This is a genomic window from Saccharopolyspora cebuensis, assembly GCF_039542665.1.
GTDB lineage: Bacteria > Actinomycetota > Actinomycetes > Mycobacteriales > Pseudonocardiaceae > Saccharopolyspora > Saccharopolyspora cebuensis.
Genome location: NZ_BAABII010000005.1, coordinates 55,274 through 112,156, shown reverse-complemented (window position 1 = coordinate 112,156; position 56,883 = coordinate 55,274). Strand labels below are relative to the sequence as shown.

Genomic DNA, 56,883 nt, shown 5'->3' with positions numbered 1-56,883 from the left:
TACTCCGGCGGGCCGAAGTCCAGCGCGAAGCCGGCGACCAGGGGGGCGAAGAAGGACAGCGCGACGATGGAGACCGTGCCCCCGGCGAACGACCCGATGGCCGCGATGCCCAGCGCGGTGCCCGCCTTGCCCTGGCGGGCGAGCGCGTGGCCGTCGAAGACGGTCACCACCGAGGAGGCCTCGCCGGGCAGCCGCAGCAGCACGGAGGTGATGGTGCCGCCGTACTGCGCGCCGTAGAAGATGCCGGCCAGCATGATGATCGCCGTCACCGGCTCCACGCCGAAGGTCAGCGGCAGCAGGATCGCGATCGTCGCCGCCGGTCCCAGTCCGGGCAGCACGCCGACGAGCATCCCGATGACGACGCCGAGCAGGCAGTACAGCAGGTTGGTGGGTTCCAGGACGACGCCGAACCCGTCGAGGACGGGGGCCAGATCCATCGTGGCTCCAAGGGGGCCGTTGCGGGTCAGAAGAGGTGCGGGACGGGCACGCCCAGCGCGCCGACGAAGATCGCGTAGAACGCGACCACGATGCCCAGCGCGGCCACGACGGACAGCCGCCACGTTTCGCCGCCCAGGAACCGGAGCCAGACCAGGGCGAGCAGCACCGAGGGGATCTCGAAGCCGATGGTGCCGACCAGCGCGACGAATCCGGCCATGCTCAGCAGGCCGACGAGCACCTTCGCGCTCTCACCGGTGAACGCCTCGGCGTCGGTGGTGCGCCGGGCCAGCACCGCCAGCGCGATGCCGAGCCCGGTGATGGCGAGGCTGATCAGCAGCGGCCAGGTCCCAGGACCGGGCGCGGCGGGGGTGCCCGCGCCCAGGGACCAGGACCCGACGAGCCCGGCGACGCCGACCGCGATCACCAGCAGTGCCGCGACGAGGTTGGCCACCGGTCCCGCCCGCGGCGGTTCCCCGGCCTCGGCCGCCTCCTCCGGCTCGGCGACCGTCACCGCGCGCCCCCGAGGTCGATGCCGTACTCCTGCACCATCCCGCGGTAGCTGTCCAGCGAGCCGGTCCACTCCTCGACGACCCGAGCACCGTCCACCTCGTGCGGCGTCAGCAGGTTCTCCTCGTTGAACTTCCGGTAGGACTCGGTGGCGAAGGTGGCCCGGAACGCCTCGCGCAGCCGGTCCAGCACCTCCGGCGGGGTGCCCTTCGGGGCCACCACCGCGCGCGCCTGCGAGACCAGCACGTCGTAGCCCTTCTCCACGGCGGTCGGGGTGTCCGGGAGGTACTGGTTGCGCTGCTCGGAGAAGGTGACCAGCGGGATCAGCGCGCCGCCCTCGATCTGCCCGATCGCCTCGCCGAGCTGCACCGCGGCGACGTCGACCTGCTGCCCGAGGACGGCGGTCATGGCCGGGGCCCCGCCGTCGAAGGGCACCGCGGTCCCGGGGATCCCGGCCTGCTTGAACAGCAGCTCCTGGGAGAGCTGGCTGCCGGTGCCGACGCCGGTGGTGCCGAACTTGAGCTCGCGCCCGGCGGCGGCGAGGTCCTCCAGCGCGCCCAGCCCGGAATCGGCGTGCGCGACGAGCACGTAGTCGTCCCGGGAGATCCCGGTGATGACCTCGAAATCGGTGACGTCGACGGCCTGGTCCGGGGGCACCGCCAGCGGCGTGATCGCCACCAGCGAGGCGTTGAGGACCATCAGCTCGTGCCCGTCGGGCGCCTTGCCGGACAGCTCCTCGGCGGCCAGCGCGCCGTTGGCGCCGGGCGTGTTCACCACCGGCATCGCGACGCCGAGCTCCTCGGCGGCGCCGTCGGCCAGCGCGCGCCCGATCAGGTCGGTGCTGCCGCCCGGGTCCTGGCCGATGGACAGGGTGATCGGTCCGCTGGGGAATTCCCCGCCGCCGCTGGACAAGTTGCCCCCGCACGCGCTGAGCGAGAGGGCGAGCGCCGCGGCGACCGCGGGCACCGCCCACCGGCGGCCACGCCCCCGGCGGGAGGGTCTCTGGTGCAGTGGCTCCGTCGACGTCACCTGGGTCATGCCTTCTCCTTCGCTGGCGGTGATCGGCGTTGTGATCGGCATCACTGCGGCCGAACGCTCGGGAAGCCTAAGAGCGGAATTCCATGCATGTCCAAGGCCGATCGGGCATGAGCTGATACCTTGCGCGCATCATGTTCTCCTTCGAGCAGCTCCGCGGGTTCGTCGCCGTCGCCGAGGAACTGCACTTCGGCCGGGCGGCGGACCGGCTGGCCATGACGCAGCCGCCGCTGAGCAGGCAGATCCAGAAGCTGGAACGCGCCGTCGGGGTGCGGCTGTTCGAGCGGGACAACCGGCGGGTGGCCCTCACCCCCGCGGGAGCGGCGTTCGTGGCCGAGGCGCGCCGGTTGCTGGCGCTGGCGGACCGGGCGCCGGACGTGGCCCGCCGGATCTCCGCCGGATCGCGCGGCACGCTGCGCATCGGGTTCACCGCCGCCTCGGCCTACGGCACCCTCGGTCAACTGCTGAACCGGTTGGAGGAGGCCCTGCCGCAGATCGACGTGGAACTCTCGGAGATGGTCACCGGCGAGCAGGTGGCGGCGCTGCGCGGCGGGGAACTGGACCTCGGGCTGGCCCGGCCGCCGTTCGACGGCGAGTTCGGCTCCCGGGTGCTGCGCCGGGAGCGGATGCTGGTCGCGGTGCCGGAGGACCACCCGCTCGCCCGGCGCGGCGCCCCGGTGGCCGCGGCCGACCTCGTCGACCTGCCGCTGATCATGCATTCGCCGAGCAAGGCGCGCTACTTCTACGACCTGGTCGTCGGGTTGGTGCCGATCGCGCACCGCAACGTGATGCACGTGGTGAGCCAGATCCTGACGATGGTGTGGCTGGTGGCGGCCGGGCGCGGCATCGCGTTCGTGCCGGAATCGGCGACCGGGCTGGGCATTCCCGGTGTGGTGCACCTCGAACTCGCGGGAGCGCCCGACGATCCCGTCGAACTGCACCTGCTGTGGACCCGCGACTCGCGCAACCCCGCGCTGTGGCGGGCGCTCGACGCCGTCGACCAACTGATGCCGGACGGGTATCACTCGATGCAGAACAACTCTTGGACAGCATCGTGAACAGCTCCCTACCGTAGCGGCGACAGAGCCCGGCCCCGCGCCAGGGCATCCCCGATCGCCGACCGAAGGGCGTTCCCGTGACCCAGTTCGCTCCGCCCGATCTGGCCACCCGGCTCGGAACCGGACTGCTCTCCTTCCCCGTCACCCACTTCGACGCCGAGCTCGCCTTCGACGAGGCGCGCTACCGCGACCACCTCGCGTGGCAGAGCGGATCCGGCGTCGCCGGGCTGTTCGCCGCCGGGGGCACCGGCGAGGGCTTCTCCCTGACGGCGGACGAGGTCGACCGCGTGGTGCGCACCGCCGTCGACGAGGTCGCGGGCCGGGTCCCGGTGCTGGCCCCGGCGACCGGCGGCACCGCGCTGGCGGTGGCCCAGGCCCGGGCGGCGCAGGACGCGGGCGCCGACGGCGTGCTGCTGCTGCCGCCGTACCTGACCGAAGCCGGGCAGGCCGGGCTCGCCGAGCACGTGAGCGCGGTGTGCGCGGCCACCGATCTCGGCGTGCTCGTCTACAGCCGGGCCAACGCGGTGTTCACCGACGTCACCGTCGCCGCCCTCGCCGACCGCAACCCGAACCTGATCGGGCTCAAGGACGGCGTCGGCGACGTCGAGCGGATGGCCCGGATCTACGCGCGGCTCGGTGACCGGCTGGTCTACGTGGGCGGCCTGCCGACCGCCGAGACCTTCGCGCTGCCGCTGCTCCAGCTCGGGGTGAGCACCTACTCCTCGGCGCTGTACAACTTCCTGCCGGAGTTCGCCCTCGGCTTCTTCGAGGCGGTCCGCGCGCAGGACCGCGCCGAGGTCTACCGCAGGCTCAACGAATTCGTGATCCCCTACCTGGACATCCGGGACCGGGCGCGCGGCTACGCGGTGTCCATCGTCAAGGCGGGGCTGGACGCGGTGGGCCGCGACGGGGGACCGGTCCGCCCACCGCTGACCGGGCTCACCGACGAGGAGCGGGCCGAGCTGGCCGAGCTGATCGCCGCGGTGTCCTGAATGCCGAACCGAACAACCGAGGGGTTTCCCGTGGACACGTCACGCACGCCCACCGTCGTCGACGTCGAGGTGGTGCCCGTCGCCGGGCGGGACAGCATGCTGCTCAACCTCAGCGGTGCGCACGGCCCGTTCTTCACCCGCAACGTGGTGGTGCTGACCGACAGCGAGGGCCGCACGGGGCTGGGCGAGGTGCCCGGTGGCGAGCCGATCCGGCGCACCCTCCTCGACGCCGCCGAACTGGTGCGCGGTCGCCCGGTCGCCCGGCTGCACCGGACCCTGCGCGAGGTCGCCGAGACCTACGCGGCCCGGGACGCCGGCGGGCGCGGCGAGCAGACCTTCGACCTGCGCACCACCGTGCACGCCGTCACCGGTTTCGAATCCGCGCTGCTGGACCTGCTGGGCAAGCACCTGGAGGTGCCGGTGGCCGACCTGCTCGGCGAGGGACGCCAGCGCGACCGGGTGCCGGTGCTGGGCTACCTGTTCTTCATCGGGGACCGCCGCCGCACCCCGCTGCCGTACCCCACCGCCCCCGAGGGCGCCGACGACTGGGAGCGGGCGCGGTGCGAACCCGCGCTCACGCCCGAGTCGGTCGTCGCGCTGGCCGAGGCGGCGCGGGCCCGCTACGGGTTCCGCGACTTCAAGCTCAAGGGCGGGGTGCTGGCGGGGGAGCAGGAGATCGACGCGGTCCGCGCGCTGGCCGAGCGGTTCCCGGACGCCCGGATCACCTTGGACCCCAACGGTGCCTGGTCGCTGGCGGACGCGGTCCGGTGGTGCGCCGGGATGTCCGGGGTGCTCGCCTACGCCGAAGACCCCTGCGGCGCGGAGGACGGGTTCTCCGGCCGGGAGGTGATGGCGGAGTTCCGGCGGGCCACCGGGCTGCCGACCGCGACGAACATGATCGCGACGGACTGGCGGCAGCTCGCCCACGCCGTGCGCTCGCACGCGGTGGACATCCCGCTGGCCGACCCGCACTTCTGGACCCTGCGCGGTTCGGTGCGGGTGGCCCAGCTCTGCCACGACTTCGGGCTCACCTGGGGATCGCACTCCAACAACCACTTCGACATCTCGCTGGCGATGTTCGCCCACGTCGGCGCCGCCGCTCCGGGCGCGATCACCGCGCTGGACACGCACTGGATCTGGCAGGACGGCCAGGCACTGACCCGCGATCCGCTGCGCATCGCCGACGGTGCGATCGCGGTGCCCGACGCGCCGGGGCTCGGGGTGGAACTGGACCGCGACGCCCTGGACGCGGCGCACGCGCTGCACCTCGAACACGGCTTGGGCGCCCGCGACGACGCGGCGGCGATGCGCCACCTCGTCCCGGGCTGGACCTTCGACCCCCGGCGCCCGGCGCTGGTCCGATGAACTCCCAGGAGGCCCGATGAACACCGCATCCGACCGGATCGGCTCCGTGGTGCTGTCCCGCGTCGACCTGCCGCTGGACACCCCGATCAGCGACGCGAAAGTGCTGACCGGGCGGCAGAAACCGCTCACCTCGGTGTCGATGCTGTTCGCCGAGATCCGCACCGAGGAGGGCTGGGAGGGCGTCGGCTACACCTACTCCAAGCGCGCGGGCGGGCCCGGCCAGTACGCCCACGCCCGGGAGGTCGCCCCGGAGCTCATCGGCGAGGACCCCAACGACATCCAGCGGATCTGGACGAAGCTGGTCTGGGCGGGCGCCTCGGTCGGCCGCAGCGGGCTGGCCACCCAGGCCATCGCGGCGATCGACATCGCGCTGTGGGACCTCAAGGCCAAGCGCGCCCGGCTGCCGCTGGCCAAGCTGCTCGGCGCCCACCGCGACGCGGTGGCCTGCTACAACACCTCCGGCGGTTTCCTGTCCACGCCGCTGGAGCAGGTGGTGGACAACACCCGCGCCGCCCGGGAGGCGGGCATCGGCGGGATCAAGATCAAGGTCGGGCACCCGGACCGCCGCGCGGATCTGGCGCGGGTCGCGGCCGTCCGCGAGGAGCTGGGCGACTTCCCGCTGATGGTGGACGCCAACCAGCAGTGGGACCGGGGCACCGCGACCCGGATGGGACGGGTGCTGGAGGAGTTCGACCTGGTCTGGATCGAGGAGCCGCTCGACGCCTACGACGCCGTCGGGCACGCCGCGCTGGCCCGCGAGCTGGCCACGCCGATCGCCACCGGGGAGATGCTCACCAGCGCTTTCGAGCACCGGGAACTGCTGCGCCACGAGTCGGTGGACTTCCTGCAGCCCGACGCGGCGCGGGTCGGCGGGATCACCCCGTTCCTCGCCATCATGGCGGCGGGCCGGGACGCGGGCGTGCGGCTGGCCCCGCACTTCGCGATGGAGATCCACCTGCACCTGGCCGCGGCCTACGAGCTGGACCCGTGGGTCGAGCACTTCGACTGGCTGCAACCGCTGTTCGACGAACGCCCGGAGATCGCCGACGGGCGGATGCTGGTCCCGGGCCGACCGGGTCTGGGCATCACGATCAGCGAGCAGGCCCGGGCCTGGACCGTCCAGCAGGCCCGCACCGACGCCGACGGCACCACCGCGCTGGCGGAGTGACCGCGCCCGTCATGCCGCGGGCGCGCTCCGTCCGGCGGTGGCGATCCCGGTCAGCAGGTCCGCGAGTTCGATGAGCGCCGCGGGGCGCGCCGTGTAGTGGTAGTTGCGGCCCTGCTTGCGGACCGCGACGAGTCCCGCGGTCTTGAGGATCTTGACGTGGTAGGAGACCGTCGACGCCGAGACGTCGGCGTCGGCGACGATCTCCGTGCAGGAGATCTCGTCGGCGGTGGCGATGCGCAGGAACAGATCCATGCGCACCGGGTCGCTGAGCGCCTTGAACACGTCGGTCCGGTTCGCGAGGCCATCGCGGACGTCGTCGAACGCGCTCATGATCACCGCCTCGATCTCGGGTCGCGAGTCCGGTCCAGCTTACCTGCGGCTGGCGCGTCCGAACTGCGCCTGGGCGCCGCTCGGACGCGGTCGTCCGGCCGGGTTCGGCGAGCGGTCCTCGGTTGACGGCGACCGGCAGATGTTTCTACGATCATCGAAATGTCCGCCAGGAGGTTGTTGGCCCGCTCGTCCCAGGTGCAGCCGAGCCGGGTCGTGGCGAGGTGGCGACCCGGCCTCCCGGCGGGTGCGGCATGAGCGCCGGAGCCCAGCGCGCCGCGATCGCGGTCGTGCAGGTCCTCGGGCTCGCCGTCTGGTTCTCCATGTCGGCCGTCGTCCCGAGCCTGCAGCAGGCGTGGGGGATCTCGGCGGCGGAAGCGGTGTGGCTCACCGGCTCGGTGCAGATCGGTTTCGTCGTCGGGGCGCTCGGGTCGACCGCGCTGAACCTGGCCGACCGGGCCCGCCCGCACCGGGTCCTCGCCGCGAGTGCGGCCTCGGCCGCTGCCTGCACGGTCGCGCTGGCCGCCTTCGTGGACGGGATGGCCGGGGCGATCCCGCTGCGCTTCCTGACCGGGGTGTGCCTGGCCGGGGTGTACCCGGTCGGGATGAAGCTGACGGCGTCCTGGTCGAGCAGCACCGGCCGCGGCCTCGCCCTGGGCGTCCTGATCGGGGCGCTGACGATGGGGTCGACGCTGCCGCACCTGATCGCGGGACTGGGATCGCTGCCGTGGCGCGGCGTGCTGTCGGCCGCATCGGGGATCGGACTGCTCGGCGCCGTGGTCGCGCTGGTGCTGGTGCGGCCGGGGCCGCACCTGGCCGCGGCGGCGCCCCAGCACAACCCGCGGTACGCGATCACGATGTTCGCCGAGCGCCGGCCCGCGCTCGTCAACGTCGGCTACTTCGGGCACATGTGGGAGCTCTACGCGCTGTGGACCTGGATCCCGACGTTCCTGCTGGCCAGCTCCGCAGGAGCGGCGTTGCCGGGTTCGGTCGCGCTCGTCGTGTTCGCGGCCATGGGGATCGCGGGCGTGGCGGGGTGCCTGCTGGGTGGCTGGGCCGCGGACCGGTTCGGTCGCTCTCCGACCGCCATCGCGGCGTTGGCCGTGAGCGGGCTGTGCTGCGCGGTGTCGCCGTTCGCCTTCGCCGCGGGACCGGCGTTGCTCGTCGTGTTCTGCGCCGTGTGGGGCGCGGCGGTGATCGCGGATTCCGGCGTGTTCTCGACCTCGTTGAGCGAGACGGCCGATCCCCGCTACGTCGGCACCGCGCTCACGGCGCAGACCGCGATCGGTTTCGCGCTCACCGTCGTGAGCATCCAGCTCGTCCCGGTGGTGGCCGACGTGGTCGGCTGGCGCTACGCGTTCCTGGTGCTGGCCCCCGGCCCGCTCATCGGCGCGCTCGCGATGCGCGCCTTCGGTGCCCGCCCGGCAGCCGGTGCGGTGCCCGCGAAGGAGAGCACCTGATTCCCGCCCGACCGCGCATCGGGGCGTCGCCGCGACGGCGCACAATGATTGACTTGCTCAACGGTTGATGCTCTCCTGTGAAAACGGCGGTAGTCGGCTGCGAGGAGGCACCGATCGTGCGCAACGAGGGCGTGGGTTCCTGGCCGTACCGGCGGTTCCGGCGGGACCCGGAGCGCACGGCGCTCACCTTCCGCGCGCAGAGCTGGAGCTACGGCGCGCTGGACGAGCGGGTCACCCGGCTCGCGCACGCGCTGCGCGGCCTCGGGGTGGGGCGCGGTGACCGGGTCGCGCTGGTGAGCCCGAACCACCCGGCCTACCTGGAGGCGCTGTTCGCCTGCGGTCTGCTCGGTGCGGTGTTCGTGCCGCTCAACGCCCGGTCGGCCGCACCGGAGATCGCCTTCGCGCTGCGCGATTCGGGCGCGGCGGTGCTCGTCCACTCGGCCGCGGTGGCCGCGACGGCGGTCGAGGCGGCGGAGTCGGCGGGGACGCCGCGCCGGATCGTGGTCGACGGCCCGCCGGACGCGGCGGCGCTGGACTACGAGGCGCTGATCGAGGGCGCGGCCACCGACCGGCTCGACGAACCGGTCGGGCACGACGACCCCTGCGTCATCATGTACACCTCCGGGACCACCGGCCGGCCCAAGGGCGTGGTGCTCACCCACGGCGGCGTCACCTTCGCGGTGCTGAACCCGGTGCTGGACCTGGACCTGGCCACCGACGAGGTCGCGCTGGTGTGCGCGCCGCTGTTCCACACGGCCGCGCTGGACTTCGTCGCGCTGCCGGTGCTGCTCAAGGGCGGCACCGTGCACGTCGAGGAGCGCTTCGACCCCGGCCGGGTGCTCGCCCTGGTCGAGCGGCGCCGCGTCACCTACACCTTCGGCGTGCCGACGATGTGCGACGCGCTGAGCGCGCATCCGGACTGGCCGGGCACCGACCTGTCCTCGCTGCGCCGCGTCGTGGTCGCCGCCGCGCCGGTGCCGCCGCGCACCCTGCGCGCCTTCGCCGACCGCGGGATCCGCATGTGCCAGGGGTACGGGCTCACCGAGACCGGGCCGGGAGCGCTGATCCTGACCCCGGACGCCGTCGAGCGCAAGCTCGGGACGGCGGGCGTGCCGCACTTCTTCACCGACGTCCGGGTGGTGGACCAGCGCGGCGAGCCGGTTCCGCCGGGCGAGCGCGGGGAGATCCAGATCAGCGGTCCGAACGTGATGCGGGAGTACTGGAACCGCCCGGAGGCGACCCGGGAGGCCTTCGCCGACGGCTGGTTCCGCTCCGGTGACATCGGGGTGTCCGATGCGGACGGTTACGTGTCCGTGGTGGACCGGCTGAAGGACATGTTCATCTCCGGTGGGGAGAACGTCTACCCGGCCGAGGTGGAGGCCGCGCTGCTGGACCTGCCGGGGATCGAGGAGTGCGCCGTGTTCGGCGTCCCGGACCCGCGGTGGGGCGAGGTCGGTCGTGCCGCGGTGACCGTCGCCGACGGCGTGCGGATCGACCAGCGGCAGATCGTCGCGTTCCTGGAGCGCCGCCTGGCCCGGTACAAGATCCCGAAGTCGTTCGTGGTGCTGCCCGAGATCCCGCGCACCGCGAGCGGCAAGGTGCGCAAGGGCGAGCTCCGCGAGCGCTACGCGGGTTGACGCGCTCGGCCGCGCTCAGCCCTCCTCGGCGGGGAACGCGATGTGCTGGAGCGCCTCGCGCAGTTCCCGGGTGCGCTCGGCCGGGAACCCCGCGAAGTGCCGGTCGCTGCGCTCGGCCACCCGGTCCCGCGCCTCGCCGTGCAGCCGGACGCCGTCCTCGGTGGCCGTGACCAGCTTGTTCCGCCGGTCCTGCGGATCGGCCGCGCGCACCACCAGGCCGCGGTCCTGGAGCTCGTCGACGAGTGCCACGATCTGGCTCGGGTCGAGGCCGACCAGGGCGGCGAGCCGCCGCTGCGCGATGCCGCGGTGCTCGACGACCAGCGCGAGCACGGAGTAGGAGCGGACCCGCAGGCCGAGCGGGGCGAGGGCCTTGCTGGCCGACCGCGCCACCACGCCGCTCGCGCGGGAGAGCAGGAAGCCGAGGTCGTCGGTCAGCGGGGGGTGCGGGCTCATGGGGGCCTCCTGCCGGGAACGCCCGGAATCGTAGCAGTACCTCAACGATTGAACTTCTCCACGATAGATGTTCTCATGCGACCATGGTCGGAATCGCGGAGGACCAGCGCGGAGCTCGGCGGCACGGTCGCGAGCGGGGGGCGACCGCGCGATGACCCGCTACGAATGCGCCATCGACGTCGACCGGATCACCGCGCTCGACGTGCACACCCACGTGGAGATCGACAGCAGCGGCCACCGCTCGCTGGACGACGAGCTGATGTCGGCCTCGGAGAAGTACTTCAAGCCCGGTGCCGAACGCACCCCACCGCTGGAGGCCATCGCGGCGCACTACCGCGAGCGCGCCATGGCGGCCGTGGTGTTCACGGTGGACTGCGCCGCGGCCACCGGTCACCCGGCCAACTCCGTGGAGGAGATCGCCGAGGGCGCCGCGCGGCACAACGACGTGCTCATCCCGTTCGGCTCGGTGGATCCGTGGCAGGGCGTGGCGGCGGTGCGGCGGGCCCGGCGGCTGGTCGACGAGCACGGCGTCCGCGGCTTCAAGTTCCACCCCAGCCTCCAGGCGTTCGAACCGAACGACCGCCGGTTCTACCCGCTGTACCAGGCGATCTCCGAGCTCGGGGTGCCCGCGCTGTTCCACACCGGGCAGACCGGGATCGGCGCCGGGCTGCCCGGTGGGCACGGCATCAAGCTGCGCTACTCCGATCCGATGCTGCTCGACGACGTGGCCGCCGACTTCCCGGACCTGACGATCATCCTGGCGCACCCCTCGGTGCCGTGGCAGGACGCCGCGATCTCCATCGCCACCCACAAGGCCAACGTGCACATCGACCTGTCCGGCTGGTCGCCGAAGTACTTCCCGCCGCAGCTCGTGCGCGCGGCGAACTCGGTGCTGCGGCACAAGGTCCTGTTCGGCTCGGACTTCCCGGTGATCCGGCCGGACCGCTGGATGCGCGACTTCGCGGCGCTCGACATCTCCGCCGAGGTGCGTCCGCTGATCTGCAAGGACAACGCCCTGCGGCTGCTCGGGCTCCGCGGCTGAGCACCGCGCGGAGAAGGCTCCGCCCGGCCGCGTACCACCGACGGCCGGCGAAGCCTCCGCCCCGCTCGGGGGCACTTCCCATCCTCCCAGGACCCGCCGCGCTCGTCATCCGGCGCGGCGACGTCTTGCCCCGACGTGCCCGGTCGGCGAGGATCACCCCATCGGTCCAACGCGAGGAAGGATGTCCCGAGGTGTCCGATCCGACTTCCGAGTTCGTCGGCGTCAACCACCGGGTGGCGAACCCGGCCCGGATCTACGACTACGGGCTGGGCGGTGACCACAACTTCGCGGCCGATCGCGAGCGCTTCGAGATGCTGGAGCAGGTCGATCCCGACGCCCGCCTGGTGGTGAGCGCCAACCGCGGTTTCCTGCGCCGGGCGGTGCGGTACTGCATGCAGCAGGGCATCACCCAGTTCCTCGACCTGGGGTCCGGGGTGCCGACCGTGGGCAACGTGCACGAGGCGGCGCACCAGATCGACCCCTCGGTCCGGGTGGTCTACGTCGACAACGAGCCGGTCGCCGCCGCGCACACCCGGCGGTTGCTGCGCGGCCTGGACAACACGGCCATCGTCGAGGAGGACCTGCGCAACCCGGAGGCCATCATGAGCGCGCCGGAGACGCGGGAGCTGCTCGACTTCTCCAAGCCGGTGGGGCTGATGATGGTGGCCGTGCTGCACTGGGTCGCCGACGCCGACGTCGCGGGGCTGCTGGCCCGCTACCGGTCCTTCCTCGCCCCCGGCAGCATGCTCGCCATCAGCCACCTCACCGACGAGCACCTCCCGGAGCAGATGGGCCAGGTCGGCGAGGTCTTCGACGAGACCACCGAGCCGGTCACCTACCGCCCGCAGTCCCAGGCCGACCTGCTGTTCGAGGGCTGCGACCTGGTCAGCCCCGGCGTCGTCTACACCACGGAGTGGCGGTCCGAGCCGCACGAGGCCGTGCACCCGCCGGAGCGCGCCAAGATCTGGGCGGCCGTCGGTCGCCTGCGCTGATCACGCCGCCTTCTGGGCCTTCGACGCATCCGGCTCCGGTTGGGGCAGCAGCGCGGTGTGCAGCCCGCCCGCGATCAGGCCGCCGACCACCGGGGCCAGGATGAACAACCACACCTGCCCCAGCGCGCCGCCACCGGCGAAGATCGCCGGGCCCAGCGCGCGGGCCGGGTTGACCGACGTGCTGGTCAGCGGGATCCCCACGAGGTGCACCACGGCCAGCGCGAAGCCGATCGGGATGCCCGCGAAGCCGGGAGCGTTGCGGTGCCCGAGCCTGCTGGTCACCGAGAGCACGACGAACACGAACAGGAAGGTGAGCACCACCTCGGCGGCGAAGGCGCCGCCCGCGCTGATCCCGACGTCGGATTCGTCGCCCCAGCCGTTCGCGCCCAGTCCGGTGACCCCGGGCTGGTAGACCGCCGTCGTGCGCATCACGCCGTAGAGCACCGCCGCGCCCGCGATGCCGCCGACGAACTGCGCCAGCCAGTAGCCCGCCGCCTCCGACAGCGGCATCCGGCCGGAGCACACGAACCCGACCGTCACGGCGGGGTTGATGTGGCAGCCCGACACCGGTCCCAGCGAGTACACCAGCACCAGCATCACCAGGCCGAAGGTGAGCGCGGTCGCCACCACCCCGGCCGCGAGGCTGGTCCCGGCCAGCGCGATGCCGTCGCCGAAGGACAGCGTGGCGACACCGACGGCGAAGAACACCAGCAGCGCCGTGCCCAGCGCCTCGACCGCGAGCTTCCTAGCCAGCATGACGTCCCCCCAGGTCGTCGTGAGCTCGGTCCCCGCCAGGGTGGGCCAGTCCGCGCCGACCCGCCGGGCGGGCCGACACCGATCGGGTGGGCGAAGCGGTGCCGCGCTGATCCCCCTCAGGTCAGTCCGGGTCCGGGATCGGGCACGTCGGTTCGCGGCCTCGTGCCGGGCGGCGACGACTCCGGTCCCGAGCTGAAGCTCACCCCCGCCGCGGGTTGGGCCCCGCCGGGTGGTGGTTCCGGAGGGCCGCGCGGTCGCGGAAGCCGAACCTGGCCTCCGAGGGGGCCAGCACCAGGTCACCGCGTCGCAGCGGCGGCGGCAGCACGGCCCCGGCCAGCCGGGCCCGCACGAGCGCGCGCAGCCGGGGACCGCACCGCCGGTAGAAGCGCAGCTGGGTGTGCCTGCCGAACAGCAGCCACCCGAACCGCAGGACCGGGCCGAGGGCGGGGGTGCGCTGCGAGCAGCCGGTGATGACGAACTCGACCGATCCCGAACCGACGTCCTTGACCACCTCGTAGCTCATCCGGCCGCGTTCGAGGTGGCCCTCCAAGGTCTCGTACGCCCAACCCCAGCCGTGCCGTCCCGAGGACCCGGTGCGTTCGAGGACGTCGGTCACCCGCACGCCCATGGTGAAGCGGAGCCCGTGGAACCGGCCTTCGAGCAGCATGTCGCGGCCGAGCAGGTCCGCGCGGCGGTCGTAGCAGGCGCGCACCAGCCCCGGATCGGAGAACTCGTAGTCGCGCACCAGGCCGCACGCGACCTCCCACGCCCCGCCGCGCACCGGCGGACCGGGGCGTTCGCGGGCCAGGAAGCACCGGTGCTCGTCGAGGTGCCAGCGCCGCGGCTCGACCTCCTCGGGGTGGAAGTTCACCCGGCGCCCGCGCAGTTCCCGCAGCGTCGCGCCCGGGTCGCCGCCCAGCAGCGGAAAGCCGATCATTCGTGCTCGCGGAGCGAATCGCCGATCAGCCACAGCGTCGGCGGCCACAACCCGGTGAACAGCGCGCGCCGCTCGGCGTTGCCCCGCTCGTGCTGGTCCACGGTCTTCGCCCGGATCCACAGGCAGAGGCACAGCGCGACCGAACCGAGCGACATCGCGTGCAGGTGGCTGCTGCGCAACCCGGCACCGTGCAGGAGCCGAACGACCATCGAAGCCTCCGGTGTTGCCCGTCGTCGCCGATCGTGCCCAGTATGGGGAACCCACGTCGCCTCCGCGACAAGGAGGGCTCCGATGGCGACCACCGAGCGGACGCCGTTCATCGCGTTGCGCTGGGCCGCCGGGATGGCGCTGATCTCGTGGCGCTACCTCTGGCAGACGACCCCGCTGCACCGCACCGAGGAGTTCGGCGACGACTCCGACCTCCCGCCCGCGCTGCCCGCCGACCTCGTCGACGAGCACAGCCAGCTCGCCCCGCACGGCGTGGGACCGCTGTTCCACCGCCGGTTCGGCGTGCACGTCGAGGGCGGCTCGCTCACGGCGCAGGAGCTGATCGACGTGTTCAGCCGCCGGTTCGACCGGGCGGTCCCGCGCGAGGTGGCGGCGGTGAGCAGGCGGACGGGCACCCGAGGTGCGCTGCAACCCGGTGACGAGCTGGTGGTCCGGATGCCCGGGCCCTGGGACGCCCCGGTCCGCGTCGTCGAGCGCACTCCCGAGTCCTTCCGGCTGGCCACCCTGCGCAGCCACCTGGAGGCGGGGCTGATCGAGTTCCGCGCCAGCCCCGAGGACGACGGCCTGCGGTTCGAGATCGAGGCGTGGGCCCGGCCGAGCACCGCGCTGGTGCACCTGCTGTACTCCCGGCTGCGGCTGGCCAAGGAGATGCAGCTCAACATGTGGGTCCGGAGCTGCCTGGCGGCCGCCGCGCTGGCCGGCGGCCGGGCCCGCGACGGCGTCACCATCCACACCCGGCGCTGCGTCTGGCCGCAGTAGGGGAGGGACGGCCGAACGGCCGAGGTCTCGATGGCCGAACGGCCGAGCGCGCCAGCCCCGTTCGGGCCGATCGACCGATGCCGCCGGCACCTCGGGTCGGCCAAGGTGGTGCTGTCGTCCCCACCGGATCGGAGGCAGCGCCGTGCACGAGTTCGAAGGTCGTTGGTGCGCCGGGAAGTCCGAGCGCCGCATGCGCTCGCGGAGTCGGGTCGTTCCCGCGGCGGGTACCTCGGGACCGGCTCCCGGACCGCTCCGGCCCTCCGCGCGCGGTCCGCCGAGGGGCGCTGGGCGGACCGCGATCGGCGTGGTGCTGCGGGAACCGAGCCGCCGCGCCCGGCGGCGCATGGTGTCGCGGCGCTCCGGGTAGGTCGACGGTGGTCCGGAACGGTCTCGTCGGGGAGGAAGTCGTGGAGCACGTCGCGCTCGGGAATTCTGGTCTGCTGGTGTCGCGCTTCGCGATCGGCACGCTCACCGTGGGCAACGATCCCACCTTCGCACCGATGGCCGGGGTGGACGCCGACGGGCTGCGGCGGCTGTTCGACATCGCCCTCGACGCCGGGGTGAACGTCGTGGACACCGCGAACATGTACTCCTTCGGCCAAGCCGAGGAGATCACCGCGCAGGCGCTGGCGGGACGGCGTGACGACGTCGTGCTCACCTCGAAGGTGCGGATGGCGGTCGAGGCGGGGCCCAACGGCGGTGGCGCGTCGCGGTCCCACATCCTGCGGGAGGTGGAGAACAGCCTGCGCCGGTTGCGCACCGACCACCTGGACCTGCTCTACACCCACCAGTGGGACGGCGTGACGCCCATCGAGGAGACGCTGGCCGCGCTGGACACCCTGGTGCGGGACGGCAAGGTCCGCTACGTCGGCACCTCGAACTACAGCGCGTGGCAGCTCGTCAAGACCACCTACACCGCGCGGCTGCGCGGTGTGGTGGAGCCGGTGGTGCAGCAGATGTACTACTCGCCGGAGGCGCGCGAGCTGGAGTACGAGATCCTCCCGGCCGCCCGCGACCTGGGCATCGGGACCTTCGTGTGGGGTGCGCTCGGTGAAGGCCTGCTCTCCGGCAAGGTGCGGCGCGGGCAGGAGACCCCGAGCACCACGCGGCAGGGCAGCGGGTGGCCGGAGCCGCACGTCACCGACTGGGAGCGCGCCTACTCGGTGATCGAGGTGCTCGCCGGGATCGCCGACGGGCACCGCGCGTCCGTGCCGCAGGTGGTGCTGGCGTGGCTGCTGCGGCGCCCCGGGGTGACCGGCATCGTGCTGGGCGCCCGCACACCGGAGCAGCTCCAGGACAACCTCGCGGCCGACCGGCTCGAGCTCTCCGAGGAGGAGCACCGGCGGATCACCGAGGTCGGGCAGCTCCCCGCCTACTACCCGTACTGGCACCGCTCGCTCAACGCCCCGGACCGGCCGGACCCGGCCGAGCAGCCCTACCTGGAGGAGTTCGCCCGGCGAGCCGGGCAGCAGACCTGAACGCCCGCTCGACGACCCGCCACCGACGCCGCGCCCGCCCCGACGCCGCGCCCGCCACGACGCCGCTGCGCGGCGGTCCGCGGGCGAGCGTTCAGATCCCGGCGTCGGCGAGCCCTTCGCCCAGCGCGGCGATCGCCCGCGGACCGTGCCCGGCCGCCAGCAGCGGAGCGAGCACGTCGCGGCGGAGGTCGGGCAGGTGTCCCAGCAGCACGTCGGCGGGCCCCTCGATCTCCACCACGCCCAGTGCGGCGGGCAGCAGCAGGGTCTGCGCCGGTCCGAGCGGTTCCGCCGCCGACCCGCTGCGCACCACCACCGGGCCCCCGAGGTTGGACAGGACCTGCGCGGTGCGGAACGAGTGCCGCATCGGGGCGGTGCCGCCGACCCGCCACCGCTCCAACGCGAAGTGCGGACCGGCGCACAGCACGATCCGCCGCACCCCGTCGTCCACGGGGATGTCCAGCCCCGGTACCGGGTCGGGCCGGGCGTCGTAGCGGACCTGGTCGAGCAGCGCCTCGACGTTGGCGTGCCACTGCTCGTCGGGCAGCGTCGAGCCGTCCTCCATGGCCCAGCGCATCGCGTGCTGCTGGACGTCCGAGGTCTGCTCGATCTCGTAGACCAGGGTGGCCGGTCCGAAGCTGTGCACGGTGCCGCCCGGCACGTAGAAGGTCTCGCCCGGGCGCACCGGAACGCGCCGCAGCGCCCGGTCGAAGTCCTGGTCCAGCAGCGCCCGGTGCAGCTCCGCGCGGTCCACCCCCGGACGCACGCCGCACAGGGCGGTGGCGCCGGGCGCGGCGTGCAGCACGTGCCAGGCCTCCGTCTTGCCGTTCGGTTCGCCCTCCAGCCGCCGCGCCGCGGCGTCGTCGGCGTGCACGTGCACGGGCAGCGGACCGGCGGCGTCGATGAACTTGGTGAGCAGCGGGAAGCGGTGGCCGGACCAGCCGTCGCCCACCAGCTCCTCCGGCCACCGGGTGACCAGCTGCCGCAGCGGTGTGCCCGCCAGCGGACCGCTGAGCACCTCGGCGGCGCGCCCGTCGACGTCGCTGACTTCCCAGGTCTCGCCGATGGCCCAGTCCGGCAGCCCCGCCTTGCCCAGGGTGCGCGCGATGGCCCGGCCGCCGAAGACCAGCGGTCGGGCCGGGCAGCTCAGGCGCAGCGGGTACCAGTCCATCAGAGGATCGGCGTGCCGCCGGTCACCGGGATGCGGGCGCCGGAGACGTAGCTGCCCTCGTCCGAGGCGAGCAGGACGTAGGCCGGGGCGACCTCCGCGGGCTGCCCCGGTCGGCCCAGCGGGACGCCGCCGCCGAAGTTCTCGACGTCGTCCTCGGTCATCGTCGACGGGATCAGCGGGGTCCAGATCGGTCCGGGCGCGACGCTGTTGGCGCGGATGCCGCGCGGGCCGAGCATCTGGGCGAGACTCGCCGCCATGTTGGCGATCCCTGCCTTGGTCGCGTTGTAGGCCAGCAGCTTCGGCGGTGGGGCGTCGGAGTTGACCGACGTCGACCCGATGATCGACGCGCCCGCGCGCAGGTGCGGCACCGCCGCCTTGGTCAGGTGGAAGAACGCGCTGAGGTTGACCGCGAGGGTGTGGTCCCACTCCTCGTCCGGGACGTCCTCGATCGAGTCGTGGGTCATCTGGAACGCCGCGTTGCTCACCAGCACGTCGAGCTGCCCGAACTCCTCGACCGCCCGCGCGACGATGTCGCGGCAGTGCGCGGGATCGGCCACGTCGCCGGACATCACCACCGCGGTGCGCCCGGCATCGACGATCCAGCGCCGCGTCTGCTCGGCGTCCGGGTGCTCGTTCTGGTACGCGACGAGCACGTCGGCGCCCTCCCGCGCGAAGGCGATCGCCACCGCGCGGCCGATGCCGCTGTCGGCGCCGGTGATCACGGCGGCCTTCCCGGCCAGCCGCCCGGAACCCCGGTAGCTGTGCTCGCCGTGGTCGGGCCGGGGTTCCATCGCCTCGGTGCTGCCGGGCGGGGTCTGCTGCTGCGCCATCGGACCTCCTCGTGCCGGGCCCTTCGATGCTCGCCCACTCCCGCGCGAACCGCACTCGCTGCCGCGGGGAGGTGGCGGCGGGGTGATCGTCGGCACAGCGGCTACCCGCCGGTAGGCCACGACCGGGTACAACCGGTGTGCTGAGAAGCTGTGGTGGCACTCGTCCCGCGTGGCGGTGCGGGTGGCGGGGCCTGAGGCGGTCGCCGCGCTGCGCCGATCCGCCGCGTGCACGGCGTCGCGGCTGCCCTCAGGCCGCTGGAGAACCCGCGGCGGTGCCGGTTGCGCCTGGTCGCGAGCGGCGCCGCCGCACCGAACAACCGGAGGTGACCATGACCGCCGAACAGGACCCGAGGTGGTTCCGCGAGGCGCTGGCCGAGGCACCGCGGCACGCGGACGTCGAGGTCGAGGGGTGCCCGATCCATCTGCGCTGCTGGGGCGATCCGGAGCGGCAAGGGCTGGTGCTGGTGCACGGCGGCGCGGCGCACTCCGGCTGGTGGGACCACATCGCCCCGTTCCTGGCGCGCACCCACCGGGTCGTCGCGCTGGACCTGAGCGGGCACGGTGACAGCGGTCGGCGGCCGGTCTACGACATGCTGACGTGGGCCCGCGAGGTCGTGGCCGCCGCCGAGGCCGGGGGAGCGGTGCGCGCACCGCTGGTCGTGGGGCACAGCATGGGCGGCTGGGTCGCCGCGACCGCCGGGGCCCACCACGGCGATCGGTTCGACGGCGTCGCGATCATCGACTCCCCGCTCAACGACCAGCCGCCCGAGGAGCGCAAGCTGCGCAGGGAGCTCCGCGAGCCCAAGGTGTACCCCTCGCTCGAGGCGATCGTGGACCGGTTCGCGCCGCTGCCCGCCCAGGAGGTCGTGCTGCCGCACGTGCGCAGGCACGTCGCGGCGGAGTCGGTCCGCCCGGTCGAGGGCGGGTGGACCTGGAAGTTCGACCCGAACATGGTCGGCGACCGGTTGCCGCTGCGCGACCTGCTGCCCGCGCTGCGCTGCCGGGCGGCCTTCCTGCGCTCCGAGTTCGGCCTGGTCCCGCCGCCGATGATCGCCGAGATCGAAGCGCTGCTCGGCGATGCGCCCGTCGTCGAGCTGCCCGAGGCCGGGCACCACCCGATGCTGGACCAGCCGCTGTCGCTGGTCGCGGCGCTGCGGGCGCTGCTCGCGCACTGGTCGCCGGTCACCACCTGAGCGCCCCGGGACGCCGGTCTCCGGGGGCCGGGCTGCTGCGCAACGGTGCGCCAGCTCCGGCGGTGGTCAGTCGTCGAGGCGGTCCAGGGCGGCGGCGCCCCGCCTGCGCGGGGACCACGCGCGCCCGTCCGGGTCGGTGAGCAGCCGCCCCGCGGGAACCGCCCACAGCCGCGTCCGGCGGGTGACGCGGGGGCGCCGGTGGGTGCGCAGGTGCCCGGGTGGGCGCGGGCCGCGCCGCCCGGCGGCGTGCCAGCGGTCCAGGGCCGCGGCGGCCTCGCGCAGCAGCGCGATCCCGCGCTCCGGCGGGTCCGGTTCGGGGTCCGGGCGCCCGCCGAGGTGCTCCCGCCAGAGCCGCACCCGCAGGTCGCGGGCGAAGCTCCCGCCGGGCTCGTCCACGACGGCGGCGGTGAGCTCGGAGTCGTAGGTCCACGACCGGCGGTTGAGGTTGGCCGACCCGACGGCGGCCCAGACGTCGTCGACCACGCACAGCTTGGAGTGCACGTAGATCGGCGGCCCCGCGTCGCTCTCCAGCTCGAACAGGTGGACCCGGTCGCCGCCGGCCCGGTGCAGCAGGTCCACCGCATCGGCGTGGGCGACGTCGCTGGTGGCCACGTGCAGCGCGCCGTCCTTGTCCGGCCGCCGGGGGAGCACCGCCACCAGCCGCAGGTGCGGTCGCCGGCGCAGGGCCTCGGCGAAGACCTCCGCGACCATCGGCGACCAGAGGAACTGGTCCTCGACGTAGATGAACCGGCGGGCGCGGCGCAGCGCCTTGCGGTAGCCGTGCGCGACGCTGCGCTCGCCGTCCGGGGCGAACGGGAACGGCGGGGTCTTGGCCGGGTAGGTGCGCAGGAGCTGCACCGCGTGCGGTCCGCAGCGGGGCGGTGCGGGCAGCGGCTCGGGGAGCGCGGTGGGGTGCTCCTCGCGGTGCCACCAGGACGCCGGTGCCCGGCGCAGCGAGGTCGAGTCCTGCCACCGCTCCCGGAAGCAGTGCTCCACGTCGGCCACCGCGGGGCCGCGCACTTCGAGGTGGGCGTCGTGCCAGGACGGGCGGTGCCCGTAGACCGCGGCGACCGAGGACTGCACCCGCGGATCGCCGCGGTGGCCGTCGTCGTCCCGCCTGCTCGGGCACGGGTCGATCCCGCCGACGAAGGCGACGTCGTCGCCGGGCCGGTCGGGCCGCCGGATGACGAGGAACTTCTGGTGGTGGCTGCCGGTGGCCCGGACCCGCTGGTCGAGCACCGCCGTCGCCCCTTCCCGCCGCAGCAGGGCGGCGAGGTCGAGGTTGCCCGGCACGAAGTCGTCCAGGACGTCCAGGTAGGGCCGCCAGAGCAGCGCGTGCACCGACGCGCCGGCGCGCACGGCGGCGACGAGCGCGGCGCCCGCGGTCCGGCCCGACGCGTCGAGGGGCTGGTCCGGATCGCCGAGCCACGCCGCGAGGTGGATCCGGTCGCCCGGACCGGTGTCGGCGAGCTCGGCGCGCAGCCGGTCGAAGTACTCGGCGCCGTCGATCAGCGGGCGCACCCGGTTGCCGCCGGACCAGGCGGTCGGCCCGTCGAGCCCGGTGTGCGGGTTGCCGCGTTCGGCCGGGGTGAGCAACCAGTCCGTCGCGCCGCGCTCGTCGTGGTCCACGTGCGGATCCGCCCTCCCGTCGTCGCGTGTCGCGAGGAGGGGGACCCACTCGGGGCGTCGGTCAAACGTGCGGACCGGCCGCGGCGGCGCTGGCCGCGCAGAGCGCGCCCCAGCCCCCGGCGATGGCGGCGGCCTTGCGGCGCGCCCGCGCGGTGGGCAGGCCCAGCCCGAACAGCACCGCGTCCGCCGCGTCGCAGGCCGCCCGGGCCCGATCGCCCAGCGCAGGGCCGAACCCTCGGGGGCGGTGACCATCGCGATGCCCGAGACCAGGTCGCGGGCGCCCACGGCGCGCGCCAGCGACGCGATGCCTGCGGGGGTCGCGCCGCGCTCGTCGGTGAGCTCGCACGGTCCGGCGAGCAGCGCGGGGCGCACCAGCACACCGGCGCCGTAGGCGGCGGTCAGCGCGCCGAGCACGCGGGGCAGCGTGGGCATGGTCCTCCTCCGTGTCGTCGCGGATCTCCCCAGGAGATCACGCGGCGCGGGCCAGGGCAGCCCGAGCGCCACCGGCAGCCCGAGCGCCACCGGCGGGCCTCGACCCGGTGCGGGAGGATCGTCGGCGTGCGGACAGCGGCCACCGGCCACCGGGCCGACGTCGACCCGGTGGCGGCACCGGAGCCGGGGGCCGCCGCGGACGTCTTCGTCCCCTACGGGCCGACGCACTGGGCGGCGCTGGGCCTCGGCGCGGTGGGCGCGGTGGTGCTCGTGCTCGTCGGTCGACGGCTGCGCGGACGGCGCGCCGAGGTGCGGTTCCGCCGCGGCTTCGCCGTCCTGATCCTCGCCTTCCAGGTGCCGGTGGAGGTGCGCCGCCTGCTGCCCGGGCAGTTCGACCTGCACGACTCGCTGCCGCTGCAGCTCAGCGACCTGGCCTGGATCGCCGCCGCGTACGCGCTGTGGTCGGGCCGCTGGTGGGCCTGCGCCCTCACCTACTACTGGGGGCTCACGCTGACCCCGCAGGCGGTGTTCACCCCCGCCCTGGACGCCCCCGACTTCCCGCACCTGGCCTTCCTGGAGTTCTGGGTGCTGCACCTGGTGCTGCCGTGGGCGGCGATCCACCTGACCTGGGGAGCGGGCGTGCGGCCGGACTGGCGCGGTCTGCGCGTGGCGGTCGCCACCACCGCGGCGTGGGCGGTGCTGGTGCTGGGGTTCAACGCCTGGGCCGGCACGAACTACGGCTTCCTCAACCGCAAGCCGGACAACCCCTCGTTGCTGGACCTGCTCGGCCCGTGGCCCTGGTACCTCGTGGTGGAGCTGGTCCTGGTGGTGCTGGGCTGGGCGCTGATCACCTGGCCGTGGACGCGGCGTCGCGGAGCGTGACCTGTTGGCGGGTGCCGAGCCGGGCCGCGCGCTGTGCGAGCCTGGGGCCGCGGTCGCGCGGGGCGGTCGCGGTGCGGAGGAGGCCCGGATGGACGCTCGTCAGCTCACGTACCTGCTGGTGCGGACGCTGGTGTTCCTCGCCATCGCGGTGGTGGTGGCCGCGCTGGCGGGCTGGCCCTGGTACGGGGTCGCCGCGGTGGGGCTGACCGGTGCCGCGGCCGCCGTGCAGCTCGGCGGCGTGCTGTGGCTGCGGCGGTCGGAGCGCGCGAAGTCCTCCACGATGGGGTGAACTCACCCGTCCGGGACCGCACGGTCGGCCGTCGTCCGCGACGGTCGGCGGCGGGCACGCTGGGGGTCCGGCCCGGAACCGCCCCTCGCGGGGAAGTGGGCGGCAGCCGCGCGAGGCACCGCTGAAGGCAGGCTCCGGCGGAGTCCACCCGCGCGTGGGAGGAGCAGTGCCGTGCACAAGGTGAAGGACCTGACCGGACCGGGCCGCACCGACCGCTTCGGCATCGGCGGCACCGACCTGGGGACGATGGCGACCGCTCCGGACGGCCGGCTGGTGGCGGTGTTCGGCGACACCTTCGAGCAGGCGACCGTGGGCGGGCCGGGCTGGCGCTCGCCGGTGGTGCTGTTCGGCGATCCGGCCAGCGCGCGGCGCGGCATCGAGTGGACCGGCGCGGCCGGTCCGGGTTCCTACGCCGCGCAGGTCCTGCCCTACGAGCACAACTCGATCATCAACGGGCGCCGGGTCAGCACGGTCATCCCGACCGACGTCATCGCGCTCGGCGACGAGATGTACCTGCACGCGATGGTGTGCGAGGGGATCGGCAACGTGCACTGGACCGAGGTGCACCGCTCCACCGACAACGGCGAGACCTGGCAGCACACCGGCACGACCTGGCCGGGCGACCACCACGGCGGGTTGTTCCAGATGCTGACCTGGGCGCCGGGCGACGACGGGTACGTCTACGCGTTCTCCACCGGGTTCCAGCGGGACAAGGGCCTGCTGCTGCACCGGGTCCCGGCCGACCGGCTGACCGACCCCCGGGCCTGGCAGGGCTGGGGGTTCCGGGGCGGCGCCTGGGCGTGGGGCAACCCGCCGACGATCGCCCTCACCGGCGCCTACGGCGAGCTGTCCCTGCGCCCGGTGGGCGGCCGGTGGCTGCTGGCGTTCTTCGACGCCGGGAACTACCGCATCGACGTGCTCAACCTCGACGTGCCCACCGCGAACCTCTACGCGGCACCGCGCGCCACCGCGCTGCACGGCACCTCCTGGGACGCCGAGGACCACGCCGCCGGGCGCGTCGCCCAGCTCTACGGGCCCTACGTGGTGCCCGGCTCGACGCTCGAGGACCTGCACCTGGCGGTCAGCCAGTGGAACACCACGACGAACTGGCCCTACCGCGTGATGCAGTTCGCCGGGCGCGCTCCCCGGTGACCGGCCGCGCGGCTTCCGCCGAGCGGGAGAACGGGTCGCCGGATTTCCCCCGGATCACCGCCGCCGGAGAGCCTGTTTCGGGATTCCGCGGTGCGCATCCGGCGGTGCGCCGGGGAATCCGTTCGGAGCACCGCGCCGTGCTCCGGTGGTGCGCAGCCCGGCGCCGGTCCTGACAACGCGCCCGGACGCGATTCCTGCAGCACCGACCACGTTCCACTGTGGACTCCTGTCCGGTGGCGGACATCGCCGGATCCGCTCGACGAGCGCTTTCCCGCACCGCTGCGCGCGACGCCGGATGGCCCCGTCCGGGAGCGGCCGTACGGCGAGCGGACATCCGGGTTACATCGGGAAACCCGGTATTGACGTTCTCGTGAACAATTCCTCTAGGCTGTGACGCACTTCGTGCTCTCCGCGCAAGAAGTGGGGTAGTCGGTGCAACCCGAGAACGCACATCAGGCCCGCGTGCTCACGTCCCTGCGATTCCACGGTCCCCAACCCGCGGCCGAACTGGCCGCTCAAGTTTCGCTGTCCCGGTCCAAGATCGGGCAGGAACTCCTGCGGCTCCAGGAACTCGGCTTCGTGGAGCGGGCGGGCAAGGCCGAATCGCGAGGCGGTCGGCGCTCCGGCCTGGTCCAGCTCTCCCGAGGGCTGCGCTTCCTCGGCGTGGACATCGGCGCCACCTCGCTGGACGTCGGCATCACCGACGGCAGGCTCGAACTCGTCGCCCGCGCCGCCGAGGCGATCGACATCGAGGACGGTCCCGAGATCGTCCTCGGGCGCGCGGTCGAGCTGATCGACAAGCTCCGCGCGGACGGTCTGCTGGCGCGGGTCGACGGCGTCGGGGTGGGGCTGCCGGGTCCGGTGAGCTTCCGCGACGGGTTCACCGTGTCACCGCCGATCATGCCGGGCTGGGACCGCTACCCGGTGCGGGAGTTCTTCATGCAGCAGCTCGACTGCCCGGTGTTGGTCGACAACGACGTGAACCTGATGGCCGTCGGCGAGATGTACTGCGGGCTGGCCCGTTCGGTGCGGGACTTCCTGTTCGTCAAGATCGGCACCGGGATAGGTTGCGGCATCGTCACCGCGCACCGGGTGATGCGCGGCAGCAGCGGCAGTGCGGGCGACATCGGGCACATCGCGGTGCAGGAGACGGGACCGGTGTGCAGTTGCGGCCGGTCCGGGTGCCTGGAGGCGTGGTTCAGCGGCGCGGCGCTGTCCCGCGACGCCACCGCGCTGGCCCGCAGCGGCGAGTCCCCGGAACTGCACCGGCTGCTCGGCGACCGCGCGGTGCTCACCGCCGAGGACGTCGGGATCGCGATGCGGTCCGGTGATCCGCAGGCCCTCGGCCTGGTGCGGGACGGCGGGCGGCGGCTCGGCCGGGTGCTGGCCGGACTGGTGAACTTCTTCAACCCCGCGATGATCATCGTGGGCGGCGGGGTGGCGCGGCTCGGGCACCCGCTGCTGGCCGAGGTGCGCGCCGAGCTGTACCGGCGCTCCACGCCGCTGGCCACCAGCAGCCTGCCCATCGTGCTGTCCGAACTCGGCGAGCACGCCGGCGTCGTCGGCGCCGCCGGGATGGCCGGCGACCACGTGCTCGGCGTCCAACCGGCGAGCTGACAACCCCCAGGAGGGCGGAGATGAACAAGCTCGGTATCGCGCTGGTGGGCCATTCCTTCATGGGTGCGGTCCACTCGCAGGCCTGGCGGACCGTGGGGCGCGTCTTCGACCTGCCCGTCCGGCCCGAGATGGTGGTGCTGTGCGGACGCCGCAAGGAGGCGGCGCAGGCGGCGGCCGACCGGTTCGGCTGGGCGGAATCCACCGACGACTGGAAGTCGGTGCTGTTGCGCGACGACATCCACGTGGTCGACATCTGCACCCCCGGCGACAGCCACGCCGAGATCGCGGTGCACGCGCTCGAAGCGGGCAAGCACGTGCTGTGCGAGAAGCCGCTGGCGAACTCGGTGACCGAGGCGGTGTCCATGCAGGAGGCCGCGGATCGGGCGCGCCGCAACGGGATTCAGTCGATGGTCGGGTTCAACTACCGCCGGGTCCCCGCGCTGGCCCTGGCCCGCTCGCTGGTCGCCAGCGGCCGGATCGGGCAGGTGCGGCACGTCCGGGCGAGCTACCTGCAGGACTGGCTGGTCGATCCGGACTCGCCGCTGACCTGGCGGTTGCGGGCCGAACGCGCCGGATCCGGGGCGCTGGGCGACCTGGGGGCGCACCTGGTGGACCTGGCGCACTTCCTGCTCGACGAGGAGATCGTCTCCGTCTCCGGCACGGTGGAGACGTTCGTGGCCGAGCGACCGCTGCCGGACGACCCGGCGCGCACCGGACCGGTGACCGTCGACGACGCGGCGCTGTTCACCGCCCGCTTCCGGGACGGCGCGCTCGGCACGTTCGAGGCCACCCGCTACGCCACGGGCCGCAAGAACGGGCTGCGCATCGAGGTCAACGGCAGCGCGGGCAGCCTCGCGTTCGACTTCGAGTCGATGAACGAGCTGCACTTCCACGACGCCGCCGAACCCGCCGACACCGCCGGATTCCGGCGGATCCTGGCCACCGAGCCGCAGCACCCGTACCTGGAGGCGTGGTACCCGCCGGGCCACGTGCTCGGCTACGAGCACACCTTCGCCCACGAGCTGCGCGACTTCGTCACCGCGATCGCCGAGCGCAGCGCGCCCGCCCCGGACTTCACCGCCGGGCTGCGGGTGCAGCGGGTGCTCGACGCCGTCCAGCGCAGCGCGGCCCACCACAGCCGCTGGATCCCGGTGGGGGAGGCGCAGCGGTGACCGGGGCGGACGTCCCGGCGCTGCTGGAGATGACGGGCATCGTCAAGGACTTCCCCGGGGTGCGAGCGCTGGACGGGGTGGACCTCCAGGTCCGCGCCGGTGAGGTGCACTGCCTGCTGGGCCAGAACGGCGCGGGCAAGTCCACGTTGATCAAGGTGCTCTCCGGGGCGCACCAGCCCGACGCGGGCGTGGTGCGCTGGGAGGGCGCGGAGGTGGCGCTGTCCTCCCCGGTCGCCGCGCTGCGCCGGGGCATCGCCGCGATGTACCAGGAGCTCGACCTGGTGCCCGGGCTCAGCGCCGCCGAGAACATCTTCCTCGGCCACGAGCACGCCGTCGCGGGGTTCACCCGGCGCGGGCAGGCGCGGCACGAGGCCGGGGAACTGCTGGCGCGCCTGGGACATCCCGGGATCGACCCGGACACCGAGGTGGGCGCCCTGCCCGCGGCGGTGCGGCAACTGGTGTCGATGGCCCGCGCCCTGGCGCACCGGGCGCGGCTCATCGTGATGGACGAGCCCACCGCGGCGCTGTCGGCCGGCGAGGTCGAGGACCTGTTCCGGGTCATCGGCGAGCTCACCGCCGAGGGCGCGGCGGTCGTCTACATCTCGCACCGGATGGAGGAGATCCGCCGGATCGCCGACCGCGTCACGGTGCTCAAGGACGGGCGCACCGCGGCCTCCGGGCTGCCGGTGGCGGGCACCTCCACCGGCGAGCTGATCGCGCTGATGACCGGCGGCACCCCGCCGACCGTCGAGGCGGGCGGCAGCAGCGCCACCACGACGCCGGTGCTGGAGGTGACCGGGCTCGCCCGCCGCGGCGAGTTCACCGACATCAGCCTCACCGCGCACGCCGGGGAGGTCCTGGGCATCGCCGGCCTGGTGGGCTGCGGACGCAGCGAACTGCTGGAGACCGTCTTCGGCGCCCGGACCCCGGACGAGGGCGAGGTGCGGGTGGACGGCAAGCGGGTCCGCCCGGGCAGCATCGCCGCCGCGGTCCGCGCCGGGATCGGGCTGACCCCGGAGGAGCGCAAGAGCCAGGCGCTGGTGCCGCAGCTCCCGCTGGCGGCCAACGTCACGCTGGCCACGCTGCGCCGCTACAGCAAGGCGGGCTTCATCCGGCGCGGCAGCGAGCTCGCCGACACCGGCACGATCGTCGACCGGCTCCAGCTCCGCCCGGCCGACCCGACCCGCGCGGTGTCGGCGTTCTCCGGCGGCAACCAGCAGAAGGCGGTGATCGGCCGGTGGGTGCTGCGGGACTGCCGCGTGCTGCTGCTCGACGAGCCGACCCGCGGGGTCGACGTCGGTGCCCGCGCCGAGCTCTACGCGCTGATGCGGTCGCTGGCCGAGCAGGGCATCGCGATCGTGTTCGTCTCCAGCGACATCCCGGAAGTGCTGGCCCTGGCCGATCGGGTGCTGGTGCTGCGCGACGGCACGGCGGTGCACACCGCCGGGGCCGGTGAACTCACCGAAGGCGACGTGCTCGACCTCGTCATGGAGGCCCGGACGGCATGACACAGACCACCACCCCGACCGCCCCGCCCCGGACGTCCGCGCTGGCCGCCTGGTGGGCCCGCGCGGACATCCGGATGATCGCGCTGCTGGCCGTGTTCATCGCGCTGTGCGTGGTCGGCTACGCCACCCGCCCGGACGCGTTCCTGACCGAGGGCAACATCTCCACCGTGCTGCGGCTGTCGGCCGCCATCGGCGTGGTCAGCGTCGGCATGACGTTCGTGATCGCCGCGGGCGGCATCGACCTGTCCGTCGGGTCCATCGTGGCCCTGTCCAGCGTGTGGATGACGACGTGGGCCACCCAATCGTTCGGCCCCGTGGTGATGGTGCTGTGCGCGCTGCTGGTCGGCACCGCCTGCGGCCTGGTCAACGGCGTGCTGGTGTCCTACGGGAAGGTCGTGCCGTTCATCGCGACGCTGGCCATGATGGCCTCCGCGCGCGGGCTCGCCGAGCGGATCAGCGGGCGGCAGACCCAGGTCGTCGACGATCCCGCGTTCGGCGCGGTGTTCCGCGGCGACCTGCTGGGCGTGCCGGTGCTGATCTGGATCTTCGCGGTGGTCTTCGCCGCCGGTTGGGTGCTGCTCAACCGCAGCACCTTCGGGCGCCGCACCCTCGCGGTGGGCGGCAACGCCGAAGCGGCCCGGTTGGCGGGCATCGACGTGCGCAGGCACACCGCGGTGGTCTACGCGCTGGCCGGGCTGTGCTGCGGGATCGCCGCCCTCATGGTGGTCGCGCGCACCACCGCGGGCGCCTCCACGAACGGGATGTTCTACGAGCTCGACGCGATCGCGGCGGTGGTCATCGGCGGCACCTTGCTCTCCGGCGGCCGGGCCAGCATGACCGGAACGCTGCTCGGCGTGCTGATCTTCACGACGCTGGGCAACGTCTTCACCCTCAACAACCTGGAAACCGACATCCAGAACATCGCCAAGGGCGCGATCATCGTGCTCGCCGTGCTGCTGCAGGCACGAACCCGGCGCCGCGCCTGATTTCCTCCGACCACGTTGGGAGACCGCCATGTCCGCGTTCCCGGAAACGCACCGCCGAAGATTCCTGCTCGGCACCGGCGCCCTCGGCGCGACCGCGCTGCTGAGCGGCTGCCTGGCCAACGAACCGCCGCAGCAGCAGAACCAGAACGCGGTCGCCACCGGTGGCGACAACGCCGCCCCGGGGCGGCACGTGACCATCGGGTTCTCCGCCCCGGCCGCCGACCACGGCTGGCTGGCGGCCATGACCACCAACGCCCGCGACCAGGCCGAGCAGTTCCCGGACGTGACGCTGGAGGCCACCGAGGGCAGCAGCGACGTCAACCAGCAGATCGCCCAGGTGGAGACGCTGATCAACGCCCAGGTCGACGTGCTGGTGCTGCTGCCCGCCGACGGCAAGGCGCTGACCGCGGTGGCCCGCCGCGCGATGCAGGCGGACATCCCGGTGATCAACGTGGACCGCGTCTTCGACTCCGAGGACGCCTACCGGTGCTGGATCGGCGGTGACAACTACGGCATGGGGGTCAACGCCGCCGGCTACATCGCCGCCGAACTGGAGCGGCGCGGGGTGACCGACCCGGTCATCGCCGAGATCGCGGGCACCGATTCGCTGCCGCTGACCCAGCAGCGCAGCGCGGGGTTCCGCGACGGGCTGGCCGAGCACGGCCTGGAGGTGACGCGGCGGGTGGCGGCCGACTTCACCGCGGAATCGGGCGAGCGGGAGACCACCAACCTGCTCCAGGCCGCGTCGCGGCTGGACGCGGTGTGGAACCACGACGACGACCAGGGGATCGGGGTGCTGGCCGCCGTCGAGTCGGCCGGGCGCGACGAGTTCTTCCTGGTCGGCGGCGCCGGATCGCGGCAGATGATGGACCGGATCAAGGCCGGGAACAGCGTGGTGCGCGCGACCGTGCTCTACAACCCGTCGATGTGCTCCTCGGCGATCTCGCTGGCCCGGCTGCTCGCCCAGGCGCGCGGCATGGCCGACCTCGCCGAGCACGAGATCCCGCGCTCGATCACCACCTATTCCGCGGTGGTGACGCGGGAGAACGTCGACCAGTACCTCGACGTCGGCTTCGCCTCCTAGCGCCCCGCCCCCCAGGAAAGGACTTCCTCCCATGCGCACCGCGATCCTGACCGCGGTCCTGCTCGCCGCGGCGGCCCTGGCAGTACCGGCCGCGGCGGCCCCGGAGCACGGACGGCAGCACGTCCTGGTGTTCTCCAAGACCGCCGGTTTCCGGCACGATTCCATCGAGGACGGCATCGCCGCGATCGAGAAGCTGGGCCACCGGCACGGGTTCACCGTGGAGTCCACCGAGGACTCGAAGGTGTTCACCGACGCCCGGCTGCGCCGCTACGACGCGGTCGTGTGGTTGTCGACCACCGGCGACGTGCTCGATCCCGCGCAGCAGGGCGCCTTCGAGCGCTACGTGCGCGGCGGTGGTGGCTTCATGGGCGTGCACGCCGCCGCCGACACCGAGTACGACTGGCCGTTCTACGGCGAGCTGGTGGGCGCGTACTTCACCAGCCACCCCGAGATCCAGCCGGCCACCGTGCTGGTGGAGGACCGCCACCACGACTCCACGGCGCACCTGCCGGAGCGCTGGGACCGCACCGACGAGTGGTACAACTACGCGACCAACCCGCGCGGTGCCGTCCACGTGCTCGCGTCGCTGGACGAGGCGAGCTACGACCCCGGCGACGGCGCCATGGGCGATCACCCGATCGCCTGGTGCCACACGATCGACGACGGCCGCGCCTTCTACACCGGCGGCGGCCACACGCGGGAGTCTTTCGGCGATCCCGCGTTCCTGCGCCACCTGCTCGGCGGGATCCGCACCGCGACCGGACTCCGCCCCTGCTGACCCGCGATCGGTCCACAACGAGGAGTGACCTGATGCGAGCACGTCGATTATCCGTCTGGACGGCGGTCACCGCGATGGCGGCCGCCCTGATCACCGCACCCGCGTACGCGGCCCCACCTCCGTCGGAGCCGCCACCGGACTCCGCCTTCGACCAGGTCACCCTGGCCAAGGGCGAGACCAAGGTCGGCGAGCCGATGGCGCTGGCGGTGCTGCCCGACCGGCGGGTGCTGCACACCTCCCGCGACGGCGATGTCTTCCTCACCACCCCCGACTCCACCACCACGCTCGCCGCGGACCTGCCCGTCTACAACCACGACGAGGACGGGTTGCAGGGCATCGCCATCGACCCGGACTTCGAGGAGAACAAGTGGGTGTACCTCTACTACGCCCCGCCGCTGGACACCCCGTCCGGTGACGCGCCGGAGGAGGGCACCGAGGCGGACTTCGCCCCGTTCGACGGGTACAACCTGCTGAGCAGGTTCAAGTTCACCGAGGAAGGCTCCCTCGACCTGGCCAGCGAGCAGGAGATCCTGCGAGTGCCCGCGCAGCGCGGCACCTGCTGCCACGCCGGCGGTGAGATCGACTTCGACGCCAAGGGCAACCTGTACCTGTCCACCGGCGACGACACCAACCCGTTCTCCTCCGACGGGTACACGCCGATCGACGAGCGCGCCGACCGCAACCCCGCCTTCGACGCGCAGCGCTCCTCCGGCAACACCAACGACCTGCGCGGCAAGATCCTGCGGATCCACGTGGAGGAGGACGGCAGCTACACCATCCCGAAGGGCAACCTGTTCAAGCCGGGCACGGACAAGACCCGCCCGGAGATCTACGCGATGGGCTTCCGCAACCCGTTCCGGTTCAGCGTCGACCCGAAGACCGGCTGGATCCACCTGGGCGACTACGGGCCGGACGCCGGATCGGCCGACCCGGCGCGGGGACCGGCGGGCACCGTCGAGTACAACCTGATCAAGGAGCCCGGCAACTACGGCTGGCCGTACTGCGTCGGTGACAACCAGCCGTTCGTCGACTACGACTTCGCCACCGGCGAGTCGGGTGAGGCGTTCGACTGCGCCGCGCCGCGCAACACCAGCCCGAACAACACCGGCCTGACCGAACTGCCGCCGGTGCAGCCCGCCTGGCTGCCCTACGACGACGGCTCGGTGCCCGAACTCGGCTCCGGTCCGGAGTCGCCGATGGGCGGCCCGGTGTACCACTACGACCGCAAGCTCGACTCGCCGGTGAAGTTCCCGCAGTACTTCGACAGGAAGGTGCTCAACTACGAGTGGGACCGCGGCTGGATCAAGGAGTTCTCGATCGACCGCCGCGGGCGGCTCGAGCACATCCGGCCGTTCTTCGACTCGATGGAGCTGATCCGGCCGATGAACCTGGAGTTCGGCCCGGACGGCGCGCTGTACGTGCTGGACTACGGCTCCAGCTACTTCGGCGGCGCGGACGACTCGGCGCTGTACCGCATCGACCACAGCCCGCAGAACAAGACGCCCCAGGTGGCGCTGAGCGCGGACGTGACCTCGGCCGGGCAAGCGCCGCTGACGGTCAACTTCGACCCGGCGGGCACCACCGACCCGGACGGCGGTGAGCTCAGCTACGCGTGGGACTTCACCGCCGACGGTGAGGTCGACGAGACCACCGCGGGGCCGACGAGCTTCACCTACACCGAGCGCGGCGCGCACACCGCCAAGCTCGCCGTCACCGACGAGCAGGGCAAGACCGGCTACGCCAGCGTGCAGATCGTCGTCGGCAACACCCCGCCGGAGGTCACCATCGAGCTGCCGCCGAACGGCGGGGCGTTCAGCTTCGGCGAGCAGGTGCCGTTCCGGGTCAGCGTCACCGACGCCGAGGACACCCAGATCGACTGCTCCCGGGTCGAGGTGAGCTACGCGCTCGGCCACGACACGCACGCGCACCCGCTCAGCGAGACCACCGGGTGCGAAGGCGTGATCGAGACGCCCGCCGACGAGGGTCACGGCCTGGACGCCAACCTCTTCGGCGTCATCACGGCCACCTACGCCGACAGCGGTGCCGACGACCTGCCGCCGGTCGAGGGCGAGGGCCGGGTCACGCTCCAGCCGAAGCACAAGCAGGCCGAGTTCTTCACCGAGTCCCAGGGCGTCGAGGTCGTCGCCGAGCCGGGGGCCGCCGGGGGGAACAAGGTCGGCGCGATCGAGGACGGTGACTGGTTCTCGCTCGACCCGGTGAGCCTCGCCGGCGTGGACGGCATCGGCTACCGCGTCTCGGCAGCCGGGGCGGGCGGCACCATCGAGGTCCGCTCGGGCGCCGTCGACGGACCGCTGGTGCAGACCGTGCCGGTGCCCGGCACCGGTGGTGACGACCAGTACGTCGACCTGGAACCGGTCGCGGTGACCGATCCGGGCGGCTCCGGACCGCTGTACTTCGTGTTCCGGGGCGAGGGGAGCGGTCTGTTCGCGGTCGACGAGCTGACCTTCTCCGGTGCGGGCGTGTCCGAACCGGTGCCGCCGGAGGCCGCCACGACGGCCCGGGCCCGGGGCGACGTCCCGCGTTGATCCGCGTGGTGGTGGCCCCGCCCGCCGGGGCCACCACCGCTGTCCCACCAGGAGGTGACACGGTGGACGACACGACACGACCGGGCCGCACCGGCCTGTGGCTGAACGGGGCCCGCGGCTCGGTGGCGACCACGACGATCGTCGGGCTGGCGGCGCTGCGCGCGGGCCTGGCGCCACCGACCGGCTGCGTGACCGAACTGCCCGGCATCCGCTCGGCGGCGCTGCCGGACTGGGCCGACCTCGTCGTCGGCGGCCACGACGTCTCCGCCGTCTCGCCGCACAAGAGCGCCGAGCACCTGGTGGCCTCCGGGGTGCTCCCGGCCGGGGTGACCGGCGCGGTCGCGCCGCAGATCACCGCCGCCGAAGCCGAACTGCGCCGGGGCTACGACCCGGCGGTGGACCGGGACGGCCAGGGCGCGGCGGCCCGGCGGATGGCCGCCGACATCGACGACTTCGCCCGGCGCCACGACCTGCGGCGCGTCGTGGTGGTCAACGTCGCCTCCACCGAGGCACCCGTCCCGGACCTGCCGGAGCACCACGATGCCGCGGCCCTGGAGGCCGCGTTGGACGATCCGGCGCGCGGTGTGCTCCCGGCCAGCGCGGTCGCCGCGTACGCCGCGGTGCTGGCCGGGAGCCCGTACGTCGAGTTCACCCCGTCGATGGGCATCACCTGCCCGGCCCTGCGGGAACTCGCCGAACGGCGGGGCCTGCCGTACGCGGGCTCGGACGGCAAGACCGGGCAGACCCTGCTGCGCACCGCCCTCGCACCGATGTTCACCGAACGCGGTTTCGCGGTGCGCTCCTGGGCGGGCACCAACCTGCTCGGCGGGGGCGACGGCGCGACGCTGGCCGACCCGGAGACCGCCGCCAGCAAGCTCGCCTCCAAGGCGCGGGGCCTGGCCGCGCTGGTGGGCGAGCAGGCGACGGCCCCGCTGCACATCGACCACGTCCCCGACCTGGAGCAGACCAAGGTGGCGTGGGACCACGTGCGCGCCGAGGGCTTCCTCGGCACCCCGGTGACCCTCCAGCTCACCTGGACCGGCTACGACTCGGCGCTGGCCGCCCCGCTGGTGCTCGACCTGGTGCGGCTGGTCGCGATGGCCCACCGGGCGGGTCAGCGCGGCGCGCTGCCGGCGCTGGCGTGCTTCTTCAAGGACCCGATCGGCAGCGACGAGCACCGCTTCGACCACCAGGTGCGCCGGTTGTACGACTGGGTGCGCGCCACCGCGGGAGGTGCCGGATGACCCGCCTGCGAACGCTGGTCGAGCTCACCCGGGCCCCGGCGGCGCTGACGGTGCTCGGCGACACCGCCGTCGGCGCGGTCGCCGCGGGACGTCCGCTGCGCGGTCGCCGCGCGCTGCTCCCGCTGGCGTCGGTGTCGCTGTACTGGGCCGGGATGGCGCTCAACGACTGGGCCGACCGGGAGCGCGACGCGGTGGAGCGGCCCGAGCGGCCGATCCCCGCCGGGCGCATCGGCCCCGACCAGGCGTTGCGCGTCGCGGCGGTGCTGGGCTCCTGCGGTGCGCTCGCCGCCGCGTGCGCCGGACCGGCCGAGGCGCGCGTCGGGGCCGGGCTGGCCGCCTCCGTGGCGGGCTACGACGCGGTGCTCAAGCACGGCGCCGCGGGACCCGCCGGGATGGCGCTGTGCCGGGGCCTGGACGTGCTCCTGGGCGCCGGTGGTGACCGCGCCGCCTGGCCTGCCGCCGCGGTGCTGGCCGGGCACACCGGCGGGGTCACCGCCCTCGCGCGGGGCGAGGTCGACGGGACCGGGGTTCCCACGGCCGCGGCCGCGCTGGTCGGCACCGCGCTGACGGCCGCGGCGGTGGTCGCGGGCCGCTGCGCCTCACCCCGGCACCGGGTCGCGGCGGCCGGGGCCGCGCTGGTGTACGCGGCGAAGGTCGGCTCGGCGCAGTGGCGCACCTGCCGCCGACCGGACGGGGCCACCGTCCGCGCCGCCACCCGCGCCGGGATCCGCGGCATGGTGCCGCTCCAGGTCGCCCTGGTCGCGCGTCGCGACCTCCGGGCGGCGGCGGTGCTGGCCGCGGCGGTGCCGCTGGCCCGGCACCTCGGCAGCCGGGTGGAGATCGCATGAGCGGGCCGCGACTGGGATACGGCAGCAACGGGTTCGGCGACCACCGGTTGCCGGACGCGCTGGCGGTGATCGCCGAGCTCGGTTACGAGGGCGTGGCGCTCACCCTGGACCACCACCACCTGAACCCGTTCGCCGACGACCTGGCCGAGCAGGTGCGGTCGGTGCGGGGGGAACTCGGTCGGCACGGGCTGTCGGTGGTCGTGGAGACCGGCGCCCGCTACCTGCTCGACCCGCGCCGCAAGCACCACCCGACGCTGGTGTCCGAGGACGTGGAGCGGCGCGTCGACTTCCTGCGGCGCGCGGTGCGGGTGGCCGCCGACCTCGGCGCCGAGGTGGTGTCGTTCTGGTCCGGCGTCCAGCCGTCCGACGTGGACGACGAGCTGGCCGCCGGGCGGCTGCTCGACGGCACCGGGCGGGTGCTGGACGAGGCCCGGCGGCACGGCGTGGTGCTGGGCCTGGAGCCCGAACCCGGCATGGTCGTGGACACCGTCGACCGGGCGCTGGCGGTGCGCGAGCGGCTCGGCGACCCGGAGCACCTCGGGATCACCCTCGACGTCGGGCACTGCGTCGCCGTCGAGGCCGACAGCGCCGCCGAGTGCGTCCGCAGGCTCGGCCCGCTGCTGGTGCACGTGCAGCTCGACGACATGCGGCCGGGGGTGCACGAGCACCTGGAGTTCGGCGACGGGGAGCTCGACCTGCCCGCCACGCTGGAGGCGCTGTCCGAGGTCGGGTACTCCGGACTGGCCGCGGTCGAACTGCCCCGGCACGGCCACGCCGCACCGGTGGTCGCCGAACGCGCGATGGCGGCGCTGCGGCAGGCGTGGCCGCCGTGGCTGGCCGAGGCGGTCGCGTCGGTGCGGCGCGATCCGGCGAGCATCGGCGCGCTGTTCCCGGCGGTCGGCCGGGAGGTCGGCCGCGCCCCGCTGCGCCGGGACGACCCGCACGGCGCGGTGCACGGCACCGTCGACGACCGGGCGCGGACCCGGCTGCTGGTGGCGCTGGCGGACACCGCCGCGCCCGAGGCGCTGGCGGCCGAACTCGCCCAGCTCTACCGCCACGGCGACGACGCCGAGCGGCGCGGGGTGCTGCGCGGTCTGGCCGCGGTGGACCGGGCCGAGGTGGTGCCGACCGGCCTGGAGCTGGTCGGCGACGCGCTGCGGACCAACGATCCGCGGTTGGTCGCCGCCGCGCTCGGGCCGTTCGCCGCCCGCCACCTCGACGACCACGCCTGGCGGCACGGGGTGCTCAAGTGCCTGTTCACCGGGGTGCCGCTGGCGGCGGTCGCCGACTGGCGGGGCCGCCGGGACGACGAGCTGCGCCGCATGGTCGCCGACTACGCCGCCGAGCGGCGCGCCGCCGGACGTGCCGTTCCCGCCGACGCCCGCACCCTCCTGGAGAGCTGATGCGCATCTTCGACCCGCACATCCACATGACCTCCCGCACCACCGACGACTACGAGGCCATGCACGCCGCCGGGGTGCGGGCGATCACCGAGCCCGCGTTCTGGCTCGGCCAGCCGCGCACCACCGTCGGCTCGTTCACCGACTACTTCGACGGGCTGATCGGCTGGGAGCGGTTCCGGGCCGCGCAGTTCGGCATCCGCCACCACGCCACCATCGCGCTGAACCCCAAGGAGGCCAACGACCCGCGCTGCCGCGAGGTGCTCGACGTGCTGCCGCGCTACCTGGCCAAGGACGGCGTGGTGGCGGTCGGCGAAGTGGGCTACGACGCCATGACCCCGGAGGAGGACACCGCGTTCGCCCACCAGCTCGACCTCGCCGCGCGAGCCGGGCTGCCCGCCATGGTGCACACCCCGCACCGGGACAAGCCGGCCGGCACCCGGCGCAGCCTCGACGTGGTGCGCGAGTCGGACCTGCCGCCGGAGCGGGTGGTCGTCGACCACCTCAACGAGGTCACCGTGGAGCTCGTCGCCGACAGCGGCTGCTGGATGGGCTTCTCGATCTACCCCGACACGAAGATGGACGAGGACCGGATGGTGGCGCTGCTGCGGCGCTACGGCACCGAACGGGTGCTGGTGAACTCGGCCGCCGACTGGGGCCGCTCGGACCCGCTGAAGACCCGGGCCACCGGCGAGGCCATGCTGCGCGCCGGGTTCACCGACGCCGAGGTGACCACCGTGCTGTGGGACAACCCGGTGGCCTTCTACGGGCAGAGCGGACGGCTCAACCTGGACCCGCTGCCCGGGTTCACCGCCGAAGCCGCCTCCTACGAGGGCAATTCCGTGCTGCGCGGCGCCCGGCCGGAGCGGTGATGCCGGTGCTGTCGTACTGCACGAACGTGCACCCGGCCGAAGACCTGGACGGGGTGTGCGCGCAGCTCGCCCGCTACGCCGGGCCGGTGCGCGCCGCGTTGGGCGAGCAGGAGATCGGCGCCGGGCTGTGGCTGGCGGCCGATCTCGCCGCGAGGCTGGTCGCCGTACCCGCCGCGCTGCACCGGCTGAAGTCCGAAGTGGCCGATCGCGGGCTGCGGGTGGTGACGCTCAACGCCTTCCCGCACCACGGTTTCCACGACCCGGTGGTCAAGCACCGCGTGTACCGCCCGTCGTGGGCGGACCCGGAACGGCTGCGCTACACCCTGGACTGCGCCGAGGTGCTGGCCGCGCTGCTGCCCGACGGCGGCTCCGGCAGCATCTCCACGCTGCCGCTGGGCTGGCGGGAGCCGTGGGGCGCGGCCGAGGAGGGCGTCGCGCGCCGCCGGTTCGACGAACTGGCCGCGGGCCTGCGCGCGTTGGAGGAGCGCACCGGCAAGCGGATCCGGGTGGGCATCGAGCCGGAACCGGGTTGCCTGCTGGACACCGCCGCCGACGCGGTGGCCTGGCTGCGCGGGTGCGATCCGAGCTACCTCGGGTTGTGCCTGGACACCTGCCACCTCGCGGTGTCGTTCGCCGACCCGGTGGGCACCGTGCGCGAGATCCGCGCGGCCGGGTTGGAGGTCGTCAAGGTGCAGGCCTCGGCCGCGCTGCACGTCGACGACCCGGTGGCCGCCCGCGCCGAACTCGCCCGCTACGCCGAACCCCGCTACCTGCACCAGGTCCGCGAGCGGGCGCCGGAGGGCGTGCGCGCCTGCGACGACCTGCCCGAGGCGTGGGACGAGCTGCCCGGCGGCGGACCGTGGCGGGTGCACTTCCACGTCCCGCTGCACTGGCGGGCCACCGGCGCGCTGCGGCCCACCACCGACGTGCTGCGCGCGGCGCTCGGCGCGCTGCCCGACCCGCTGCCGCCGATCGAGGTCGAGACCTACACCTGGAGCGTGCTGCCCGACCCGCCGGACGACCTGGTCGACGGCATCGCGGCCGAGCTCGCGTTCACCCGAGAGCTGCTCGATGCGAGGGAGTTGCCATGAAACCGGTGGTCCTGCTCGACGTCGTCGGGCTCACGCCGTCCCTGCTGGCGCACATGCCGAACCTGCGCGCGCTCGCCGCCGGGGGCTGGCAGGCCGAGCTCGGCACCGTGCTGCCCGCAGTGACGTGCAGCGCGCAGTCCACCTTCCTGACCGGGAAACCGCCGGCCGAGCACGGCATCGTGGGCAACGGCTGGTACTTCCGCGACCTCGGCGAGGTGCACCTGTGGCGCCAGCACAACCGGCTGGTGCGCGGTCCGAAGGTCTGGGAGTCCGCCCGCGCGGCACGTCCCGGCTACACCGCCGCCAACATCTGCTGGTGGTACGCGATGGGCGCGACGACGGACTGGACCGTCACGCCCCGCCCCATCTACCACGCCGACGGCCGCAAGTCGCCGGACTGCTACACCCGGCCACCCGGCCTGCACGACGAGCTCACCGCGGCGCTCGGGTCGTTCCCGCTGTTCCACTACTGGGGGCCGACGGCCGACATCACCTCCAGCCTGTGGATCACCGCCGCCGCCCGCCGGGTGCTGCGCCACCACCGCCCGGACCTGCTGCTGTGCTACGTCCCGCACCTGGACTACGACCTGCAGCGCTGGGGACCGGACAGCCCGCAGGCGCGCGCCGCGGCGGTCGAGGTCGACCACGCGCTGTCCGGGCTCCTCGACGAGGCCCGGGACTCGGGTGCGGCGGTCGTGGTGCTCAGCGAGTACGGGATCACCCCGGTGGACCGGCAGATCCACCTCAACCGCGCGCTGCGCCGGGAAGGGCTGCTGGAGGTCCACACCCAGGCCGGGATGGAGTACCTCGACCCGTGGGCCTCGCGGGCCTTCGCCGTCGCCGACCACCAGGTCGCCCACATCTACGTGCGCGATGAGTCCGATGTGGACAAGGTGCGGTCGCTGGTCGCGGCGCAACCCGGGGTCGACGAGGTGCTGGGGCGCGCGGAGCAGGCCCGCTTCGGCCTGGACCACCCGAGGGCCGGGGAACTCGTCGCCGTGGCCGAGCCCGACGCCTGGTTCACCTACTACTACTGGCTCCACGAGGACCGGGCGCCGGACTTCGCGCGCGGTGTGGAGATCCACCGCAAGCCCGGCTACGACCCCGCCGAGCTGTTCCTCGACCCGGACGACCCCTGGGTGAAGCTGAAGGCCGCCGCGAACCTGGCGAAGAAGAAGACCGGGCTGCGCTACGCGATGAACGTCGTGCCGACCGACGGCCGCTTCGTCCGCGGTTCGCACGGCCGGCTGCCGGACGACCCCGCCCACGGCCCCGTCCTGCTGTGCTCCGACCCCGCGGTCCCGGCCGCGGTGGAGCGCTCCGGGCGGCTGGCCGCGACCGACGTGCACGACCTCGTGCTGAGGCTGCAAGGAATCCGTTGAAAGGGAACCCCATGCCGTTGCCCCGCCGCACCCTGCTGCAGACCGCCGCGGTGCTCGCCGCCGCCGGTGCCTCCACCGGAGCCGCGAGCCACCACCCCGGCCGCATCCCGCACAAGGCCATCAGCATCCAGCTCTACACGCTGCGCTCGCTGCTGGACGCCGACCTCGTCCCGACGCTGCGGCAGCTGGCCGACATCGGCTACCGCACCGTCGAGACCGCCGGGACGCACGGCCGCACCGCCGCCGAGTTCCGGTCCGTCCTCGACGACCTCGGCCTGCGCGCCACCTCCGGCCACTCCGGGCTGGAAGGCGGCATCGACGCGCTGATCGAGGAGTCGTCCGCCCTCGGGCACCGCAGGGTCGCGGTGCCGTACGCGGAGTTCGACACCGCCGACGGGTGGCGCCAGTTCGCCGACCAGCTCAACGAAGCCGGTCACCGCTGCCGCCGCGCCGGGCTGCGGTTCGGCTACCACAACCACGACCACGAGTTCGCCACCGTCGACGGGCACCGGCCGTTCGACATCCTGCTGCACCGCACCGATCCGCGCCTGGTGCACTTCGAGCTGGACGTCTACTGGGCGGTGCACGCGGGCCAGGACCCGGTCGCGCTGGTCGACGAGCACCGCGGCCGGTTCCCGCAGCTCCACGTCAAGGACCGCTCGGCGACGGGCGAGATGGTCGACCCGGGCACCGGCACCATCGACTTCCCGGAGCTGTTCGACCACGCGCGGGCGAAGGAGTTCATCGTCGAGCACGACAACCCGACCGACCCGATGCGCACCGCCCGCGTCGGCTTCCGCTACCTGCGCACCGTTCGCTGGTGACCTCGGATCCGGGCCGGTGGCAGGACCACCGGCCCGGAAACCGGTGGACCGCGCCGCCGGTTCCGCAGTAGGGTGCCGATCGTGCTGATCACGCCACCCGCCGCCGCGGGCTGGATCGTGCCCGCGCTCCCGCTCTACGGCGAGGACCACGAGCGCGGCGACTCCGCCTGGTGAACCGCTCCTGATCGATCCCGTCCTGCCCGCGCGGCCCGGTGGCCCGCGGGAAGCACCGATCGGTGGAGGAGTTCCCCGTGGCCGCGCCGCCCTCCCGCCTCGCGCCCGCCGTCGAGGTCCTGACCAGCCCGCACGTCCCCCGACTGCTCTCGGCCTCGCTGCTGGGGCGGCTGCCCACCGGCATGGCCGCCCTGGCGATCCTGCTCGCCGTGCTCGACCGCGGCGGGACCTACACCGCCGCCGGCGGGCTCTCCGCGGTGTACGCGGCGAGCGCGGCGGTGGGCGGACCCGTCCTCGGGCGGTTGATCGACCGCACCCGGCAGGCGCCGGTCCTGCTGTGCTCGGGCGCCGCCTCGGCGGTGGGCTTCGTCGGCCTGGCGCTGCTGGACCCGGTGGCGCACCCGCTCGCCGCGGCGGGGTGGGCGGCGCTGGCGGGGGCGGCGACCCCGCAGCTCGAACCGTGCCTGCGGGTGCTGTGGTCCCCGGTGCTGCGGGACGACGAGGCGGTGCGCACGGCCTACTCCCTGGACGCGGCCACCCAGGAGCTCGTCTTCGTCACCGGCCCGCTCGTGGTGCTCGCGGCCACCGCCGCGGGCGGTCCCAGCGCCGGACTGCTGGTGGCCGGGGCGCTCGGGCTCCTCGGCAGCCTCTGGTTCGCCACCGCCGCCCCCGCGCGGCGCTGGCGGGGCGGTCCGGCGGCGGGAGCGCACCCGGCCGGTCCGCTGCGCTCGGCGGCGCTGGTCCGGTTGCTCGTCGCGCTGCTGTTCGTCGGCGCCACCATCGGCATGTTCACCGTGGGGATCACCGCCTACACCGATCACCTCGGCGCGCCCTCGGCCGCGAGCTGGCTGATCGCGGCCAACGCCCTCGGCGCCCTGATCGGCGGGATCGCCTACACGACGGCGCCGAGCCCGGCCGACGAGCACCGCAGGCTGCGCGTGCTGCTGGCCGGGCTGGCCGTCGGCTACGCGCCGCTGGTGCTGCAACCCGGTCTGCTGGGCACCGCACCGCTGGCGGTGCTCAGCGGCCTCGCCCTGCCGCCGGTGCTGGCCTGCTCCTTCGCGCTCGTCGGCCGACTGGCCCCGGCGGGCACGATCACCGAGGCGCATGCCTGGATGATCACCGCCTTCGGCGCCGGGAACGCCGCCGGATCGGCCGCCGCCGGTCTCGCCGCCGACCTCGCGTCGAGCCGCGCCGCGCTGGCCCTCGGCGTCCTCACCGGCGCCCTCGCCCTGCTGATCGCCGCCCGCCCCTTCACCCACCACGACCCCGACACCGCGCCGCACCCGGAAGGGCGGTGAGCGAGGGGCATCTTCATCCGGCACAGTCGGAGGAAGGTGCCCCGCACTCGGTGGATGCTGCACGCGGTGGTGGGTTTCCGGGAGGAACCACCTAGCTGAAGAAGAACATGAGGCTGTCCGGGATCGACCCGATGTCCCCGAGGGTGTCGGCGGTGAACTCGCCGACCTCGGTCAGTTCGGGGGCGGGGTAGGTCTCGTCCACGGTTCTCGGCCTCCTCGTGTCGGCGGTGGCGCTGTGCTCGTCGTTCGGCGCCTGCCTCCGGTGATCGGCGGGTGTCCGCGGTCTCCTGAGCGCTCCGGGGTGGTGTCACCCGTGTTCCGCAGCGGAGCCGCTCGGCCGTGTGCGAGCTCGACACCTGGTGCTCACCACGACGGGGCCGGGGTGCGGTCGAGGCGGGCGTGCGGTGGTTCGGGCGGTGGTGGCGCGGGTACGCCGGGAGGCGGAATCGTCGAGCGCAGTGAGGAGAGCACCGTGGCATCCGAACCGCAGGCCCCCGCACCGTACGACGGCTTCGACCGGATGCCGATCGGTGGCGAGTGGGTCACCGGACGCGCCGGTTCGACCGCCACCGACGTCAACCCCTACACCGGGGAGACGCTGGTGGAGATCCAGCACGCCGACGCCGCCGACGTCGACGCCGCCTACACCGCCGCGGCCAGCGCGCAGCGCGACTGGGCCGCGCGGACCGCCGCGGAACGCGCGGAGGTCTTCGTGCGCGCCGCGCAGATCATGTCGGACCGCGAGGAGGAGATCGTCGACTGGCTGGTCCGCGAGGCCGGGGCGATCCGCCCGCGCGCGCAGTGGGAGTGGATGGCGGTCCGGGCCGTGATGCTGGAGTCCGCGAGCTACCCGGCGCGGGTCACCGGCCGGATCCTGCCCGCCGCCCTCATCGACGGCAAGGAGAACCGGGTCTACCGGCAACCCGTCGGCACCGTGGGCGTGATCAGCCCGTGGAACTTCCCGTTGCAGCTCTCCAACCGCTCGGTCGGGCCCGCGCTGGCCGTCGGCAACGGCGTGGTGCTCAAGCCGGCCAGCGACACCCCGATCACCGGCGGCCTGCTGCTCGCCCGGATCTACCAGGAGGCGGGGCTGCCCGAGGGCCTGCTCAACGTCGTGGTGGGCCGCGGCGGTGAGGTCGGTGACGCGGTGGTCACCGATCCCCGGGCGGGGGTGGTGTCGTTCACCGGCTCGACCCCCGTCGGCCGCGGCATCGCGGAGAAGGCGCCGCTGACCAAGCTCGGCCTCGAACTCGGCGGCAACGGTCCGCTGGTGGTGCTCGACGACGCCGACCTGGACCGGGCGGTGGACGCGGCGGTGTTCGGCTCGTTCTTCCACCAGGGCCAGGTCTGCATGGCCACCAACCGGATCATCGCCCACCGCGCGGTGCACGACGAGGTGGCCGAGCGCGTCGCCGCCCGCGCCCGCGACCTGCGCTGCGGCGACCCGGCCGACCCGGAGACGCGGATCGGTCCGGTGATCAACCGCAGCCAGCTCGACTCGGTGCGCGAGAAGGTCTCCCGCGCCACTTCCCAGGGCGCGCGGCTGCTGGTCTCCGGCGAACCCGGCGGCCCCAGCGGGCAACTGCTGCCGCCGCACGTGCTCACCGGGGGCAACGACGTGGCCACCGCGGCCGAGGAGGTCTTCGGGCCGGTCGCCACCGTGGTCCGCGCCGAGGACGAGCAGCACGCCCTCGACCTGGCCAACGACACCGAGTACGGCCTGTCCAGCGCGGTGTTCACCGGCGACGCCGAGCGCGGCGTGCGGTTCGCCCTCGCGGTCCGGGCCGGGATGACCCACGTCAACGACACCACCATCAACGACGAGCCGAACACCGCGTTCGGCGGTGAGAAGAACTCCGGCGTCGGGCGCTTCGGCGGGGAGTGGGCGATCGAGGAGTTCACCACCGACCACTGGGTGAGCGTGCAGCACCGCCCGCGCCCCCCGATGCTCTGACCCGTGGGCCGCGCCGCCGGGGCGTGGACGGTGGCGGTGGTGTTCCTGGTCGGCATGATCGGCACCACCCTGCCCACGCCCCTCTACCCGATCTACGAGCGCCACTTCGGCTTCGGCGGGCTGGTGGTCACCCTCGTCTTCGCCGCCTACGCGGTGGGGGTGCTGGCCGCCCTGCTGCTCGTCGGCGACCTCTCCGACCGGGTCGGCCGACGCCCGGTGCTGGGCGCCGGGGTGGCCTTCGCCGTGGTCAGCGGTGCGGTGTTCCTCATCGACGCGGTGCCCGCGCTGTTCGCCGGGCGGGTGCTGTCGGGCATCTCGGCGGGGATCTTCACCGGGACGGCGACGGCCACCATCGTCGACCTCGCGCCCGCGCGGCGCGCCAGCCGGTCGGGACTGCTCGCGGCGGCGGTGAACATGCTCGGGCTCGGGCTCGGACCGGTCACCGCCGGGGTGCTCGCGCAGTTCGCGCCGTGGCCGCTGCGGTTGCCCTACGCCGTGCACCTGGTGCTGATGTTGCTGCTGGGCGCCGCGCTGCTGGCCGTGCCGGAGCCGGTGCGACGACCGGCGGGCCGGGTCCGCCTGCGGGTGCAGCGGCTCTCGGTCCCGGCGGAGGTCCGCGGCACCTTCGTGCCCGCCGCGATCGCCGGGTTCGCCGGTTTCGCCGTGCTGGGGCTGTTCACCTCGGTCTCCCCGCTGTTCCTCACCGGGGTGCTGGGCATCGAGGACCACGCGGTGACCGGTGCGGTCGTGTTCGTGCTGCTGGGCAGCTCCACGATCGGCCAAGTGGCGTCGGAGTCGCTGGACCGGCACCGGTGCCTGGTCGGCGGGTGCGCGGTGCTCGCCGCGGGCGTCCTGGTCGTCGCCGCCGGGATCGGCACCCGGTCGCTGTGGGCGTTCCTGCTCGGGGCCGTGGTCGCCGGACTGGGGCAGGGCATGAGCTTCCGGTCCGGGCTCACCTCGGTCACCGCCGGTGCGCCGGCCGACCAGCGCAGCGGGGTTTCCTCGGCGTTCTTCGTGGTGCTCTACGTCGCCCTGTCGTTGCCGGTGATCGGCGTCGGCGCCGCCGCGCAGGCGTTCGGCATCGTGCCCGCGGGCGTGGTGTTCGCCGGGATCGTGGCGGTGCTCGCGGTGGGGGCAGGGCTGGTGCTGGCGCGCCGGACTTCCTGATCGTCCCCTGCCTCTGCGCGCAACCGGATCGATCCGTGATCGCGGGTGTTGACCGCTGCGCGCGCCGCGCCATAACTTGTAGAACGGTCGATCAGTTCGGATCCACCCGAGGGAGGGCGGTCCCGTGACCGAGCTCGACGCGCTGCGGAGGTCGCTGACCGCGCCCGGGATGCCGTTCGAGATGGTGGAGCGCGACCTCGGCGGCAGGCGGGTCCGCACCTGGCGGCACGCCCCGGAGAGCCTGCGCGCCCTGGTCCTGGACTCCCGGGAGTTCGGCGACCGCGACTTCATCCGGTACCAGGAGGAGCGGCTGAGCTACGCCGAGCACTTCGCCGCGGTCGCGACCTTCGCGCACCGGCTGGCCGAACGCGGTGTCGCGCCCGGCGATCGGGTGGCGCTGGCGATGCGCAACTACCCGGAGTGGTCGGTGGCGTTCTTCGCCGCCGCCTCGCTGGGCGCCGTCGCGGTGCCGCTCAACGCGTGGTGGACCGCGGGCGAGCTGGAATTCGCCTTGCGCGACAGCGGATCCTCGGTGCTCGTCGCCGACGGCAGGCGGGCCGAGCTGCTCGGCGCGATCCCCGCCGACCTCGGCATCGACCTGGTCGTGGTGCGCCCGGAAGGGCCGCTGCCCGCCGGTGCCGCCGACTGGGACGCGGTGCTCGGCGCGATCCCCGCCGACGCCGCGCTGCCCGATGCCGAGGTGGGACCGGACGACCTGGCGACCCTCTTCTACACCTCCGGCACCACCGGCCGCCCCAAAGGCGCGGTCGGCACCCACCGCAACATCTGCACCAACCCGGTCAGCGTCGCCTACGGCGCGGCGCTCGGCGCGCTCCGCGGCGGCACCCCGCTGGCGGAAGCGCTCGCCGCGCAGCCGGAGCGGACCAGCCTGCTGCCGGTGCCGCTGTTCCACGCCACCGGCTGCCACTCGGTGCTGGTGAGCACCTTCCGCTCCGGCGGCGCGCTGGTCCTGATGCACAAGTGGGACCCGGCCGAGGCGCTGCGGCTGGTCGAGCGGCACCGCGTCACCCACTTCACCGGCGTGCCCACCCAGCTCTGGCAGATGTGCGCCCATCCCGACCTCGCCACCCGCGACCTGTCCAGCCTGCGCACCGCGGGCTCCGGTGGCGCCCCCGCACCGCCGCACCTGCTGACCCGGATGGTCGCGTCGATGCCGGACCGGGGGTTCTCCAACGGGTACGGGCTCACCGAGACCTCCTCGGCCACCTCGATCAACGCGGCCGGGAACTACCTGGCCAAGCCGGACAGCGTCGGACCGCCGGTCGCGGTGGTGGACGTCAAGGTGGTCGACGCGGTGGGGGAGGAGGTGCCCACCGGCGGGATCGGCGAGCTGTGGATCAAGGGCCCCAACGTGGTGGTCGGCTACTGGAACCGCCCGGACGCCACCGCCGAGGCGATCACCCCCGACGGCTGGCTGCGCTCCGGGGATCTCGCGCACCTCGACGACGAGGGCTTCATCCACGTCGTGGACCGGGCCAAGGACATGGTCATCCGGGGCGGCGAGAACGTCTACAGCGCCGAGGTGGAGGCCGCGGTGTTCGAGCACCCCGGGGTGCGGGACTGCGCGGTCGTCGGCGTGCCGCACGAGGAGCTGGGCGAGGAGGTCGGCGCCGTCGTGCAGCCCGAGCCCGGCGTCGAGCTCGACCCCGAGGCGCTGCGGCGGTTCCTGGGCGAGCGGATCGCCGCCTTCAAGGTGCCCGCCCACGTCTGGCTGCGCACCGAGGACTTCCCGCGCAACGCGGCGGGCAAGCTGCTCAAGCGGGCGCTGCGCGACGAGGTCGTCCCGGGCTGAGGCGTCACGGTCGCGGGTTCCGCCGCGTCCAGCCGCGCCCGCGCCGCCCGCCCGCCGCCGCGTCGCAGCGCGGGCACAACCGCAGGCGCGCGTCGGCGGTCCCGGCCAGCCACCGGGCATCGCGCCAGGACACGTGCGGGAAGCGGGCCAGGCCCGCCCGGTGCAGCGGGACGCCGCACAGGGCCTGGTTCGTCCCGGGCCGCCACCCGTGCACGTCACCGCACGGCTGCCGCACCCCGTCCTCGTCGGTCCACCTGCTGCTGGCCGCCACCGCGGGTTCCACCCCACCGGTCTACCCGGAATCCCCGCGTACCACCGCGCCCGGCCGGGTACGCGAGAGCCATGCGGCCGCTCGAGACCGACTCGGTCACCTTCATCGGCACCGCCACCGCGCTGCTGCGCCTGGGGCCGTTCACGGTGCTCACCGACCCCGATTTCCTGCACCGGGGCCAGTGGTCCTACTTCGGGCAGGGCCTGGTCTCCCGGCGGCGCACCGAGCCCGCGATGCGCCCGGCCGAGCTGCCGCCGCTGAACGCCGTGGTCGTCTCGCACCTGCACGGCGACCACTTCGACCGGATCGCCCGCCGCGAACTGCCGCACGACGTGCCGATCGTGACCACCGGCCACGCGGCGGCCAAGCTGGGCAAGCGCGGGTTCACCGAGCCGGTGCCGCTGGCGACCTGGGCGCGGCAGGACTTCATCGAGTCCGGAGCGACGCTGGGCATCACCGCCGTCCCCGCCCGGCACACCGCGGGACCGCTGAACCGCCTGCTCCCGCCGGTGATGGGCAGCGTGCTGGAGTACCACCCGGCCGGGGGCGGGGCGCCCAAGCGGCTCTACCTCAGCGGCGACACCGTGATGCACGGCGGGCTCGCCGCCATCCGGCAGCGGTTCGGCCACCTCGACGTGGCGGTGCTGCACCTCGGCGGCGCCCGGGCCCTCGGCGTGCTGCTGTCGATGGACCACGAGCAGGGCGTGGACCTGCTGGAGCTGCTGCGGCCGGAGCGCGTGGTGCCCGTCCACCACGACGACTACGGCCTGTTCGGCTCCCCGCTGTCCAACTTCGAGGCGGAGCTGGACCGGCGCCGCCCGCCGACCGAGCTGCACCGGTTGCGCCGCGGCGAAAGCCTCGCCCTGTAGGGTCGACGCACCCGATCAGCGGCAGAAGGGCGCCCCGTGCCCGATCGTTCCCACTCCTCGCTCGTCACCGAGCTGCGCGCGGCGGGCTGCGTCTTCGCCGAGGACGAAGCCCACCTGCTGCGCGCCGAAGCCCGCTCGCCCGCCGAGCTCGACACCCTGCTCGCCCGCCGCGCCGCCGGTCTGCCGCTCGAACAGGTGCTCGGCTGGGCGGGGTTCCGGGGCCTGCGGATCCGGTTGCGGCCCGGCGTCTTCGTCCCGCGCCGCCGCAGCGAACTGCTCGTCGAGCAGGCCGTCGCCCGGGGCCGCGCCGGCGCGGTGGTGGTGGACCTGTGCTGCGGTTCCGGCGCGCTGGGCGTGGCGGTGGCCGCCGAGCTGCCGGGTGCGGAGCTGCACGCCGCCGACCTGGACCCGGTGGCGGTGCGGTGCGCGCGGGACAACGTCGGTGCCGTCGGCGGCACCGTGCACGCCGGGGACCTGTTCGCGGCGCTGCCCGCCGAGCTGCGCGGCCGGGTCGACGTGCTGCTGGCCAACGTGCCCTACGTGCCCACCGGGGAGATCGGCGCGCTGCCGCCGGAGGCCCGCGAGCACGAGCCGCGGCTCGCCCTCGACGGCGGGGCCGACGGGCTCGACCTGTTGCGCCGGGTGGCGGCCGAGGCGCCGGAGTGGCTCGCCCCCGGCGGGCACCTGCTGGTCGAGGCCGGTGATCGGCAGGCCGGGGCGGCGGCAGCGGTGCTCGCCGAGCGGGGGATGGACCCGGAGGTCGTCCGCTGCGCCGAACGCGGTGCGACCACCGTGCTCGGCACGCTGCGGTGAGCGGTTCCGCGCAGGTCGGCGCCGGGGTCGCGACCGGTTTGCGGGATTCATCCGTCCGGACGGGTTGCGATCAACCTGTAGGGTGATAGTGAGCGGTTGAGCGCACAGCCGATTGCCCAGTGGAACACCAAGCGCGGCAGCTTGACGGAGCCGTCGCTGGTCCCTTCTCCCGGGGTGGCTGGTAGTGGCCGTGCTCCCGGGACCGACAGACAGCTCCTCCGTCCGGCTGCTCATCCAGGAGGCAGCCGCACATGACAACGATCGCTGAACGAATCCCGGAAACCGAGCGGGCGGTCGAGACCGCCGCGCCGGGAGTCCGGTTGAAGCTTTCCAGGCCGACGACCACCGCCGTCGTCGTGCACGTCGCCGGGGACGTGGACGCGAGCACCGCGCCCCGCTTGCACGAGCTGCTCGCCCCCCGGCTCTCCTCGGTCGCCGAGACCGTGGTCGTGGATCTCAGCGAGGTCGGGTTCCTCGGCGTCGCCGGGCTCGAACTGCTGTCCCACGCCCAGCACCGGGCGGCGGCCCGGGGCGTCGCCTTCCGCGTGGTCGACGGCCCGGTGTGCGTGGACCGGGCGTTGCGCGCCGCCGGGTGGACCGACGCCGTGGCCCCCCACCCGACGGTGGCCTCCGCGCTGAGCGGGGACACCGGGTGGGAGCTCACGCCGCCGGTGCTCCCGCTGGACTGACCGCCCGCGCGGGTGCGTTCGCCGCCCGGCGGGGATCCGCGCAGCGGCGCGGTGCGGGCCGAGGCGCTGTGGCCGAGGTCGCAATCCGGTGGTCACCGGTGGGATCCGCCGACGATCACCAGCGGCGATGATCAGTCCACTGAGGATTGAATCGGGGATCGCCGCGCGCCGCGGCCGTTTGACCGTCGGAGGTCCCGGGTAGACATCGCCGCGTCGGAACGGAACGGAGCGGGAGGACGCGGTGGTGGCAGGGACGCGGAACCGGGTGGCTGCGCGGCGGGGAGCGGTCGGCACGCCGAGCGCGCGGTGGCACGAACTGCTGCGCGCGGTGGTCGGCTACGCTCGCCGGACTCCGTCACGCTTGAGAACCCAGGCGCGAGCTGGAAGGCCCGTCGGTAGCCATGAGGAGATGGTGGATGTCCGCCCCCGACCCGCAAGTCCCTGCCGGGTTCGGCGTCGAGTTCGACGGCGGCGAGCCGTCCGGAACCGCCCGCCGACTCGTCGTTTCCGGTGAGCTCGACCTGATGACCAGCCCCCGGTTCGCCGCGGCGCTGGAGGAGCTGCTCGACGGTCCGGGCACCGGCCCGGTCGTCGCCGATCTCACCGGGGTCGCGTTCTTCGACTCGTCCGCGCTCGGCGTGCTGCTCCAGGCCGCCGACCGGGCCCGGAACCGGAACCGGCCGCTGCGGGTCGAGCCCAGCGAGCGGGTCCGCAAGGTGATGGTGCTCGCCGGCACCGCGCGGCACTTCGGCATCGCGGAATGACCTGGCCCGGTCCGCCGGGACCGGGCACGGCCGTCCGCCCGCGGCGAACCGGGGCGGGCGGACGGCGAAATTGCGTCGCGGGTGTCGGGGTCCGCCGGTAGCGTCGTCGGGGTTCCGCGCCGTCCGGCGACCACCGTCGGCGGTCGGCCTCACGACAGGAGACCCCTCGATGACCACCGCCGCCAACGACCGCGCGCCCGGAACCGCCGCACCCCCGTCGTCCGCGAGCGCCGCCCTCGTCGTCTGGCTGCTGGTCGGCTCGGCGTTCGTCATGATCCTCAACGAGACCATCATGAGCGTGGCGCTACCCGTGCTCGTGGTGGACCTCGGCATCAGCGTGAGCACCGCGCAGTGGCTCACCAGCGGATTCCTGCTGACCATGGCGGTGGTCATCCCGATCACGGGGTTCCTGCTGCAACGCTTCCCGCCGCGGCGGATCTACCTGGCGTCGATGAGCTCGTTCGCCGCCGGGACGCTGATCTCCGGGCTGGCGCCCGGTTTCGGGGTGCTGATGACCGGGCGGATCGTGCAGGCCGTCGGCACGGCGGTGATGGTGCCGCTGCTGATGACGTCGGTGATCCGGCTGATCCCGGCCGAACGCCGGGGCGCCACGATGGGCACCATCACCGTCGTCATCGCGGTGGCGCCCGCGCTCGGCCCCACCTTGTCCGGGCTGCTGCTGTCCACCCTCGGCTGGCGCTCGATGTTCTGGATCGTGCTGCCGATCGCGCTGGTGGCGCTGGCCGCCGGGGCGGCCCGGCTGCGGATCGACGCCGAGACCCGGTACGTGCCGCTGGACCTGCTCTCCGTGGTGCTCTCGGTGCTGGCCTTCGGCGGACTGGTGTACGGCCTGAGCAGCTTCGGCGAGTCCGCGCGCGGCGGCTCCGCGGTGCCGCCGTGGCTGCCGACGGCCGTGGGCGCGGTCGCGATGGTGGCGTTCGTGGCGCGGCAGATCCGGTTGCAGGCCGGCGGCGGCGCGCTGCTGGACCTGCGCCCGCTGGCCAACCGGCCGTTCGCCACCTCGATCGTGCTCGTGGTGCTCAGCATGATGTCGCTGTTCGGCGTGCTCATCCTGCTGCCGCTGTACCTGCAGGACGTGCTCGGCGCCAGCGCGTTCACCACCGGGTTGGCCGTGCTGCCGGGCGGTCTCGCGATGGGGCTGCTGGGCCCGGTCATCGGGCGGCTCTACGACAAGGTGGGGGCGCGTCCGCTGGTGCCGCCGGGCGCCGTGGTGCTCTGCGGCGCGCTGTGGGCCTTCACCGGGCTCGGCGAGTCCTCGCCGCTGTGGGTGGTCATCGCGATGCACGTCGTGCTGGTCTGCGGCATCTCGCTGATGCTGACGCCGTTGGTCACCGACGCGCTCGGGATGCTGCCCGGCGAGCAGGTGTCGCACGGCAGCGCGATCGTGAGCACCTTGCAGCAGGTCGCCGGTGCGGCGGGCACGGCGCTGTTCATCACGCTGATGACGATCGGTTCGGCGGAGGCCTCGGCGGGCACCGACGTCGGCGGGGCGCGCACCGCGTTCCTGTGCGCGGCGATCATCGCCACGGCCATGCTGCCGATCACCCTGCTCGTCGGCCGCCCGAAGGACCGGCCCGCCGCCTGACGCCGCTCGCACCCGGATCGATCGGGCGACCGGGCAGGACGTTCAGGCCGCGAGGCGGTCGGCGAGCTGTTCGGCGGCGCTGCGCGGTGCGCGACCGAGGAGTTCGGCCAGCAGCGGGTCGACTCGCGCGAAGTAGCCCGTGCGGGTGGCTTGGAACAGGCTGAGCGCGAACCGGGCCACCGGCTCCGGGACGCCCGTCGCGGTCTGGTCGGCGATCCACCGCTCGTCGTCCACGACCACGCGCTCGACGGTGCGGCCGGTGAGTTCGGCGGCGAACCGGGCGAAATCGTCGAGGGTGACGGGGTGGGGCGGGATGAGGGTGATGGGGCCGTCGGAGGCGCGGTCACCGGTGAGGACGATCGCGGCGGCCTCCGCCGCGTCGGCGCGATCGACCCACGGCACGGGACCGTCCGCCGGGCCGGCGATCACGCCGGTCCGCCGCCAAGGGCCGAGGAACCGGTCGAGGTCGCCGAAGAAGCCGTTGCGCAGCGAGGTCCAGGCGACCCCGGAGTCGGCGAGCATCGCCTCGGTGGCGGCGTGGACGGCATGCGGGGGGTACGGGGCGTCGGCGGCCGCGCCCACCGTGCTGGTGTACAGGATCCGCCGGGCCCCGGCCGCGACGGCAGCCCGGATGGCGGTGCGGTGCTGGCCGACCACATCGGCTGTCGGGTCGCTGGAGGACACCAGGAGCACCTGGTCGGCGCCGGTGAAGGAGTCGCGCAGGGCGTCCGGGTCGTCGTAGGAGCCCTGCCGCACGCGCACACCGCGATCGGCGAAGTGCCGCGCCTTGGTGACGTCGCGCGCGCTGACGCCGACCTGGTCGGCCGGGACGCGCTGGAGGAGGTGCTCGACGGTGGCGCCGTTGAGCGCCCCGGTCGCGCCGGTGACGACGATCATGTCTCCACCCTTTCCTGGGTGCGGGAAACCCGAGCCGGTCCGCCGAGCGGTCGCCCGGGTCACAAGTTGACCCGTCCGGTCAGCTTCGCGTTCGCCGCCGACCCTAGGTAAGCTGACCCACCGAGTCAACTTGTTGTGGCGGTGAGGACGGTGATGATCATGGCCGGTGCGGCGGAACCCCGGTTGCGCGCCGACGCCAAGCGCAATGCCGAGCAGGTCCGCAGCGCCGCGATCGGCGCCTTCCGGGCCCGGGGCCTGACCGTGCCGCTGGACGAGGTCGCCAAGGCGGCGGGGGTCAGCAAGGCCACCATCTTCAACCGGTTCGGCGGCCGGGTCGGCCTCATCGAGGCCGTCGTCGAAGAGCTCGTCGCGACCGAGCTGTTCCGCATCATCGACCGCACCCGGTCCGTGCCGGACGCCGGGGAGCGGATCGCGCAGTACCTCACCGCGATCCGCGACCTGCAGTACCGCCGACCCGCCGTCAACGACGTCCTGCTGCAGGAATACCCCCACTCGCGGCAGCTCATGGAGATCTGCCGCACGGCGGGCGAGTTCAACGAGGAGCTCATCGCCGCGGGGCGGGAATCCGGCGCGCTGCGGCCCGATGTCACGGCGGACGACCTCCACGCGCTCGTCGTCGACAACGCGCTCGCCCTCAAGCACGGAACCCGCCCGCACCGCGACGACTACGAACGCCGCACCACGTTCCTCCTCGACGGGATCCGCGGGCGCCGGGCCGATTCCTAGCGGCGTGACCGCCCTGCGGGCGGCCGTGGCGCCCGCGTCCACGCCGGGACGCGCTCGCGCGTGGCGGTGCGGGCGGGCCCGCGGCGCTACAGCGTCGCGGTGAGCTCGGGGAGGCGCCAGGTGCCGGGATCCGGCTGCCGCTCCGGGACGCGCACTGGCGCCAGGGCCGGGTAACGGCGCAGCAGGCTCCCGAGCGCGACCTCGGTCTGCACCCGGGCCAGCGAGGCGCCGAGGCAGAAGTGCGGGCCGTGGGCGAAGCCGAGGTGACCGGGGGTCGGCTCGCGGGCGATGTCAAAGCGCTCGGGGTCGGCGAACGCGCGGGGGTCGCGGTTGGCCGAGCTGAGCACCGCGACGACCATCTCGCCCGCGCGCAGCTCCGCACCCGCCACCTCGACGTCCTCCCGGGCGAAGCGCGGGATGGCGAGCAGTTGGGGGCCGCACCAGCGCAGCGATTCCTCGACGGCGCGCGGCAGCAGCTCCGGTCCGGTGCGCAGCGCCGCCAGGGCGTCGGGGTGCTCGAACAGCGTCCCGACGGCGTTGGCGATCAGGTTCGCCGGCGTCTGCCCGGCCAGGACGAGCTGCCAGACCAGGGCGACCAGTTCCACCTCGCCGAGCCGGTCGCCGTCCTCGTCGCGGATCCGCACCAGCTCGGACAGCAGGTCCTCGCCCGGTTCGGCGGTGCGGTGCGCGACGGCGGCGCGGGCGTCGGCGATGACGCCGGGGATCGCCGCGACCAGCGCCGGTCCCGAGCCCGTCGCGACGGCCGCGCCGTACTCCCGCCAGCGGGGGCGGTCCGCCTCGGGGATGCCGACCAGCTCGCAGATCACCTCCATCGGCAGCGGCCGGGTGAAGTGCGCCGACAGGTCCACCGCGCCGTCCTCGGCGTGCTCCGGCAGGGCGTCCAGCAGCCGGTCGACGATCCGCTGGACGCGCGGGCGCAGCCCGGTGGCGCGGCGCGCGGTGAAAGCCGGGGCGGCGAGCCTGCGCAACCGGAGGTGTTCGGCGCCTTCGGTCTCCTGCATGGTCCGCAGGTAGGGCAGCAGCTCCTCGGGGAGGTCGGTCGGGCGCATCGCGAAGCTGGCGGGGCTGAGTTCGAAGCGCGGGTCGCCGAGCATCGCCCGGCACTCGCGGTAGCGGGTCAGCGCCCACGGCGCGGGCAGGCCCGGGGCCGCCAGGCGCGCGACGGGCCCGCGCTCCCGGAGTCGCTGGTAGGCGGCGACCGGATCGCGGGCGACGTCCGGGTCGGTGAGGTCGAGCTCGGGCACGCTCATCGGAACTCCCATGTTGTCAGCATCTGGATGATGAGAGTATCCGAAAATTGGCGCAGCGGGGAACGCACTGGTCGCCGCGCGCGGTGGCGGACCGATCCGCCACCGCGCGGCGGGGATCAGGACTTCAGGTCGCTGACCTCGGCGAGCAGCTCCAGCGAGCGCATCCAGGCGGTGCGGTCCGGCGCGGAGGAGACCACGATCAGCTCGTCGGCCTGCGCCTGCTCGGTGAAGCGGTCCAGGTGGTCCCGCACCTCCTGCGGGGTGCCGATCGCGGAGTGCTTCGCCATCTGCCGCACCTGGTGGCCCGCCGGGGAGTCCAGGATCGCGTCCGCCTCCTCGGGGCTGAACGTGCGCCCGCGCCCGACGAGCTGGGTGACCCGGTTGCGCTTCATCTCGTGGAACTGGGTCCGCGCCTCGTCGGTGGTGTCGGCGGCGATCACGTTCACCCCGGCGATCACGTAGGGCTCGGCGAGCTGCTCGGAGGGCTGGAACTCGCGCCGGTAGACCGACACCGCCTCCTCCAGCGCATCGGGGGCGAAGTGCGAGGCGAACGAGTACGGCAGACCCAGCAGCGCGGCCAGCTTCGCCCCGAACAGCGAGGAGCCCAGGACGTAGAGCGGGACGTCGGTGCCCTTGCCCGGGACCGCGTCGACGCCCTGGATACGGCTCTCCCCGCGCAGGTAGCCCTGCAGCTCCAGCACGTCCTGCGGGAAGCTCTCCGCCGAGGTGGGATCGCGCCGCAGCGCCCGCATCGTCTTCTGGTCGCTGCCGGGCGCGCGCCCCAGCCCGAGGTCGATCCGGCCCGGGTACAGCGTCGCGAGGGTGCCGAACTGCTCGGCGATGGTCAGCGGCGCGTGGTTGGGCAACATCACACCGCCCGCGCCGAGCCGGATGCTGCTGGTCTTCTCCGCCACGTGACCGATCAGCACGCTGGTCGCCGAGGAGGCGATGGACGGCATGTTGTGGTGCTCGGCGTACCAGATGCGGC

General features: G+C 73.9%; 54 protein-coding genes (2 of these 54 only partly in view). 38 read left to right on the top strand and 16 right to left on the bottom strand.

The window, feature by feature from the left end; genetic code table 11:
* The 3 genes in view from ABD976_RS10295 to ABD976_RS10285 are tightly spaced (at most 26 nt apart) and all read right to left on the bottom strand, a layout consistent with a single transcriptional unit that may run on beyond the window.
* Positions 1–437, bottom strand: partial view of a tripartite tricarboxylate transporter permease gene (locus tag ABD976_RS10295; protein ID WP_345360956.1) — the 5' end (the start) only. It extends 1,063 nt beyond the left edge of the window; 437 of the gene's 1,500 nt are visible here — the first part of the coding sequence; the start codon lies at positions 435–437; the stop codon falls past the left edge of the window.
* Between the two features lie 26 nt (positions 438–463).
* Positions 464–949 (bottom strand): tripartite tricarboxylate transporter TctB family protein, encoded by a 486-nt coding sequence (locus ABD976_RS10290; protein WP_345360953.1) that lies wholly within the window; start codon positions 947–949, stop codon positions 464–466.
* On the bottom strand, positions 946–1,983 hold the full coding sequence (locus ABD976_RS10285) for a tripartite tricarboxylate transporter substrate binding protein (protein ID WP_345360950.1): 1,038 nt from the start codon (positions 1,981–1,983) through the stop codon (positions 946–948). The genes ABD976_RS10290 and ABD976_RS10285 overlap by 4 nt, the downstream gene beginning before the upstream one ends.
* 131 nt (positions 1,984–2,114) lie before the next feature.
* Here ABD976_RS10285 and ABD976_RS10280 point away from each other — a divergent pair, with 131 nt between their 5' ends.
* The 4 genes from ABD976_RS10280 to ABD976_RS10265 all read left to right on the top strand — a co-directional run bounded on the left by ABD976_RS10280 (position 2,115) and on the right by ABD976_RS10265 (position 6,563).
* The gene (locus ABD976_RS10280; protein ID WP_345360947.1) at positions 2,115–3,038 is read left to right on the top strand and encodes a LysR family transcriptional regulator; all 924 of its coding nucleotides are present in this window, start codon (positions 2,115–2,117) and stop codon (positions 3,036–3,038) included.
* 77 nt (positions 3,039–3,115) lie between these two features.
* The gene (gene kdgD, locus ABD976_RS10275) at positions 3,116–4,030 is read left to right on the top strand and encodes a 5-dehydro-4-deoxyglucarate dehydratase (RefSeq protein ID WP_345360944.1); all 915 of its coding nucleotides are present in this window, start codon (positions 3,116–3,118) and stop codon (positions 4,028–4,030) included.
* 30 nt (positions 4,031–4,060) lie between these two features.
* A complete protein-coding gene (locus ABD976_RS10270; protein ID WP_345360941.1) occupies positions 4,061–5,395 on the top strand; it encodes an enolase C-terminal domain-like protein in 1,335 nt (444 codons plus the stop codon).
* A gap of 16 nt (positions 5,396–5,411) precedes the next feature.
* A complete protein-coding gene (locus tag ABD976_RS10265; RefSeq protein WP_345360938.1) occupies positions 5,412–6,563 on the top strand; it encodes an L-talarate/galactarate dehydratase in 1,152 nt (383 codons plus the stop codon).
* Between the two features lie 9 nt (positions 6,564–6,572).
* Here ABD976_RS10265 and ABD976_RS10260 read toward each other — a convergent pair whose 3' ends face one another.
* Complete coding sequence (locus tag ABD976_RS10260) at positions 6,573–6,893, bottom strand: ArsR/SmtB family transcription factor (RefSeq protein WP_345360935.1); 321 nt, start codon at positions 6,891–6,893, stop codon at positions 6,573–6,575.
* A 251-nt stretch (positions 6,894–7,144) separates the two neighbouring features.
* Here ABD976_RS10260 and ABD976_RS10255 point away from each other — a divergent pair, with 251 nt between their 5' ends.
* Complete coding sequence (locus tag ABD976_RS10255) at positions 7,145–8,350, top strand: MFS transporter (protein WP_345360932.1); 1,206 nt, start codon at positions 7,145–7,147, stop codon at positions 8,348–8,350.
* 116 nt (positions 8,351–8,466) lie between these two features.
* Complete coding sequence (locus ABD976_RS10250) at positions 8,467–9,987, top strand: acyl-CoA synthetase (RefSeq protein WP_345360929.1); 1,521 nt, start codon at positions 8,467–8,469, stop codon at positions 9,985–9,987.
* Between the two features lie 15 nt (positions 9,988–10,002).
* On the opposite strand, the gene ABD976_RS10245 is transcribed toward ABD976_RS10250, so the two are convergent.
* Positions 10,003–10,440, bottom strand: coding sequence for a MarR family winged helix-turn-helix transcriptional regulator (locus ABD976_RS10245; RefSeq protein ID WP_345360926.1), 438 nt, complete (start codon positions 10,438–10,440; stop codon positions 10,003–10,005).
* Positions 10,441–10,591: 151 nt separating this feature from the next.
* On the opposite strand from ABD976_RS10245, the gene couO reads away from it, so the two are divergent.
* On the top strand, positions 10,592–11,482 hold the full coding sequence (gene couO, locus ABD976_RS10240) for a 4-hydroxyphenyl-beta-ketoacyl-CoA hydrolase (protein WP_345360923.1): 891 nt from the start codon (positions 10,592–10,594) through the stop codon (positions 11,480–11,482).
* A gap of 191 nt (positions 11,483–11,673) precedes the next feature.
* Entirely contained in the window at positions 11,674–12,474 is an 801-nt protein-coding gene (locus tag ABD976_RS10235) for an SAM-dependent methyltransferase (protein ID WP_345360920.1), read from the top strand.
* On the opposite strand, the gene ABD976_RS10230 is transcribed toward ABD976_RS10235, so the two are convergent.
* The 3 genes from ABD976_RS10230 to ABD976_RS10220 form a co-directional block, all read right to left on the bottom strand.
* Positions 12,475–13,230: an aquaporin gene (locus ABD976_RS10230; protein ID WP_345360917.1), complete on the bottom strand. Its 756-nt coding sequence runs from the start codon at positions 13,228–13,230 to the stop codon at positions 12,475–12,477.
* Between the two features lie 199 nt (positions 13,231–13,429).
* Positions 13,430–14,167, bottom strand: coding sequence for a DUF1990 family protein (locus tag ABD976_RS10225; RefSeq protein WP_345360914.1), 738 nt, complete (start codon positions 14,165–14,167; stop codon positions 13,430–13,432).
* Complete coding sequence (locus ABD976_RS10220) at positions 14,164–14,376, bottom strand: hypothetical protein (RefSeq protein ID WP_345360911.1); 213 nt, start codon at positions 14,374–14,376, stop codon at positions 14,164–14,166. Before ABD976_RS10220 ends, ABD976_RS10225 begins: the two co-directional genes overlap by 4 nt.
* A gap of 82 nt (positions 14,377–14,458) precedes the next feature.
* Between ABD976_RS10220 and ABD976_RS10215 the strand changes: the two genes are divergently transcribed.
* Complete coding sequence (locus tag ABD976_RS10215; protein ID WP_345360908.1) at positions 14,459–15,154, top strand: DUF1990 family protein; 696 nt, start codon at positions 14,459–14,461, stop codon at positions 15,152–15,154.
* Between the two features lie 407 nt (positions 15,155–15,561).
* Positions 15,562–16,632, top strand: coding sequence for an aldo/keto reductase (locus ABD976_RS10210; protein ID WP_345360905.1), 1,071 nt, complete (start codon positions 15,562–15,564; stop codon positions 16,630–16,632).
* Between the two features lie 91 nt (positions 16,633–16,723).
* Here the strand turns inward: ABD976_RS10210 and ABD976_RS10205 are convergent, their stop codons facing one another.
* On the bottom strand, positions 16,724–17,800 hold the full coding sequence (locus ABD976_RS10205) for a class I mannose-6-phosphate isomerase (RefSeq protein WP_345360902.1): 1,077 nt from the start codon (positions 17,798–17,800) through the stop codon (positions 16,724–16,726).
* Positions 17,800–18,630 (bottom strand): SDR family oxidoreductase, encoded by an 831-nt coding sequence (locus tag ABD976_RS10200; protein ID WP_345360899.1) that lies wholly within the window; start codon positions 18,628–18,630, stop codon positions 17,800–17,802. The genes ABD976_RS10205 and ABD976_RS10200 overlap by 1 nt, the downstream gene beginning before the upstream one ends.
* A gap of 329 nt (positions 18,631–18,959) precedes the next feature.
* Between ABD976_RS10200 and ABD976_RS10195 the strand changes: the two genes are divergently transcribed.
* Positions 18,960–19,823: an alpha/beta fold hydrolase gene (locus ABD976_RS10195; protein ID WP_345360896.1), complete on the top strand. Its 864-nt coding sequence runs from the start codon at positions 18,960–18,962 to the stop codon at positions 19,821–19,823.
* 66 nt (positions 19,824–19,889) lie between these two features.
* On the opposite strand, the gene ABD976_RS10190 is transcribed toward ABD976_RS10195, so the two are convergent.
* Entirely contained in the window at positions 19,890–21,452 is a 1,563-nt protein-coding gene (locus ABD976_RS10190) for a phospholipase D family protein (RefSeq protein ID WP_345360893.1), read from the bottom strand.
* A gap of 558 nt (positions 21,453–22,010) precedes the next feature.
* On the opposite strand from ABD976_RS10190, the gene ABD976_RS10185 reads away from it, so the two are divergent.
* From ABD976_RS10185 to ABD976_RS10100, 18 genes are all read left to right on the top strand, one after another.
* A complete protein-coding gene (locus ABD976_RS10185) occupies positions 22,011–22,766 on the top strand; it encodes a YwaF family protein (RefSeq protein ID WP_345360890.1) in 756 nt (251 codons plus the stop codon).
* Positions 22,767–22,854: 88 nt separating this feature from the next.
* Positions 22,855–23,055, top strand: a complete 201-nt coding sequence (locus ABD976_RS10180) for a hypothetical protein (RefSeq protein WP_345360887.1) — start codon at positions 22,855–22,857, stop codon at positions 23,053–23,055.
* 171 nt (positions 23,056–23,226) lie between these two features.
* Positions 23,227–24,207: a glycoside hydrolase family 183 protein gene (locus ABD976_RS10175; RefSeq protein ID WP_345360884.1), complete on the top strand. Its 981-nt coding sequence runs from the start codon at positions 23,227–23,229 to the stop codon at positions 24,205–24,207.
* 432 nt (positions 24,208–24,639) lie between these two features.
* Positions 24,640–25,824 (top strand): ROK family transcriptional regulator, encoded by a 1,185-nt coding sequence (locus ABD976_RS10170; RefSeq protein ID WP_369774519.1) that lies wholly within the window; start codon positions 24,640–24,642, stop codon positions 25,822–25,824.
* A 20-nt stretch (positions 25,825–25,844) separates the two neighbouring features.
* Positions 25,845–26,996 carry a Gfo/Idh/MocA family protein gene (locus ABD976_RS10165; protein WP_345360878.1) on the top strand — a complete coding sequence of 384 codons (1,152 nt, stop codon included), beginning with the start codon at positions 25,845–25,847 and terminating at the stop codon, positions 26,994–26,996.
* A gap of 29 nt (positions 26,997–27,025) precedes the next feature.
* Complete coding sequence (locus tag ABD976_RS10160) at positions 27,026–28,504, top strand: sugar ABC transporter ATP-binding protein (RefSeq protein WP_345361706.1); 1,479 nt, start codon at positions 27,026–27,028, stop codon at positions 28,502–28,504.
* Positions 28,501–29,490: an ABC transporter permease gene (locus ABD976_RS10155; protein ID WP_369774521.1), complete on the top strand. Its 990-nt coding sequence runs from the start codon at positions 28,501–28,503 to the stop codon at positions 29,488–29,490. Before ABD976_RS10160 ends, ABD976_RS10155 begins: the two co-directional genes overlap by 4 nt.
* 28 nt (positions 29,491–29,518) lie before the next feature.
* A complete protein-coding gene (locus tag ABD976_RS10150) occupies positions 29,519–30,574 on the top strand; it encodes a substrate-binding domain-containing protein (protein ID WP_345360875.1) in 1,056 nt (351 codons plus the stop codon).
* A 31-nt stretch (positions 30,575–30,605) separates the two neighbouring features.
* Positions 30,606–31,352, top strand: a complete 747-nt coding sequence (locus ABD976_RS10145) for a ThuA domain-containing protein (RefSeq protein WP_345360872.1) — start codon at positions 30,606–30,608, stop codon at positions 31,350–31,352.
* A 32-nt stretch (positions 31,353–31,384) separates the two neighbouring features.
* Positions 31,385–33,898 (top strand): PQQ-dependent sugar dehydrogenase, encoded by a 2,514-nt coding sequence (locus ABD976_RS10140; RefSeq protein ID WP_345360869.1) that lies wholly within the window; start codon positions 31,385–31,387, stop codon positions 33,896–33,898.
* Positions 33,899–33,960: 62 nt separating this feature from the next.
* Positions 33,961–35,142 carry an inositol-3-phosphate synthase gene (locus tag ABD976_RS10135; RefSeq protein ID WP_345360866.1) on the top strand — a complete coding sequence of 394 codons (1,182 nt, stop codon included), beginning with the start codon at positions 33,961–33,963 and terminating at the stop codon, positions 35,140–35,142.
* Positions 35,139–35,990 carry an SCO3242 family prenyltransferase gene (locus ABD976_RS10130; protein ID WP_425570084.1) on the top strand — a complete coding sequence of 284 codons (852 nt, stop codon included), beginning with the start codon at positions 35,139–35,141 and terminating at the stop codon, positions 35,988–35,990. The genes ABD976_RS10135 and ABD976_RS10130 overlap by 4 nt, the downstream gene beginning before the upstream one ends.
* Positions 35,987–37,393, top strand: coding sequence for an EboA domain-containing protein (locus tag ABD976_RS10125; RefSeq protein ID WP_345360863.1), 1,407 nt, complete (start codon positions 35,987–35,989; stop codon positions 37,391–37,393). Before ABD976_RS10130 ends, ABD976_RS10125 begins: the two co-directional genes overlap by 4 nt.
* The gene (locus tag ABD976_RS10120; protein WP_345360860.1) at positions 37,393–38,262 is read left to right on the top strand and encodes a TatD family hydrolase; all 870 of its coding nucleotides are present in this window, start codon (positions 37,393–37,395) and stop codon (positions 38,260–38,262) included. Before ABD976_RS10125 ends, ABD976_RS10120 begins: the two co-directional genes overlap by 1 nt.
* Before the next feature lie 5 nt (positions 38,263–38,267).
* Positions 38,268–39,353, top strand: a complete 1,086-nt coding sequence (gene eboE / locus ABD976_RS10115; RefSeq protein WP_345361697.1) for a metabolite traffic protein EboE — start codon at positions 38,268–38,270, stop codon at positions 39,351–39,353.
* Positions 39,350–40,735 (top strand): alkaline phosphatase family protein, encoded by a 1,386-nt coding sequence (locus ABD976_RS10110; RefSeq protein WP_345360857.1) that lies wholly within the window; start codon positions 39,350–39,352, stop codon positions 40,733–40,735. The genes eboE and ABD976_RS10110 overlap by 4 nt, the downstream gene beginning before the upstream one ends.
* Before the next feature lie 11 nt (positions 40,736–40,746).
* Complete coding sequence (locus ABD976_RS10105) at positions 40,747–41,559, top strand: sugar phosphate isomerase/epimerase family protein (protein WP_345360854.1); 813 nt, start codon at positions 40,747–40,749, stop codon at positions 41,557–41,559.
* Between the two features lie 251 nt (positions 41,560–41,810).
* Positions 41,811–43,034 carry an MFS transporter gene (locus tag ABD976_RS10100; RefSeq protein ID WP_345360851.1) on the top strand — a complete coding sequence of 408 codons (1,224 nt, stop codon included), beginning with the start codon at positions 41,811–41,813 and terminating at the stop codon, positions 43,032–43,034.
* 91 nt (positions 43,035–43,125) lie between these two features.
* Here ABD976_RS10100 and ABD976_RS10095 read toward each other — a convergent pair whose 3' ends face one another.
* Complete coding sequence (locus ABD976_RS10095; protein WP_345360848.1) at positions 43,126–43,236, bottom strand: lasso RiPP family leader peptide-containing protein; 111 nt, start codon at positions 43,234–43,236, stop codon at positions 43,126–43,128.
* A gap of 270 nt (positions 43,237–43,506) precedes the next feature.
* Between ABD976_RS10095 and ABD976_RS10090 the strand changes: the two genes are divergently transcribed.
* From ABD976_RS10090 to ABD976_RS10080, 3 genes are all read left to right on the top strand, one after another.
* Positions 43,507–44,988: an aldehyde dehydrogenase family protein gene (locus tag ABD976_RS10090; RefSeq protein ID WP_345360845.1), complete on the top strand. Its 1,482-nt coding sequence runs from the start codon at positions 43,507–43,509 to the stop codon at positions 44,986–44,988.
* 3 nt (positions 44,989–44,991) lie between these two features.
* Positions 44,992–46,155, top strand: coding sequence for an MFS transporter (locus ABD976_RS10085; RefSeq protein WP_345360842.1), 1,164 nt, complete (start codon positions 44,992–44,994; stop codon positions 46,153–46,155).
* Positions 46,156–46,279: 124 nt separating this feature from the next.
* Positions 46,280–47,968, top strand: a complete 1,689-nt coding sequence (locus ABD976_RS10080) for a class I adenylate-forming enzyme family protein (RefSeq protein ID WP_345360839.1) — start codon at positions 46,280–46,282, stop codon at positions 47,966–47,968.
* A 4-nt stretch (positions 47,969–47,972) separates the two neighbouring features.
* Here ABD976_RS10080 and ABD976_RS10075 read toward each other — a convergent pair whose 3' ends face one another.
* Positions 47,973–48,251 carry a hypothetical protein gene (locus tag ABD976_RS10075; protein ID WP_345360836.1) on the bottom strand — a complete coding sequence of 93 codons (279 nt, stop codon included), beginning with the start codon at positions 48,249–48,251 and terminating at the stop codon, positions 47,973–47,975.
* Positions 48,252–48,310: 59 nt separating this feature from the next.
* Between ABD976_RS10075 and ABD976_RS10070 the strand changes: the two genes are divergently transcribed.
* The 5 genes from ABD976_RS10070 to ABD976_RS10050 all read left to right on the top strand — a co-directional run bounded on the left by ABD976_RS10070 (position 48,311) and on the right by ABD976_RS10050 (position 52,980).
* Entirely contained in the window at positions 48,311–49,108 is a 798-nt protein-coding gene (locus tag ABD976_RS10070; RefSeq protein WP_345360833.1) for an MBL fold metallo-hydrolase, read from the top strand.
* A gap of 36 nt (positions 49,109–49,144) precedes the next feature.
* A complete protein-coding gene (locus ABD976_RS10065; RefSeq protein WP_345360830.1) occupies positions 49,145–49,921 on the top strand; it encodes a putative protein N(5)-glutamine methyltransferase in 777 nt (258 codons plus the stop codon).
* A gap of 251 nt (positions 49,922–50,172) precedes the next feature.
* Positions 50,173–50,610 (top strand): STAS domain-containing protein, encoded by a 438-nt coding sequence (locus ABD976_RS10060; protein WP_345360827.1) that lies wholly within the window; start codon positions 50,173–50,175, stop codon positions 50,608–50,610.
* A 416-nt stretch (positions 50,611–51,026) separates the two neighbouring features.
* Entirely contained in the window at positions 51,027–51,374 is a 348-nt protein-coding gene (locus ABD976_RS10055; RefSeq protein WP_345360824.1) for an STAS domain-containing protein, read from the top strand.
* 169 nt (positions 51,375–51,543) lie between these two features.
* Positions 51,544–52,980, top strand: a complete 1,437-nt coding sequence (locus tag ABD976_RS10050) for a DHA2 family efflux MFS transporter permease subunit (RefSeq protein WP_345360821.1) — start codon at positions 51,544–51,546, stop codon at positions 52,978–52,980.
* A gap of 42 nt (positions 52,981–53,022) precedes the next feature.
* On the opposite strand, the gene ABD976_RS10045 is transcribed toward ABD976_RS10050, so the two are convergent.
* Complete coding sequence (locus ABD976_RS10045) at positions 53,023–53,877, bottom strand: NAD(P)H-binding protein (protein ID WP_345360818.1); 855 nt, start codon at positions 53,875–53,877, stop codon at positions 53,023–53,025.
* Between the two features lie 141 nt (positions 53,878–54,018).
* On the opposite strand from ABD976_RS10045, the gene ABD976_RS10040 reads away from it, so the two are divergent.
* Entirely contained in the window at positions 54,019–54,624 is a 606-nt protein-coding gene (locus ABD976_RS10040) for a TetR/AcrR family transcriptional regulator (RefSeq protein ID WP_345360816.1), read from the top strand.
* 86 nt (positions 54,625–54,710) lie between these two features.
* Here the strand turns inward: ABD976_RS10040 and ABD976_RS10035 are convergent, their stop codons facing one another.
* Both ABD976_RS10035 and ABD976_RS10030 read right to left on the bottom strand, forming a co-directional pair.
* Positions 54,711–55,895 carry a cytochrome P450 family protein gene (locus ABD976_RS10035; protein ID WP_345360814.1) on the bottom strand — a complete coding sequence of 395 codons (1,185 nt, stop codon included), beginning with the start codon at positions 55,893–55,895 and terminating at the stop codon, positions 54,711–54,713.
* Positions 55,896–56,011: 116 nt separating this feature from the next.
* Positions 56,012–56,883, bottom strand: partial view of an LLM class flavin-dependent oxidoreductase gene (locus tag ABD976_RS10030; protein ID WP_345360811.1) — the 3' portion only. 115 nt of this gene lie beyond the right edge of the window; 872 of the gene's 987 nt are visible here — the last part of the coding sequence; its start codon lies beyond the right edge, outside the window; its stop codon occupies positions 56,012–56,014.

Bases quoted from the DNA above. Each gene is read 5' to 3' on its own strand.
- ABD976_RS10225 (WP_345360914.1), bottom strand. From the start codon at position 14,167: ATGATCGGCTTTCCGCTGCTGGGCGGCGACCCGGGCGCGACGCTGCGG.
- ABD976_RS10035 (WP_345360814.1), bottom strand. From the start codon at position 55,895: ATGAGCGTGCCCGAGCTCGACCTCACCGACCCGGACGTCGCCCGCGAT.
- ABD976_RS10110 (WP_345360857.1), top strand. From the start codon at position 39,350: ATGAAACCGGTGGTCCTGCTCGACGTCGTCGGGCTCACGCCGTCCCTG.
- ABD976_RS10195 (WP_345360896.1), top strand. From the start codon at position 18,960: ATGACCGCCGAACAGGACCCGAGGTGGTTCCGCGAGGCGCTGGCCGAG.
- ABD976_RS10145 (WP_345360872.1), top strand. From the start codon at position 30,606: ATGCGCACCGCGATCCTGACCGCGGTCCTGCTCGCCGCGGCGGCCCTG.
- ABD976_RS10180 (WP_345360887.1), top strand. From the start codon at position 22,855: ATGGACGCTCGTCAGCTCACGTACCTGCTGGTGCGGACGCTGGTGTTC.
- ABD976_RS10230 (WP_345360917.1), bottom strand. From the start codon at position 13,230: ATGCTGGCTAGGAAGCTCGCGGTCGAGGCGCTGGGCACGGCGCTGCTG.
- ABD976_RS10050 (WP_345360821.1), top strand. From the start codon at position 51,544: ATGACCACCGCCGCCAACGACCGCGCGCCCGGAACCGCCGCACCCCCG.
- ABD976_RS10125 (WP_345360863.1), top strand. From the start codon at position 35,987: ATGAGCGGGCCGCGACTGGGATACGGCAGCAACGGGTTCGGCGACCAC.
- ABD976_RS10205 (WP_345360902.1), bottom strand. From the start codon at position 17,800: ATGGACTGGTACCCGCTGCGCCTGAGCTGCCCGGCCCGACCGCTGGTC.
- ABD976_RS10220 (WP_345360911.1), bottom strand. From the start codon at position 14,376: ATGGTCGTTCGGCTCCTGCACGGTGCCGGGTTGCGCAGCAGCCACCTG.
- ABD976_RS10140 (WP_345360869.1), top strand. From the start codon at position 31,385: ATGCGAGCACGTCGATTATCCGTCTGGACGGCGGTCACCGCGATGGCG.
- ABD976_RS10280 (WP_345360947.1), top strand. From the start codon at position 2,115: ATGTTCTCCTTCGAGCAGCTCCGCGGGTTCGTCGCCGTCGCCGAGGAA.
- ABD976_RS10245 (WP_345360926.1), bottom strand. From the start codon at position 10,440: ATGAGCCCGCACCCCCCGCTGACCGACGACCTCGGCTTCCTGCTCTCC.
- ABD976_RS10120 (WP_345360860.1), top strand. From the start codon at position 37,393: ATGCGCATCTTCGACCCGCACATCCACATGACCTCCCGCACCACCGAC.
- ABD976_RS10265 (WP_345360938.1), top strand. From the start codon at position 5,412: ATGAACACCGCATCCGACCGGATCGGCTCCGTGGTGCTGTCCCGCGTC.
- ABD976_RS10070 (WP_345360833.1), top strand. From the start codon at position 48,311: ATGCGGCCGCTCGAGACCGACTCGGTCACCTTCATCGGCACCGCCACC.
- ABD976_RS10055 (WP_345360824.1), top strand. From the start codon at position 51,027: ATGTCCGCCCCCGACCCGCAAGTCCCTGCCGGGTTCGGCGTCGAGTTC.
- couO (WP_345360923.1), top strand. From the start codon at position 10,592: ATGACCCGCTACGAATGCGCCATCGACGTCGACCGGATCACCGCGCTC.
- ABD976_RS10160 (WP_345361706.1), top strand. From the start codon at position 27,026: ATGACGGGCATCGTCAAGGACTTCCCCGGGGTGCGAGCGCTGGACGGG.
- ABD976_RS10105 (WP_345360854.1), top strand. From the start codon at position 40,747: ATGCCGTTGCCCCGCCGCACCCTGCTGCAGACCGCCGCGGTGCTCGCC.
- ABD976_RS10045 (WP_345360818.1), bottom strand. From the start codon at position 53,877: ATGATCGTCGTCACCGGCGCGACCGGGGCGCTCAACGGCGCCACCGTC.
- ABD976_RS10155 (WP_369774521.1), top strand. From the start codon at position 28,501: ATGACACAGACCACCACCCCGACCGCCCCGCCCCGGACGTCCGCGCTG.
- ABD976_RS10150 (WP_345360875.1), top strand. From the start codon at position 29,519: ATGTCCGCGTTCCCGGAAACGCACCGCCGAAGATTCCTGCTCGGCACC.
- ABD976_RS10060 (WP_345360827.1), top strand. From the start codon at position 50,173: ATGACAACGATCGCTGAACGAATCCCGGAAACCGAGCGGGCGGTCGAG.
- ABD976_RS10130 (WP_425570084.1), top strand. From the start codon at position 35,139: ATGACCCGCCTGCGAACGCTGGTCGAGCTCACCCGGGCCCCGGCGGCG.
- ABD976_RS10255 (WP_345360932.1), top strand. From the start codon at position 7,145: ATGAGCGCCGGAGCCCAGCGCGCCGCGATCGCGGTCGTGCAGGTCCTC.
- ABD976_RS10285 (WP_345360950.1), bottom strand. From the start codon at position 1,983: ATGACCCAGGTGACGTCGACGGAGCCACTGCACCAGAGACCCTCCCGC.
- ABD976_RS10215 (WP_345360908.1), top strand. From the start codon at position 14,459: ATGGCGACCACCGAGCGGACGCCGTTCATCGCGTTGCGCTGGGCCGCC.
- ABD976_RS10165 (WP_345360878.1), top strand. From the start codon at position 25,845: ATGAACAAGCTCGGTATCGCGCTGGTGGGCCATTCCTTCATGGGTGCG.
- ABD976_RS10200 (WP_345360899.1), bottom strand. From the start codon at position 18,630: ATGGCGCAGCAGCAGACCCCGCCCGGCAGCACCGAGGCGATGGAACCC.
- ABD976_RS10260 (WP_345360935.1), bottom strand. From the start codon at position 6,893: ATGAGCGCGTTCGACGACGTCCGCGATGGCCTCGCGAACCGGACCGAC.